The organism is Roseomonas sp. USHLN139 (assembly GCF_037145735.1).
Classification (GTDB): Bacteria; Pseudomonadota; Alphaproteobacteria; order Acetobacterales; family Acetobacteraceae; genus Pseudoroseomonas.
Genome location: NZ_JBBCWY010000010.1, coordinates 54,198 through 108,592 on the forward strand (window position 1 = coordinate 54,198; position 54,395 = coordinate 108,592).

The window sequence follows — 54,395 nt, forward strand, 5'->3', positions numbered from 1 at the left end:
CCGTGCTGTAGCCGCGCGCATCGGCCTGGTGGTGCCTGCGCTTCTCGAAGTCGCCGTAATTGTCCTGGATCAGCCGGTCGACGCTGTCCTTGAGCAGGCGCTGATCCTCGGTCAGATCGAAATCCATGGCAGTCTCCTGATGGGAGGTCCAGGAACCTCAGGTTCCTGGCGGGGAGAGTGTGAGAGGGGCGGCGCCCCTCTCACAGGCCGAGGAAGGCCTTGGCGATGATGTTGCGCTGGATCTCGTTCGAGCCGCCGTAGATCGAGACCTTGCGGTAGTTGAAGAACTGCGGCGCGACGGCCTCCGCCCAGTCCGGCCCCACGGGCGGCGCATTGTGCGAATGCTCCGGCATGGCGGCGGCGAAGGGGCCGGCGACGGTCATCATCAGCTCCGTCGTCATCTGCTGGATCTCCGAGCCCTTGATCTTCAGGATCGAGGAGGTCGGGTCCGGCTTGTCCGACGCCCGGTGCCGCTGCGCGGCGACCATCCGCATCTGGGTGATCTCCAGCGCCTTCAGCTCGATCTCGGCCACCGCGATGCGGCGGCGGAAATCGGCATCGTCCCAGAGCGTGCCCTCGCCGGCGGGGGTCTCCTTGGCGCGGGCCTTGATCAGCTCGAGCTTCTCCTTGGAGAAGCCGATGCGGGCGATGTTGGTGCGCTCGTTGGAGAGCAGGAACTTGGCGTAGTCCCAGCCCTTGTTCTCCTCGCCGACCAGGTTCTCGACCGGCACCTTGACGTCGTCGAAGAAGACCTCGTTGACCTCATGCGCGCCGTCGATGGTGATGATCGGGCGCACGGTGATGCCCGGCGTCTTCATGTCGACCAGCAGGAAGGAGATGCCGAGCTGCTTCTTCGCCGTGGGATCGGTGCGGACGAGCAGAAAGATCCAGTCGGCATACTGGCCGAGCGTCGTCCAGGTCTTCTGGCCGTTGACGACGTAGTGGTCGCCCTCGCGCTTGGCGGAGGTCTTCAGGCTGGCCAGGTCCGAGCCGGCGCCGGGCTCGGAGAAGCCCTGGGCCCACCAGATATCCAGGCTGGCGGTGGCGGGCAGGAACTTCTTCTTCTGCTCCTCGGAGCCGAAATTGGCGATCACCGGGCCGACCATGGCCACGTTGAAGGACAGCGGCATCGGCACCGCGTTGAACTGCACCTCCTCGACATAGAGGTAGCGCTGAACGGGCGTCCAGTCCTTGCCGCCCCATTGGACCGGCCAGTTCGGCGTGGCCAGCCTCTCGGCATGCAGGATGCGGTGGGCCTGGGCGATCTCGTCGCGCGACAGGTGGCGGCCTTCGCTGACCTTCCGGCGGATCTCGGCCGGGATCTTCTCGCGGAAGGTCTTTCGCAGATCATCGCGGAAGGCGATCTCTTCCGGGGTGTAGCGGAGCTCCATGGCGCTTCTCCTTCAGCAGATCTCGAAGAGCGCCGCGGCACCCATGCCGGTGGCGACGCACATGGTGACGACGGCGCGCTTCACCCCGCGGCGCCGGCCTTCCAGCAGGGCATGGCCGACCAGCCGCGCGCCGCTCATGCCGAAGGGGTGGCCGATCGAGATGGCGCCGCCATTCACGTTCAGCTTCTCCTGCGGGATGCCGAGCTTGTCGCGGCAGTAGATCGACTGCGAGGCGAAGGCCTCGTTCAGCTCCCAGAGGTCGATATCGGCGACGCTCAGCCCCTGACGCTGCAGCAGGCGGGGGACGGCGAAGACCGGGCCGATGCCCATCTCCTCCGGCTCGCAGCCGGCGCTGGCGAAGCCGCGGAAGATGCCGAGCGGCTGGAGGCCGCGGCGCTTCGCCTCCTCGGCCGACATGATGACGCAGGCGCTGGCGCCGTCCGACAGCTGGCTGGCATTGCCGGCGGTGATGAACCGGCCCTCGTGCACCGGCTTCAGCTTCGACAGGCCTTCCAGCGTGGTGTCGGCGCGGTTGCCCTCGTCGCGGTCGAACAGCTTGCTGTGCTTCGACACCTCGCCGGTCGCCTTGTCGGTCACCGCATAGGTGACCTCCATCGGCGCGATCTCGTCGGCGAAGAGATTGGCCGCCTGCGCCGCCGCGGTGCGCTGCTGGCTCATGAGGGAGAACTCGTCCTGCGCCTGGCGGGAGATGCCGTAGCGCTCGGCGACCAGGTCGGCGGTCTCGATCATGCTGTCGTAGAGATGCGGCCGGTGCTCGGCCAGCCACGGGTTGCGCGAGGCGGCGCGGTCGACCTTCGGCACCGTCAGGCTGATCGATTCCAGCCCGCCGGCGACCGCGACCTCGACGCCGTCCAGCATGACGCGGCGCGCCGCCGCGGCGATGGCGTCCAGCCCCGAGGCGCAGAAGCGGCTGACCACCAGCCCTGGCGTCTCCACCGGCAGGCCGGCGCGCAGCAGCCCGGCGCGGGCGATGTTGCCGCCGGTCGCCCCCTCCGGGTAGCCGACGCCCATGGTCACCTCCTCGACCGCCTGGCCCTCGACGCCGGCGCGGTCCAGGGCGTGGCGGATGGCATGCGCCGCCATCTCCGCCCCATGGGTGATGTTCAGGCTGCCCCGCGCGGCACGGCCGATCGGCGTGCGGGCGGTGGCGACGATGACGGCGTCCCTCATCAGGTCATTTCCTTGTCGTTGACCGCCTGGGCGGCTTCTTCTTCCTCGCGCAGCCGGGCGGCCAGCAGCTTGCCGGCCGGCGAGCGTGGCAGGGCGGCGCGCAGCTCCAGCGCCGCCGGCATCTCGTGGCGGCCGATGCGCTCGGCCAGGAAGCTGCGCAGCGCGTCGAGCGTCATGACGGGGGCGCCGTCGCGCAGCTTGACGAAAGCCTTGGCCGCCTGGCCGCGATAGGCGTCGGGCACGCCGATGACGAGGCATTCCTCGACATCCGGATGCTCGTAGACCGCCTGCTCGATGGCGGCCGGATAGACGTTGAATCCGGAGGAGATGATCATGTTCTTCCGCCGGTCGACCAGCGTGAAATAGCCGCGCTCATCCATCCAGCCGAGATCGCCGGTCAGGAACCAGCCATCGCGGAACCCGGCGGCGGCGGGCTGCTTCCAGTAGCCGACGAAGACATTCGGGCCGCGCACGGCGAGCTCGCCATGCTCGCCCGGCGGCAGGGCGCGGTCGGGATCGTCCATGGCGACGACGCGCAGCTCGACGCCGGGCAGCGGCAGGCCGATCATCCCGGGACGGCGCGGCCCGTCCGGCGTCAGGCGGGCGCCGGCCGGCGCCGTCTCGGTCATCCCCCAGCCACCGCCGATGCGGCAGCCGAGCAGGTGCTCCAGCCGCTGCTGCACCTCGAAGGGCATCGGCGCGCCGCCGGAGGAACATTGCTGCAGGCTGGTCAGGTCGCGCAGCCCGATGCCGGGCATGTTCAGCAGGGCGATCCACATGGTGGGGACGCCGGGGAAGTTGGTGATGCGGTGGCGCTCGATCTCGCCGACCGCCTGCTCCACCTCGAAGCGCGGATAGAGGTAGAGCGTGTTGCCATCGGCGAGATGCCGCAGGAAGACCGCCGACAGCGCGTAGATATGGAACAGCGGCAGCACGCCTAGGACGCGCTGGCTGCCCGGCGCCGCCGTCTCGGCGTCGCGCCAGGCGCGGTAGATGCCGACGGCGGCGGTCAGGTTGCGGTGCGTCAGCATCGCGCCCTTCGGTCGGCCGGTGGTGCCGCCGGTGTATTGCAGCAGCGCCAAGTTGTCCTCGCCGAGGCCGGGCCAGTCCTGCAGCGGCTCGGCCAGCGGCAGGGGCAGGAAGTCGGGCTGGGCCGGGCTGCGGGCGCCGCCCCATTCGGCGTCGCGCGCCAGATAGGCGCGGGTGATGCCGCCTTCCTTCAGCAGCCGCAGCGCGTTCGGCAGCAGCGTCGGGAAGTCGACGGTGATCAGCCGCCCGGCGCCGCTGTCCTCGATCTTGTGCAGCAGCTCGCGCGGGGCGTCGAGCGGCGAGAGATGCACCACCACGCCCCCCGCCCGCAGCACGCCGAAGAAGCAGGCCGGGTGCCAGGGGGTGTTGGGCAGATAGAGCGCGACCCGCTCCCCTGGCTGCAGCCCGTCGGCGATCAGCCCGGCGGCGATGCGGTCGGCCATCGCCCGCAGCGCCAGGAAGGAGACGCTGCGCTCGCGATAGACCAGGGCTGCCTTGCCGCCATGCCCGGCCGCGGCGCGATCGAGCAGCGCGGTCAGCGTGCCGGTCTCGATCGGCGCGTCCCAGCGGCATTCCGGCGGGTAGGAAGCCTCCCAGGGATGCACGGCGCTCAGGCCGCCTTGGCCGATGCGGAGAAACCCTGGCCCTCGGCGGCGAGGCGGGCCAGCAGCGGCGCCGGCTTCAAGGTCTCGTCGCCGGTCTGCGCGGCATAGAAGGACAGCCGCTCGGCGACATGGGCCACGCCCACGGCATCGGCATGGTGCATCGGCCCGCCCTTCCAGGCCGGCCAGTTGTAGCCATAGAGCCAGACCACATCGATATCGCCCGGCCGCGCCGCGATGCCTTCCTCGAGGATGCGGGCGCCCTCGTTGATCATCGGATAGATCAGCCGCTCGGTGATCTCCTGCTGGGAAATCTGCCGGCGGGTGATGCCCTGCGCGGCCGAGGCGCGCTCGATCAGCGCCTGCACCTCGGGGTCGGGCTGGCCGGCGCGGGCGCCTTCCGGATAGGCGTAGTAGCCGCGCCCGGTCTTCTGGCCGAGCCGCCCGGCCTCGCAGAGCGCATCCGCCACCACGGCGCGGGTGCCATTGGCCTTGCGGATGCGCCAGCCGATGTCGAGGCCGGCGAGATCCGCCATGGCGAAGGGCCCCATGCGGAAGCCGAAATCGGTGAGCGCCTTGTCGACCTCGGCGGGGCTCGCCCCTTCCAGCAGCAGCCGCTCCGCCTGGGCGGTGCGCCGCGACAACATGCGGTTGCCGACGAAGCCGTAGCAGACGCCAACGACCACCGGCACCTTCTTCAGCTTTCGCGCGATCTCCACCGCCGTCGCCAGGGCACTGGAAGAAGTCTTTTCCGCGCGGACGATTTCCAGCAGCTTCATGACATTGGCCGGGCTGAAGAAATGCATGCCCAGCACGTCCTCGGCACGGCCGCTGGCCGCCGCCATGGCGTCGATGTCCAGGTAGGACGTGTTGCTGGCCAGCACCGTCCCGGGCTTCGTGATCTGGCCCAGTTTCGCAAAAATCTCTTTCTTCAGCTCGAGTTCCTCGAAGACCGCCTCGATCACGAGGTCCGCCTCCGAGGCCGCCTCCAGCCCGACGGCGCCCTCGATCAGCGCCAGGCGCTGGGCGCGGGCCTCCTCGGTCAGGCTGCCGCGCTTGACCGAGACGGCATAGATGTCGGCGATGCGCTTCTGGCCGCGCTCCAGCGCCGCGCTATCGGTCTCGATCATGCGGACCGGGATGCCGGCATTGGCGAAGTTCATGGCGATGCCGCCGCCCATGGTGCCGGCGCCGAGCACCGCCGCGCGCGCCACCGGCTTCGCCTTGGCGTCCTTCGGCTGGCCGGGGATGCGGGCGGCCTCGCGCTCGGCGAAGAAGACATGGCGCAGCGCCTTGCTGCGCGGATCGTCGCGCAGCTGCACGAAGAAGTCGCGCTCGGCCTGCAGCGCGGCCGGCATCGGCAGGTCGAAGCTGTTGCGCACCGACTGGATGATGGCGGCGACCTGCGGCTCCTCGGCGGCGCGCTTGGCCAGCGCCTCGGCCGCCTTCTCGAAGGCCTCGCGCGCGCCGGGCGCGTCCAGCCTGCCGCGATCGGCGTCGATCGGCGCGGGCAGCGGGCCGGCGGCGAGCTGCCGCACCTTTGCCTTGGCGGCCTCGAGAAGATCACCCTCGACCAGCGCGGTGGCCAGGCCCAGGGCCACGGCGCGCTGCGCATCGACCGGCTCGCCCGAGGCGATCATCGGCAGCGCCCGGTCGGCGCCGATCAGCCGCGGCGTGCGGACCGTGCCGCCGGCGCCGGGCAGGATGCCGAGCTTCACCTCCGGCAGGCCGAGCTGCGCGCGCGGCCCGACCAGCCGGGCATGGCAGCCCAGCGCCAGCTCCAGCCCGCCGCCGAAGGCGACGCCCTGGATGGCGGCGACCAGCGGCTTGGTGCTGGCCTGCATCGCCAGGATCACCTCGCCCAGCGCCGGCGGCACCGGGGGGCGGCCGAATTCGGTGATGTCGGCGCCGGCGACGAAGGCGCGGCCGGCGCCTTCCAGCACCATGCCGGTCACCGCGTCATCGGCCAGCGCCCGCGCCAGCGCCGCCTGCACGCCCTGGCGCACATCGGCGGAGAGCGCATTGACCGGCGCATGGTCGATGGTGGCGACGGCGATGCCGTCCTCGACGCGGTAGGACACGGTTCCGGCCATGGCTCTCTCCCCTTGCTTGGCAAGCGCTGCGGCGCTTATTCTGCATTGCAGAATTCAATTCTGCATTTGGTGGCTATCGGTCGCCCAAACCGCGCGGCGCGTCAAGCCACCGCCTTCGTTCCGGATGCCTGCCGATGCCCCGCCAACGCCGCCCCCGCGCCGCCGACGACACCCAGCCCGCCAGCGAGGACCGGCATTTCGTCACCGCCCTGGCGCGCGGGCTGGAGGTGCTGGGCTGCTTCCGCCGCGGCGAGGCGCTGCTCGGCAACCAGGAGATCGCGGCGCGCACCGGCCTGCCGAAATCCACCGTCTCGCGCCTGACCCACACGCTGACCGAGCTCGGCTTCCTGCACCACGTGCCGGCGATGGGCCGCTACCGACTCGGCATGGCGGTGCTGTCGCTCGGCAGCGCCATGCTGGGCGGGCTCGACATCCGCCGCATCGCGCGGCCGCTGCTGCAGGCGCTGGCGACCGAGACGCACAGCATCGTGGCGCTGGGCAGCCGCGACCGCATGGGCATGGTCTATCTGGAGCTGGCGCGCGGCGATGCCGCCGTCGCCGTCAACCTGGAGGCCGGCTCGCGCATCTCGCTGGGCAACAGCGCCATGGGCCGCGCCTGGCTGGCCGCCGCGACGCCCAGCGAGCGCGCCGCGCTGATCCCGCAGGCGCGCGACCCGGCGAAGCTGGAGGCGACCATCGCCCGGGCCCTGGCCGAGCAGGCGGAATTCGGCTGCTGCTGCTCCTTCGGCGACTGGCAGCCGGATGTGAACGCCATCGCCATGGGCTTCCAGCCGGGCGGCGGCCTGCCGCCGATGGTGGTGAATTGCGGCGCCCCCGCCTTCCTGGTCTCGCCGGAATACCTGCTGCAGGAGGCGCGGCCGCGGCTGCGCGCGGTGATGCGCAAGCTGGAGCATTGCATGGACCTGGCGATGACGGCCTGATGCGCGCGGCGCTGATCCGCCATTTCCCGGCCGTGGTGGCGCCGGGGATCTGCTACGGCCGGCTCGACCTGGCGCCGGGGGCGGGCGATGTGGCGGCGCTGCACCACGGGATCGCGACGGCCGGGCTCGACAGGGCGCCGATCTTCAGCAGCCCGGCGCGACGCTGCCGGGCGTTGGCCGAAGCACTCGCCGCCGGACGCGAGGTGACCTTCGACGAACGCCTGCTGGAGCTGGATTTCGGCGACTGGGAAGGCGTGGCCTGGGACGACATTCCCCGCGCCAATTTCGATGCCTGGGCCGCCGATGTTGAACGAAACGCGCCCCCCGGCGGCGAATCCGGCGCGGCCCTGCGCGCCCGCGTCGCGGCCTTCCATGCGGCGCTGCCGGAGGATAGCGTGGTGGTCAGCCATGGCGGCCCGTTGAAGCTGCTGGCCGCCCTGCTGCGCGGCGAGACGCCCGACCTGCTGGCGCCGAGCCCGCCGATGGGCGCGCTGGTCCTGGCCCCCCCGGAGGAAGCCTGATGCTCGATGCCGTCATCCTGCCGCGCAGCCACGACATCGGCGGCTTCGAGGTGCGCCGCGCCCTGCCGGCGAAGGAGCGCCGGATGATCGGCCCCTTCATCTTCTTCGACCAGATGGGGCCCGGCGAGTTCCTGACCGGCCAGGGGCTGGACGTGCGGCCGCATCCGCATATCGGGCTGGCGACGGTCACCTACCTGTTCCAGGGCGGCATCATCCACCGCGACAGCGTCGGCTCCCGCCAGGCGATCGCGCCGGGCGACGTCAACTGGATGACCGCCGGCCAGGGCATCGCCCATTCCGAGCGCAGCGATGCCGCCAGCCGGGCGCATCCCCGGCCGCTCTACGGCATCCAGTCCTGGGTCGCGCTGCCGGCGGCGCAGGAGGAGACGGCGCCGCGCTTCGCCCACCATGCCGCCGCCGAACTGCCCCGCCTCGAGGATGGCGGCGCCCGGCTGCGCCTGATCGCCGGCGAGGCCTTCGGCGCACGCGCGCCGGTGGAGACGCTGTGGCCGCTGTTCTATGCCGATGCCGCGCTCGACCCCGGCGCCCGCCTGCCGCTGCCGGACGGGCATGAGGAACGCGGCGTCTATCTGCTGGAAGGTTCCCTGGACATCGCCGGGGATATCCACGCGGCGGGCCGGATGCTGGTCTTCCGGGCCGGCGACCGCATTACCCTGACCGCCGGGCCGGAGGGGGCACGGCTGCTGCTGCTGGGCGGCGCGGTGATGGACGGGCCGCGCTTCCTGTTCTGGAACTTCGTCTCCTCGCGCCGCGACCGCATCGAGCAGGCCAAGGCCGACTGGCAGGCCGGCCGCTTCGGCGCCGTGGCCGAGGATCCCGGCCCGCCGATCCCGCTGCCCGCGCCGGTGCGGCTGCGCGCCGGCACCACGGAGAGCCCGCGTTAAGGACAGGCGGCCAGCATCCCGCGCCATCCACCGGCCGGGTTCCCTGTCGCCATGCATCGCGTCCTTCCCCTTCAGGGGCCCGGCTGAGCGCGCCATGCAGCGCCGCATCCGCGCCCTGGTGGTGGAGGAAGACGCGGCCCCCCGCCAGGCGCTGGCCGCCCTCCTGGCCGCCGACCGCGCCATCCGCCCGACCACCGCCGCCGACCCGCTGGCCGCCGCCCGCCAGCTGGAGCGCGACCCGCCCGACGTCATCCTGCTCGACGCCGCGCCGCAGCGGGTCGAGGGGCTGGCCGTGCTGAAGCGCGCGCTGGCGCGCCGCACCCTGCCGGTGGTGCTGTGCCTGGGCGCCAGCCGGCCCGCCCTGCTGCCCGCCATCCTGCCCGCCCTCCTGCTGGCCCTGGCCGAGGGCGAGGTGGCCGAGGTGCTGGTGAAGCCCTCCGCCACCGCCTCGCCCGACGACCAGGAAGACATCCGCGACCGGGTGCGGGCCGCGGCGGAAAGCGGGCTGCCGCGGCCGCCGCCGCTGCCCCTCCCCGCCCCGGCGGCGCCGCTGCGGCGCCCGGCGGTGGTCTGCCTCGGCGCCGCCACCGGCGGGCCGGCGGCGCTGCTGCGGCTGCTGCCCGCCCTGCCGCCCGCCTGCCCGCCGCTGGTGGTGGCCCTGCCGCTGCCGCCGCCGCTGGCCGGGGCGCTGGCCGCGCTGCTGGCGGCGCGCTGCCGCATCGCCGTGCGCGAGGCCCGGGAGGGCGACCTCCCCTGCCCCGGCGCGGCCCTGCTGGCGCCGCCCGGCCGCCACCTGCTGCTCGGCCCCGGGCTGCGCGTCACGCTGCAGGAGGCGCCGCCGCTGCAGGGCCGGCGGCCCTCGGTGGACCTGCTGTTCCGCTCGGCGGCGCACCATGCCGGCGCGGCGGCGATGGGGGTGCTGCTCAGCGGCCGCGGCGAGGACGGGGCGCAGGGGCTGCTGGCGCTGCGCGAGGCCGGCGCCGCCTGCCTGGTGCAGGACGAGGCCTGCTGCCGGCATGCCGGCATGCCGCGCGCCGCCCTCGCCCTGGGCGCGGCGACGCACAGCCTGCCGCTGGCGGGGCTGGCGGCCGCGATGCTCGGCGGAGGGAATGGGGGGTAGCCGGGGGTGGTCGGGGGGGCGCTCCGGGGGAAGCGCGGGGTGGCTCAGGCGGCGCGCATCCGGGCCATCTGCCGCCAGGCGGCCCGGCCGGCCGCGGCGACCACGCCGGCGGCATCCGGCAGCAGGGCGATGCGGATCAGGCTGTCGGCCTCGCTGAGGAGAAGGGAGATGCCGTCAGCCTCGCGCTGCACCAGCAGGGCGGTGTCGCCGCCCTCCCAGGCCTCGGGGGCCAGCAGCAGCGTCACCTCCCCCATGCTGCCGACATGCGGGAAGATCGTCCAGTTGCCGGCCAGGGCCCGCAGGCCGCTGGTGATGTCGGCGATCTCCGCCGAGGACAGGCGGGGTGCCGCGAAGGGATCGCACATTCTGTGCTCCTTGGCCGAGAGGCTGCCGGCCAGGGGCCGGCAAGCCGTGGGGCGACGGGGCGGGACCGATTCTGGCCGCGCCGATCAGGCGGCGGAGAATGCCGGCGAAACTGTGAAGAAAGCTTAAAGGATATGAACCTATCACGAAGATGTTAACTTATGTTCAAGGCATCGCCGTGAAACCCGCGGCAGCATGACGATGTTCATGCCATGTTCACGGAGCGCTGCGCCCCTCTGGTCGTGAGCCGGCGCTGGCCCCACATCGGGTGTCCGACCCTTGCCTGCCCCCCTTTGCCGAGCCGCGCCGCCGCATGAACCACATCATCCCCGCCGCCACCCCCTTCCTGCCACCGAAGCGCCCGGTCCCCTCCGGCAACCGGCGGCTGCAGGTGGTCTCGCCCTATGAGCCGGCCGGCGACCAGCCCACCGCCATCGGCCAGCTGGTCGAGGGGCTGAGCCAGGGTGAGCGCGACCAGGTGCTGCTCGGCGTCACCGGCTCGGGCAAGACCTTCACCATGGCCAAGGTGATCGAGGCGCAGCAGCGCCCGACCCTGATCCTGGCGCCAAACAAGACGCTGGCGGCGCAGCTCTATGGCGAGATGAAGCAGTTCTTCCCGGAGAACGCGGTCGAGTATTTCGTCAGCTACTACGACTACTACCAGCCGGAAGCCTATGTTCCGCGTTCCGACACCTACATTGAAAAAGACGCGCAGATCAACGAGCAGATCGACCGCATGCGCCATTCGGCGACGCAGGCGCTGCTCGAGCGCAACGACGTCATCATCGTCGCCTCGGTCTCCTGCATCTACGGCATCGGCTCGGTCGAGCTCTATTCCAACATGGTGGTCAAGCTGCAGGTCGGCGGCCGCATGGCGCGCGACCTGCTGGTGAAGGCGCTGGTCGAGCAGCAGTACCGCCGCAACGACGCCGCCTTCCAGCGCGGCACCTTCCGCGTCCGCGGCGAGACGGTCGACATCTGGCCGAGCCACCTGGAGGACCGCGCCTGGCGCATCTCCCTCTTCGGTGACGAGATCGACGGGTTGCGGGAATTCGACCCGCTGACCGGCGAGATCGCCGGCGAGATGGAGAATGTCGCCATCTACGCCAACAGCCACTACGTCACGCCGCGCCCGACGCTGCTGCAGGCGATCCGCGACATCCGCATCGAGCTGAAGCAGACGCTGGAACGGCTGAATGCCGAGGGCAAGCTGCTGGAAGCCCAGCGGCTGGAGCAGCGCACCACCTTCGACCTGGAGATGATGGAGACCACCGGCTCCTGCAAAGGCATCGAGAATTATTCCCGGTATCTGTCAGGGCGCGGGCCCGGGAATCCGCCGCCGACGCTGTTCGAGTACCTCCCCGAGAACGCGCTGCTGATCGTCGACGAAAGCCATGTCACCGTGCCGCAGATCGGCGGCATGTATCGCGGCGACTTCGCGCGCAAATCGGTCCTGGCCGAGTTCGGCTTCCGCCTGCCTTCCTGCATGGACAACCGGCCGCTGAAATTCGAGGAGTGGGACGCCTTCCGCCCCGACAGCATCTTCGTCAGTGCCACGCCCGGCGGCTGGGAGATGGAGCGGACCGGCGGCACCTTCGCCGAACAGGTCATCCGCCCGACCGGCCTGATCGACCCGCCGGTGGAGATCCGCCCGGTCGAGCGCCAGGTGGACGACCTGCTGGCCGAATGCCGCCTCGTCATGGAGAAGGGCGGCCGCGTGCTGGTCACGACGCTGACCAAGCGCATGGCCGAGGACCTGACCGAATACATGACGGAAGCGGGCATCAAGGTCCGCTACCTGCATTCCGACGTCGACACGCTCGAGCGCATCGAGATCATCCGCGACCTGCGCAAGGGCGTCTTCGACGTGCTGATCGGCATCAACCTGCTGCGCGAGGGGCTCGACATCCCGGAATGCGCGCTGGTCGCCATCCTGGACGCCGACAAGGAGGGCTTCCTCCGCTCCACCACCTCGCTGATCCAGACCATCGGCCGCGCCGCGCGCAATGCCGAGGGGCGCGTCGTGCTCTATGCCGACCGCATGACCGACAGCATGAGGCGGGCGCTGGAGGAGACCGACCGGCGCCGCAGCAAGCAGGCCGCCTACAATGCCGAGCACGGCATCACGCCGCAGACCATCATCCGCCAGATCAGCGACGTGCTGCAGTCGGTCTATGAGCAGGACTATGTCACCGTCGCGCCGACCGGCGCCGAGGAGGAAGGGCCCAGCCACTTCGTCGGCAAGGACCTGCGCGCCAGCATCGCCGAGCTGGAGCGCAAGATGCGCACCGCCGCCGCCGACCTGGAATTCGAGACCGCCGCCCGGCTGCGCGACGAGATCAAGCGGCTGGAGAATCTGGAGCTCGGGCTGCAGCCGAACGAGGCCGGCCGCTCGATGCAGGCGGCGACGCCGAAGCGCGACTGGAAGCCGAAGCCGCTCGGCCCCGGCGGCGGCGGCTACGACCCGGAGAAGAAGAAGGGCCGCGGCCGCCGCAAGTAGTTTTTCCGGTTGTCGCCGGCCGCTGGCCGGCGACGCGGGGCGCTCAGCCCAGGCGGGGCGCGGCGGGGCTGTCCGCCGTCTCCCGGCGGGTGAAGCGCAGCGCCCCGATGCGGATCAGCGCGCCGGGCAGCGGGCCGCCGATCAGGGTGAAGACCGCCTCGATCTCGCCGGTGTCGCTCGGATTGACGAAATCCTGCTCGAAACGCAGCACCTGGCCGGGCTGCAGCTCGCCCAGCGGCATCATCTGCTTGCCCAGCTCGCGCGCCGGAATGCCCTTCTGCACCCGCAGGTCGATGCGCTTGGCGCGCTGCACGGCCGGCGCCAGGGAGTTCGGCTCCGGCGCCGGGGCGGGCGGCACCTCCAGCAGGGTCAGCTCGGCCTGCACCGTCCAGTCGCCGCGCGGCAGCCGGACATAGGGGCCGAAGGACAGGGTGTTCTTGTCGCTGACCCGCACCTCCAGCGCGTCCCCGGCCACCCGGTTCTCCTGGTTGCTGCGCAGCTTCTCGACGCCGACCGCGAAGCTGGCCTCCTGGCTGAAGAACAGGCTGTGGAAATAGCGGCCGCTCGGCTGGCCGAGCTTCGGCTCGGTCGGCTCGACCTCGCCACGGCCGTGCAGCGGCACGCCGAGCGGCGGCAGGCGGCCCAGCTTGCGCTCGACGATGGCGCGGATCGCCTCGGTGTATTGCGGCAGGTATTTCTGGAAGAAGCCGCGGCGGGCGGCCTCGTCCTGCAGCGGCGGGCGCGGCGCGGCGTCCAGCACGGTCTGGAAGTCGGCCTCGGTGCGCAGCGGCACGACGTTGAAATGCGCGCCGAAATCCTCGCCCAGCAGCGCCCGGCGGTCGAGGCCGAGCAGCGTCACGTCGAGGCCCAGCGTCCAGGCCGGCAGCGCGCCATGCACGCGCAGCGAAATCAGGCTGTCGGCCGAGGCCAGGTAGCGGATGAAGGGCTCGGCATCGTCGAAGACGACATGCGGGATGCCGAGCTCGTCGAGCATCTGCACGTCCTGCTCGTCATGCGCGATGAAGATGCGGCTGGGATCGGCCTGCCACAGGCGGCGGTAGAAGGCGTGCACATCGGCATCCACCCGGTTCCAGAAGCTGGCGGTGCCGTTCAGCACCGAGACCATCTGCTGCGGCCGGCGGAACAGCGGCCGGGTCTCGAACAGCGCCGAGAAGAAGCCCGGGCAGGGCAGCGGCCGGTGCGCCACGCCGAGCTCGGTCATCACCGCCGAGCCGCCCATGTCGCGGCAGGTCAGCAGGTCGAAGCCGGCATAGCGGCGGTACCAGGCGGCGGAGCCCGCCTTCATGACGCGGCCGGCGAAGGCGGCGTCGCAGGCGGCACGGTCGGCCTCGAAAGCGTCGAAATAGAAGGCGCCGGCGCCGAGGTTCAGCTTCACCGGCACGTCGCTCTCGGCCAGCTCGGCGATGCGGCGGATGTTCTGGCTGACCTCGCGGTTCTGGGCGATCTGCGGCGTGCCGCAGACCACGGCGATGTCGGTGTCGGCCGGCAGCGGCGTGTTGTCGGTGAGGTAGCGGGTCTCCTCGACATGCGGGCCGATGGCGGCGCGCATGATGTTGCGCACGCCGCGATAGATCACCCGGTCGCCGACATTCATCAGCTCGCCGCCCGCCTTGTCCGGCAGCGTCAGGTAGGTGACCTTGATGGCGGACATGGAAGCTCCCGGTCGAGGGGTGGCGGGCAGGATAGCTTACGAAATTATAAGGCGAGGCCCTGGCCGGGCATAGAGCAGCGGGCGCCGGCCGGCGCCAGCCTCGGCGGCGCCCGGCAGCCGGTCACAGCTGCGCGAGGATCAGCCCTGGTCCTCGTCCATGGCGCGGCCGGCGCGGTGGCGGCGCAGCAGCCAGAAGCCGATGCCGGCGGAGCCGAGGAACAGCAGCGCGGCCAGCGCCAGCTGGGAGGAGCGGTCGACGGCGACGCCGGCGCCGGCCAGCGCGAAGATCGCCGTCTGCGGCAGGTAGCCGACCAGCGAGCCGGCCAGGAAGGCCAGGGCCGGGATGCCGGAGAGGCCGGCCAGCAGGTTGAGCGCCAGGTTGTTGCCGATCGGCAGCAGGCGCAGCGCCAGGGTCGCGCCGAAGGGGCTGGCGGCCAGGCTGTCGCGCAGCGGGCGCAGGCGGCGGCCGAAGCGGCCGGCCAGGCGGCGCTCGGCCCAGGCGCGGCCGACCAGGCGGGCCCAGCCATAGGCGGCGGCGCAGGAGAGGAGCTGCGCCAGCAGCGACAGGGCACCGCCGATGACGGGCCCGAAGACATAGCCGCCGAGGAAGGCGACGGCCTGGCGCGGCACGCCGACGGCGGCCGCCAGGCTGCCGACCAGGATGAAGACGGCCTCGCCCTTGAGGCTCTGTTCCAGGCCGAAGCGCTGCACCCAGGCCTCGGCTGCTTCCCCGCCCGGCGCCGCGCCGAGGGTGCGCAGCAGCCACCCCGCCAGCCCCAGCCCGACGGCCAGCGCCAGCACCTTGCCCAGGGAGTGGAGGGGATTCCTGGCGGGAGGTCCAGGAACCTCAGGTTCCTGGCGGGGAGAGTTTGAGAGGGGCGGAGCCCCTCTCAAGGCGTGACTTCCGTCGGTTCCGGCCGCTTCCAGCGTTTCTGCAGCCACATCACGCCGAGGATATCGGTAATCCCCACGGCGAGCCGGTCGAGCGTCCCGTAATTCGAGGTACCCTGCAGCCGCGGCCGGTGGTTGACCGGCTGCGAGACGACGCGCCCCCCCTGGCGGATGACCAGGGCGGGCAGGAAGCGGTGCATGTGGTCGAAGGCGGGCAGGCGCAGGAAGAGCTCGCGCGGGAAGAGCTTCAGCCCGCAGCCGGTGTCCGGCGTGGCATCCCCCAGCAGCTTCGCCCGGATGCGGTTGGCCCAGCGGGAGGAGAGGCGCTTGACCTGGGTGTCCTTGCGCCGGGTGCGCCAGCCGGCGACCAGCAGCGGGACCGCGCCGGTGGTTCCCTCGGGCGCCGCCTCGGCCTGGGCGAAGGTCCAGAGGGCGGGAATGTCGGCCGGGTCGTTCTGGCCGTCGCCGTCCAGCGTCGCGATCCAGGCGCCGCGGGCGGCGCGGACGCCGCTGACGATGGCCGCCGACTGGCCGCAGGAGCGCGGGTGGCGCAGCGTCCGCAGCGTCGGGGTGGTCGCCATCAGCCCGGCCAGCGTCGCCGCCGTCGCGTCGGTCGAGCCGTCGTCGACATAGATGATCTCGTGCGGGATGGCGGCCAGCGCCGCGCTGATCTCGGCGACCAGCGGGGCGATGTTGGGCGCCTCGTTGCGCACCGGGATGACGACCGAAAGGCTGGGAGGGGCTGCGGACATGCCGTGGTTCTCGGCTGCGGCGGGACGCGGATGGTCCGGCAGGGTCGGGGTGAAGGCGCGCCGGGGTAGCAGGCAGGGCCGCCCGGAACAAGAGCGGGCGGGTCAGGGTTGCAAGGCGCGGCCGGCAGGGCAAGGGCCGGCCCCGCCGGCGGGGCCGGGACCGGCGCGGCGCGGCTGGGGCAAAGCGTCCCCTTGCCGCCGGGGTCCGGCATGCCACCTCTGGCGCTCCAGACATGCTACAGTGACCCCGCCATGCCCTTCGATTCCACGCCCCCCGCCCCTTCCGACCGGAACCTTTCCAACCGCCGCGCCCTCGGCCTCTGGCTGCTGGTGGTGGCCGGGCTGATCTGGGCGATGGTGGCGCTGGGGGGGGCGACGCGGCTGACCGGCTCCGGCCTGTCGATCATGGAATGGGCGCCGCTGTCGGGGGCGCTGCCGCCGCTGTCGCAGGCCGAGTGGCAACGGCTCTACGACCTCTACCGCACCATCCCGCAGTACGAGCTGGTCAATGCCGGCTTCGGCATCGAGGGCTTCAAGCAGATCTTCTGGCTGGAATGGGCGCACCGGCTGTGGGGGCGGATGCTGGGGCTGGCCTTCGCCCTGCCGCTGCTCTGGTTCTGGTGGCGCGGGCGGATCCCGAAGGGGCTGGGGCCGCGGCTGGTGCTGCTGCTGCTGCTGGGCGGCGCGCAGGGCGGGGTCGGCTGGTTCATGGTCGCCTCCGGCTTCGACGCCGACCGCACCGCGGTCTCGCCCTACCGGCTGGTGGCGCATCTGGGGCTGGCGCTGCTGCTCTACAGCGTCGTGCTGTGGACGGCGCTGTCGCTGCTGCGGCCGGAACGCAGCGGCCCGCGTGAGCCGGCCGGGCTGCGGCGGCTGGCGCATCTGACCGCCGGGATGGTGGTGCTGACCATGCTGGCCGGCGGCTTCGTCGCCGGGCTGAAGGCGGGGCTGACCTACAACACCTTCCCGCTGATGGATGGCGAATGGGTGCCGCCGGGCTATGCCCAGCTGTCGCCCTTCCTGCGCAATTTCACCGCCAACATCGCCGCGGTGCAGTTCAACCACCGGCTGCTGGCGACGCTGACCGGCCTCGCCGCGCTGGCCGCCGCCGCCTGGGGCCGGCGCGCCCTGGCGCCCGGCTTCGCGCGCAGCGCGCTGCTGGCGCTGGGCGGGACGGTGGCGCTGCAATACGTCCTGGGCGTCGCCACCCTGCTGCTGGTGGTGCCGGTCTGGCTGGGCACGCTGCACCAGGCGGTCGCGGTCGGCGTGCTGAGCGCCGTGCTGGCGGCGCTGCATGGCTTGCGGCCGGCGCGGCCGTGAACGCCTTCCCGTCCGCCACGCCGGAGGCCGAGGCCCGCGGCGCGCTCTGGCTGGCGACGCTGCAGGCCCTGCCCAGCCCGGTGCTGGTGATCGACGGCGGCGGCCGGCTGCAGCTGATCAACGCGGCGATGCTGGCCGTGCTCGGCCTGCCGGCGAGCGTGCCGATGCAGGGCCGCCCGGTCGCCGAGGTGATCCGGCTGCTGGCCTTCCGCGGCTTCTACGGCCCCGGCGACCCGGAGGCGCTGGCCGCGCTGGTGCTGGCCATGGACCGCAGCCGGCTGACCCGGCGCAGCCTGCGCACGGCGGATGGACGCTGGCTCGACATCACCTCGACCCCGCTGCCCGATGGCGGCTGGGTCAGCCATGCGGTGGAGACCACGGCGCAGCATGCCGAGGCGGCCGCGGCGGCGGAGCGGCTGCGCCAGGCGCGCGAGGCGCTGCGGCTGCTGCCGGTCGGCGTCGGGCTGTACGACGCGGAGCACCGGCTGCTGCTGTTCAACGAGGCCTATGAGCAGATCCTGTCGCTGCCGCCGGGAACGCTGCAGCCGGGGCTGTCGTTCCGCGCCATCGTCGCCGCCCTCCTGCATCACCAGAAGGTGGACGAGCCCGGGCAGGAGCTGTTCGAGGCGCGCATCACCCTCGACCGCTCGGTGCGGCAGGAATCGCTGCGGCAGCGGGCGGATGGCCGCTCGATCCGCTCGATCAGCCTGCCGGTGGCCGGCGGCGGCTTCCTGGTGGCGCTGGAAGACGTGACGACGCTGCGCGCGGCCGAGAACGAGGCGAAGCGCCGGGCGGCGCTGCTGGACGGGGTATTGGCGGCGCTGCCGCACGGGGTCTGCGTCTATGGCGCCGACCAGCGCCTCTCCCTGGTGAATGCCGCCTATCGCCGGCTGATGCCGGAAGCCGGGGCGCAGCCGGGCGAGCATCTGCGCGACCTCATCCGCCGCAGGATGCAAGGCGCCTTCGTGCCGGATCCGGCCGATACGGAAGAGATCGTCTATCGCCGGCAGTTCGACTTCGGCTCCGGCCCGCACAAGCGGGTGCGGCGCGACGGGGTGGTGCTGTCGGGCCGCACCGCGGCGCTGCCCGATGGCGGGCATATCTCGGTGGTGAGCGACGTCACCGCGCTGCAGCAGGCCGAGATGGCCGCGCAGCAGCGGGCCGACCTGCTGCAGGCGATGCTGGATTCGCTGCGGCTCGGCGTCATCCTGTTCGACCGGCGGCACCGCGTGGTCGCCTCCAACGCGCTGGCCGAGCGGATGACCGGGCTGACGCGCGACGAGCTGGCGCCCGGCACCTCGCTCGACCGGCTGCGCGACCTGCAATATGCGCGCGGCGAATTCGGCCGCGGGCCGGAGGCGGACCGCATCTACCGCGCCCGCGCGGTCGGCGCCGTGCCGCGGCTGGACCGTTTCAGCCGCACCCGCTTCGACGGCACGGTGATCGAGGTCAGCACCGACCCGACGCCGGATGGCGGCTATGTCCGCATCTATGCCGATGTCACCGAGGAGAAGCGCGGCCGCATCGCGCTGGAGCGCGCCCGCGCCGCCGCCGAGGAGGCGGACATGGCCAAGGGCCGCTTCCTGGCGACCATGAGCCACGAGCTGCGCACCCCGCTGAACGCGGTGATCGGCTTCTCCGAGGCGCTGGCGGCGGAGGACGGGCCGCCGCATGTCGTCGAATTCGCCACCGCCATCCTGGAGGCGGGCCGCCACCTGCTGTCGCTGATCGACGAGCTGCTGACGGTGGCGCAGACCGGCGCCGGCGCCGTGCCGGTGGAGACCCGGCCGCTGTTCCTGCCCAGCGTGCTGGAAGGCGCCATCCGCCTGATGCGGCAGCAGGCCGAGGCGGGCGGGGTGGCGCTGACCCTGGCGCCACTGCCCGCGGGGCTGCCGCGCGCCCAGGCGGAGGAGCGGCGGCTGCGCCAGGTGCTGATCAACCTGGTGGCCAATGCGGTGAAGTTCACCCCCGCCGGCGGCAGCGTCACGGTCCTGGCCGAGGCCTTGCCGGAAGGGGGGGTGGAGATCCAGGTGAAGGACACCGGCATCGGCATCGATGCCGGCCAGGTGGAGCGCGCCTTCGAGCCCTTCGTGCAGCTGGAGGCCAGCCACACGCGGCGCTATGGCGGCTCCGGCTTAGGGCTGTATCTGGCGCGCGCCCTGGCGCAATCGATGGACGCCACGCTGGTGCTGGACAGCATCCGCGGCGAAGGCACGGTGGCCCGGCTGCGGCTGGCCCCCGCGCGCAGACAGGAGCAGACGGCATGAGCGCGATCGAGACCACGGACCGGCTGTTCTTCCAGGCGCTGGACCGCGCCGCCGCCGAGCGGCAGGTGCAGTCCGCCCTGTCCGGCGCCGAGGATGGCGAGCTGTTCCTCGAATATGTGGAGAGCGAGGCGGTCAGCCTGGATGACGGCCGCATCCGCAGCGCCAGCTTCGACGCGACGCGCGGCTTCGGGTTGCGCGCGGTGGCCGGCGAGGCCTCGGGCTATGCGCATGGCGGCGAGATCTCGGAGGCCGCGCTGGCGCGCGCCGCCGCCACCGTCCGCGCCGTCGCCAGCGGGCATTCCGGCGAGCTGGCCGCGGCGCCGCGGGCGACCAATGCCCGGCTCTATGACGACGCCAATCCGCTGGCGGCGATGGCATTCCCGGCCAAGACCGCGCTGCTGGCCGAGATCGACGCCTATGCCCGCGCCCGCGATCCGCGCGTCACCCAGGTGATGGCGAGCCTGACCGGCAACTGGCAGGCGGTGCGCATCCTGCGCGGCGACGGCAGCGGCACCGCCGACCTGCGGCCGCTGGTGCGGCTGAATGTCAGCGTCGTGGTCGAGGCCCATGGCCGGCGCGAGAGCGGCAGCCACGGCATGGGCGGCCGCTTCGGCTATGACCGGATCGTCGCGCCCGAGCAGTGGAAGGCCGCGGTCGACGAGGCGCTGCGCCAGGCGGTGCTGAACCTCGACGCGATCCCGGCGCCGGCCGGCGAGATGGAGGTGGTGCTCGGCCCGGGCTGGCCCGGCATCCTGCTGCATGAGGCGATCGGCCACGGGCTGGAGGGCGACTTCAACCGCAAGCAGACCTCGGCCTTCGCCGGGCTGCTCGGCACCCGCATCGCCGCCCCAGGCGTGACGGTGGTGGATGACGGCACCATCCCCGACCGCCGCGGCTCGATCACCGTGGATGACGAGGGCACGCCCTCCGGCCGCACCGTGTTGATCGAGGATGGCATCCTGGTCGGCTTCCTGCAGGACCGGCAGAATGCCCGGCTGATGGGCGTGGCGCCGACCGGCAATGGCCGCCGCCAGAGCCATGCGCACACGCCGATGCCGCGCATGACCAACACGGTGATGCTGGGCGGCGACCGCGATCCGGGCGAGATCCTGGCCAGCGTGAAGCGCGGCATCTGGGGGGTGAACTTCGCCGGCGGCCAGGTGGACATCACCAGCGGCAAGTTCGTCTTCAGCATGTCCGAGGCCTATCTGGTCGAGGACGGCAAAGTCGTCGCCCCGGTGAAGGGCGCCATGCTGATCGGCAACGGGCCGGAGGCGCTGACCAAGGTCAGCATGATCGGCAACGACCTGGCGCTGGATCCGGGGATCGGCACCTGCGGCAAGCAGGGCCAGGGCGTGCCCGTCGGTGTCGGGCAGCCGACCTTGAAGATGACGGGACTAACGATCGGCGGAACAGCGGTTTGAGATCTTCAGTTTGGCGCCCCGCCTCAGGCCATAGGCGGGACGCCAACTGAAAAAAGTTTTTTGGTTCTTTTTTCCTAAAAAAGAACCCTCAGCTATCCTTCTTCCCCTGAAAATCCCTGCCCTGCTGCGATACGCTGCCGACGCGCCGCGGGTCGATGGTCCCTTCCACCGCCTGGCTTTCCACCGGATTCATCCCGTGGCGCGCGGTGCGGCGGCTGGTCGGGTGGCGGTGCAGCCGGGCGGCGCGCTTCATGGCCAGGGCGCGGCGGGTGATCTCGCCCTGGGTCTCCGGCGTTTCCGGCTGGCGCGACAATTCCTTGTTCACCCGCTTCAGCGCCGAGGCGAAGACCTGCTTCTTGCGGGTCAGCCCCTCGGGCGCGACCTCGGGGTTGGTGCCGCGCGGCTCGGCCTTGCCGCGCTGGGCGCGGCGGCGTTCCCGCGCGACGTCGCGGGCCTTGCCGCGGTAGTCGCGCAGCTGCCGTGCCAGCTCGACCAGGGCAGGCCGCTCCAGGCTGCACAGGGCCGGGTAGTGGCTGCGGGCCACCAGCTCGAATTCCTGACCGGTCAGCAGGCGGCGCTCGATGGCGATGGGCAGGCTCATGCGTCTCTCCTCTTTGCGTGATCGGCAAAGATGACAACGCGTTAATCTTTGGAAGGGTTGCCTCCGCGCCGGGCGGCCCGGCGCGACAGCATGTTCAGCCCCTCGACGACCACCGAGAAGGCCATGGCCGCGTAGATATAGCCCTTGGGCACATGCGCCCCCATGCCCTCGGCGATCAGCGTCATGCCGATCATCATCAGGAAGGCCAGGGCCAGCATCACCACGGTGGGGTTGCGCTTGATGAATTCCGCCAGCGGATTGGCGGCCAGCAGCATGACGGTCACGGCGACCAGCACGGCGATGACCATGATCGGCACATGCGGCGTCATGCCGACCGCGGTGATGATGCTGTCGACCGAGAAGACCAGGTCCAGCAGCAGGATCTGCACGATGGCGGCGCCGTAGCCCAGCGTCGCGCCCTTGCCGTCGAACATGTCGCCCTCGGCCGGCGGGTCGACATTGTGGTGGATCTCCTTGGTCGCCTTCCAGACCAGGAACAGGCCGCCGGCGATCAGGATCAGGTCGCGCCAGGAGAAGGCATGGCCGAAGACCTCGAAGACCGGGGCGGTGGCGCGCACGATCAGCGCCACGGTGCCGAGCAGCGCGAGGCGCATCACCAGCGCCAGGCCGATGCCGATGCGCCGCGCCTTCTCCTGCTGGTGCGCCGGCAGCTTGTTGGTGATGATCGAGATGAAGATGAGGTTGTCGATGCCGAGCACGACCTCCATCGCCACCAGCGAGACCAGCGCGATCCAGACCGCCGGATCGGCGGCCAGCGTCATCAGGGCGTCCATCACGAGAAGCTCCCCTCGGGGCGGTCGGCGGGCACGAAGACCCGGACCGCCTTCGGCAGCAGCCGGAAGCGGGCGGGGGTATGGGTGTTGATCTCGCCATCGGTGTTGACCGGCATACGGCGCCGGGTGCGCACCTCGCAGGCGGTAGTCGGAAAGGCGCGGACGTCCTTCCACTGGCCCTGGGTGCCGCGGCGCAGCGCCGGCAGCAGCGCCAGCAGCCGCCACCAATGGTCGAGCTCCAGGCTGTAGAGGTCAAGCTTCCCGTCATCGGGGCGGGCGTCGCTCTGCACCGTCATGCCGCCGCCATAGTGGCGGCCATTGCCGACCGACACCTGGATGGTGCGGACGCGCTCGACCTTGCCGTCATGCGCCAGCCAGGCGGTGAAGGGGCGCACCCGGCGCAGCAGGCGGAAGGCGGCCAGCGCATAGCCGAGCTTGCCCCAGCGCTTCTTCTCGTCCTGCCCCAGCCCGGCGGCGAGCTGCGCGCTGAAGCCGATGCTGGCGACGTTGAAATAGGGCAGGCCATTGACCTCGCCGAGGTCGATCGGCCGGGTCAGGCCACCGGCGATGATGCGGGCGGCCTCCACCGGGTCGGGCGGGATCTCCAGGCTGCGGGCCAGATCATTGGCGGTGCCGAGCGGCAGGATGCCGAAGGGCAGGCCGGTCTCGATCAGCGCCGGCGCGGCGGCGTTCAGCGTGCCGTCGCCGCCGCCCAGGATGACGGCGGTGAAGCCCTCCCCCGCCCGGGCGCGGATCACCTCGGCGGCGGTCTGGCCGGGCTGGAAGCCATGCTCGGCCAGCTGCCAGCCGGCCTGGCGCAGCACCGCCAGCGCCGCGTCGATGGCCGCGCCACCGTTGCGGGCCTGTCGGTTGACGATCAGCAGGGCATGCTGGGCCATGCGGCGGGGATTCCGACAAAGGGGGGCGGCGTGACCGTGGCAGAACGCGGCCCGACTGCGAAGGATGCAGGCGCGCCTCGGCCCGGAAGAAACAATGCCGCCAGAAACAATGCCGCCGCCCCGGCTTTATCCCCGGGCTTCACCGTGGCGGCAGGCGAGGGGGACGGGCATGCAGGGCTGGATCAGGCGGCGGGCGCAGGGCTTCGGCTGGGGGCAATTCGTCATGCTGGCGGCGCTGCTGGCCTGCGCCGGCTCGCTGCTCGGCTTCGCCGCGCTGGTCGACGAGACCTTCGAAGGCGATACCCATGCCTTCGACGAGGGCATCCTGCTGGCGCTGCGCAACCCGGCCGATACCGCGGACCCGATCGGGCCCTTCTGGCTCGAGATCATGATGCGCGACTTCACCTCGCTCGGCAGCCACGCGGTGCTGCTGCTGATCGGGGTGCTGTCCTTCGGCTACCTGCTGCTGGCGCGGAAGCGGCTGTCGGCCGGACTGCTGCTGGTGTCCTTCGCCGGCGCGATGGCGCTGAACTCGCTGCTGAAGCAGGGCTTCGACCGGCCGCGCCCGGAGCTGGTGGCGCATCTGGCCGAGGTGCACACGGCCAGCTTTCCCTCCGGCCATGCGATGCTCTCGGCCGCCTGCTACCTGACGCTGGGCACGCTGCTGGCCGGCGTGGCGCAGGGGCGGCGGCTGAAGGCCTATCTGCTGGGAACGGCGATCCTGCTGACCCTGCTGGTCGGCGGCAGCCGGGTCTATCTCGGCGTGCACTGGCCGACCGATGTGCTGGCGGGCTGGTGCCTGGGGGCGGCCTGGGCGATGGGCTGCTGGCTGGCGCTGCGCGGCTGGCTGGCCTGGCGCGGCACCACCGGCAGCGGGCCGGTCAGGCCGGCAGCGACTCAGCCGCCGGGCGACGCATGAACCACAGCATCTCATGCATGTAGATCATGGCATCCCGCAGGGCATGACGGTCGGCGCCGGGCCGCGCCTTCAGCTCCAGCTCCAGCATGGCCAGGAGCTGGGCCGCCAGGCGCAGGTCCTGGTCGTCGGCGGCCTGATGCGCCGCCAGCAGCAGGCGGCGCCCGAGGCTGAGCGGCGGACGATGCAGGACGGGGGTGCAGCGCATGGTCTCGCCTCCTCTGACGGCGGCGGCGTCTTGCCACAGACTCCGTTGCGGCGGGGCAGCGAACTTGGCGTCCCGGCCATGCTGAGGGCGCATGATATTCCGTAAGGCATGCAGAAAATGTCCGGTCGCCAGCCGTGGCAGGGCGGGCCTAGGCTGGGCTCATGCTCTGCTTCGACCCTGCCCCGGCCAGCCTGCCCCCCGGCGAGCGGCTCTACGCCATCGGTGACCTGCATGGCTGCGCTGGCCGCCTGGCCGCGCTGCACGCCCGCATCGCCGAGGATCTCGAGGCCCGCCCGGTCGCCCGCGCCACGCTGCTGCATCTGGGCGACTATATCGACAAGGGGGATGACAGCGCCGGCGTGCTCGCCTTCCTGGCCCGGGCCGCCGCGCCGCCGGGGCTGCAGGCGGTCTGCCTCACCGGCAACCACGAGGCGGCGCTGCTGGCGGCGCTCGAGGGCGCGCCGGGGGATGTCGCCGACTGGCTCTGGTGCGGCGGCCGGGCGACGCTGGCCAGCTACGGGCTGGACCCGGCGGCCGGCCCGGCCGGATGGGCCGGCGGGATCCCGGCCGCGCATCTGGACTTCCTGCGCGGGCTGCGCCGCAGCCACCGCGCCGGCAGCTATTTCTTCGTCCATGCCGGGGTGCGGCCCGGGGTGGCGCTGGACGACCAGGCGCCCGAGGACCTGATCCGGATCCGGCAGCCCTTCCTCTCCAGCGAGGCGCGGCACGGCGCCGTGGTGGTGCACGGCCATACCGCGCGCGCCGAGCCGGAGGTGCGGCACAACCGCATCAACCTGGACACCGCCGCCTGGTCCGGCGGGCCGCTGACCTGCGGCGTCTTCGAGGCGGACCGGCTGGGCTTCCTGTTCGGCTAGCAGGCTCCGGCTAGAAGGGTTCGGCCAGCAGCGCCAGGAAGCCGGCCTCGTCGAGCAGGCGCGGGCCGGCGCCGGCCTCCTGCAGCGCGGCGATGCTGCGCAGCTTGGCGCGGCCCGGCCCGGCGCCGAGCGCCACGAAATCCGTCAACCCGTTCACCGTCATCTGGCGGCGGGCGCCGGCGGCCAGCAGCGCCGCCTCGGCCTCGTCGCGGGTCATCGAGCGGAACTCGCCGGTGATCACCACCCGGCTGCCGGCGAGGCCGGCGCGGGGCGGCCGCGGCTTCGGCACCCTCGCGCGGAGCGGCGCCGCGGGCAGGCCGCGCGCATTCGACGGCGGCAGCAGGCCGCAGGGCAGGTCCGGCGGCAGCCCGTCCAGCGCCCGCAGCACGGCGGCGGCCAGCAGCGCATCCTCGAAGGCACCATGCACCGCGCCCTGGCGGCGCAGGCCGAGCGTGGCGATGACCGCATCCAGCCCGCCCTTGCCGCCTTCCGGCCGCCGCTGCCATTCGCGGAGCGTGCAGCGCCCGCCCCGCCTCATGTCCAGCGCCGGCGCGCCGTGCAGCGAGAACTCGCGGTCGAGCATGCGGCGGTCGAAGTCGAGATTGTGCGCCACCAGACGCGCATCGGCGAAGAACATGCGGACCTCGTCCAGATGCTCGACGAAGCCCGGCTGGCGGGAGAGGAAGGCCGTCGTCAGGCCATGCACCCGCTCGGCCGCCCAATGGCTGGCGCGCCTCGGGTTGAAGACCAGGTGCAGCGCCTGGCGGAAGGCGAGATCGGGCCCCAGCCGCACCGCGCCGAGCGAGACCACCCGGTCCTCGGCGCCGAGGCCGGTGGTCTCGGTGTCGAAGACGACGATGTCGCAGTCCATGGTGACGCTCATGCAGCCGGAGATAGCAGAAGCACCGGCCCCGGTCAGGGCTTGGCGCGACGGCGGCGCTTGTCCTGGAACTGCACCGGCGCCGCCCAGTCGATGGCGACATCGGGCATCGGTGGCGCGTTGTAGCTCTGCAGCGTGTAGCGGCCGGGTTGGGCCCCGGGCGTGACCCGCTTGATGTAGATCGGCCCGTCGCGCAGCTTCACGATGCATTCGTTGTAGAGGCAGCCGTCACGGTCGAAGCCCGCCTCGCGCGAATAATAGAGAATGTCGCCATCCCAGAAGGCGGGGAACATGCTGTCGCCGCGCACCACGACGGCGACGGTGCCGGGCTCGGCGCCCGGCGGCGGGTCGGCCTGTTCCAGGCCGGCGCCCAGCGCCGCGTCGTCGAAGGGCAGCACCTGCTCGCCGGCGCCGATATAGCCGACCACGGGCACGCTGGCCGGCGGCGGCGCCGGCAGCACCGCGGCCGGCACCGTGATGCCGCTATAGGCCGAGAGCTTGCCCAGGGTGCGCGCCGACAGGGTGTGGCGCACCGGCGAGTTCAGGAAGCGCGTCAGGGTGGAGGGCGTCAGCTTCGCCGCCCGCGCCAGCTCCGACGGGGTCAGGCCGGTCGCCTTCAGCATCTGCTCCAGCAGCCGCTTGGCCGCCTGCTGCTGCTCGTCCAGGGGAGCCTCTGGCCTCACGCTTATGTTCCGTTTTCGTTCTTGTAGATTTGCAATTATGCAAATAGCGTCAGCCCATGCAAGTCCCCCCTGTGCCGGAGCCCCGCCCGATGGATTCTCTGCCGGTTGAGCCGCCACCGGGCGCCAGCGTCTGGGGCACCGGCGCCTTCGGCCTCGGTGCTTGGCTGCTGCTGCAGCTCTGGCAGGCCTGGCGCGGCGGGCGGCAGGAGCGCCGCGCCAGCCAGGCCGCCCGCGATGCTCGGCTGGAGGCCGAGATCACCCGCCTCACCGCCCTGCGCGAGGCCGAGCTGCGGCTGATCGCCGCCGAGCGCCGGCGCTGGGCGGCGGATCTGGCCGCCGCCCGCGCGGCGCGCCAGGCCGCCGAGGACGAGCGCGACCTGGCCCTGGCGCAGGCACGCCGCCAGCGCGAAGCCTGCCTCGGCCTGCTGCGCGAGCTGGGACCGGCGCTCCATGCCAGCCTGGCCCCGCCCGCCGAGACGCCGCACCCGCTGGCGCGTCCCCTGGCGAGCCCCCGGGCGAGCCCCCTGGCGCGCCGCCAGGGGTGAAAGCCGGGGACGCGATCGGGGATTGCTGCGCCCGGACAAAGGCGGCAATAGAGGCGGGCCGGACCGGGTCTTCGCATCCTCTGGCCGGGCCGGGTTAGCACAGCGGTAGTGCAGCGGTTTTGTAAACCGAAGGTCGGGGGTTCGATCCCCTCACCCGGCAATCCCCCCACAGGATTTGTCCAGAGATCGCGCCGGGGCGCCGGCTTCGGCCCGGCAGGTCTCCTCCGGACATCGCGCCGATCCAGGGCGCCGTGCCGGAGCCGGCCGGATGTCCGGCCCGGCCCGCTGGGCAACAAGCCGGGCCGCCTCAGCCCGTCACGGCATCAGCCCGGCGGCCACCTTCAATGCCGTGCCCCGCTGAAGAAATCGTCGCGAAGCTTGGCTGCTTCGGCCCAGAGAAGGGCCGCGGGACTGAAGAGAATCGGCTGGCGATCCAGCGTTCGCTGCAACAGGAGGAAGGCCTCCTCGGCCTTGCCACCCCCGGCCTTCACCAGCTTCTCGATCTCGGCGACCAGGGTCTGCACGGCGTCCTCAGCGGCGGTGACATCCGTCACGATGTGCTCCCTGCGTTTCATCCACCTGCAAGATGAACGCCTGACTGCATCTCCCGCTACCCCAAATTGTCGATTCATCGCATCCACAACCTGTGAGGTTCACGGGCGGCGGGAACGCGCGTCCCGCGTCCAGAGCGGCGGCGCCCGCCCGAAACCGGCGCGATGCGACGGCCGAAGGTGGCCAGGCCCCTGTTTTCCCGGCCCCACCCCCCCCTGCGACGGGCCAGGATGCGCTCTGCCTGAGCACGGCATCTTGAAGAGGGGAGCCGGCCGCTGCGCAGGGACCCGTCAGGGCGGGCGGCCCCGCAGGATGGCGGCACCCGCCCAGGTTGTGCCGGAGGGGCAGCGGAAAGGCCGCTCGCTTCGTCCGGAAGCGGGCGAAGGGCGGTGGCGCCATCATCCATCCTTGGTAAGCTGGGTTCTCTGATTCCGGTGATCGCCACAGGTGATGGAAAAATGGATCCGCTGACCCTTGACCAGCTTCGTGTCCTGGTCGCCGTGGCCGACAGTGGCGGGTTCTCCGCCGCCGCCCGGCGGCTCGGCCGGGCGCAGTCGGCGATCAGCCAGAGCATCCAGGCGCTGGAGGCGCATCTGCGCCTGAAGCTGTTCGACCGCAGCACCAAGCTGCCGAAGCTGACCGAGCCGGGCCAGGCGATCCTGGCCGAGGCGCGGCGCCTGCTGAAATCGGCCGAGATGCTGCGGGCGCGGGCCGACAGCATCGCCGGCGGGCTGGAGCCCGAGCTGTCGCTCTCGGTCAATCCGCTGCTGCCGGCGAAGCCGGCCATGGCAGCGCTGCACGGGTTGAAGAAGGAGTTCCCCACCCTGCCGGTGACGCTGCTGACCGAGGGCATCGGCGCGCCGGAGCGGCATCTGCGCGACGGCACGGTGCAGCTCGCCATCTATCCGGTGGAGGAGATCGCGCATCTCGATCTCGAGGCCGAGATGCTGATGATGGTGGAGATGGTCCCCGTCGTGCTGGCCAGCCACCCGCTGGCGGCCGAGCCCGGGCCGATCAGCCGCGCGGTGATCGCCGAGCATGTGCAGCTGATCCTGACCGATGGCTCGCCGCGCGGCGGCTGGTCCCGGGGCGTGCTCAGCCCGCGCACCTGGCGCTTCGCCGACCTCAACACCCGCATGAAGTTCCTGCTCGAGGGGTTCGGCTGGTGCCACATGCCGAAGCACGAGGCGATGCCGCTGATCGCCGAGGGCCGGCTGAAGCGGCTGCAGATGCAGGAGCATGACGGCTTCAGCCTGGCGCTGCACGTGGTGCACGAGCGCGGCCGCCTGCCGGGCCAGGCCGGCCGCTGGCTGATCGCCCGGCTGCGCCAGGAGCTGGCCGCGGCCGAGCTCTGCCCGCCGGTCAGCGCCGGGACCGCGGCCTAGCTCAGGCCTCCGGCAGGATCATCGCGGTCGCCCCCGGCAGGGCGACCGTCTGGATGACGTCGAAACCCTCGAAGGAAGGCGGGCCGAGATAGAGCGGCTTGCTCTGCCCGGCGCCGCGATGCGCCAGGCGGAAGGCCTCCGACCGGGTCCATTCCTCGAAATCGGCACGGCTCCGCCAGATGGTGTGCGAGGCGTAGAGGGTGTGGTCGTCGCGCGCGGGCCCGCGCAGCAGGTGGAACTCGACGAAGCCGGGCACCTTGTGCAGATGCGATTCCCGGCTGGTCCAGACCGTCTCGAAATCGGCTTCCAGCCCCTTGATCACCTGGAAGCGGTTCATCGCCACGAACATCTTTTTTCCAGCTCCTGCAGAGAGAGAATTCAGAGAACGCCGGCGAAGGGCAGCACCGTGACGCGGTCGCCGGGGGCGATCTCGGTCAGCGCTTCCGGCAGCTCGGCGAAGGCGTCGCTGTCCACCAGGGTGGAGAGCAGCCCGGCCCCCTCGCGGGTGAGTTTCTCGGCCCGCGGCAGCCCGTCTCCGGCAACCAGCCGGACCCGCAGGTATTCCCGCCGCCCGGCCTTCTTGCGATGCGCGAAGCCGGCCTCGGCGGTGAAGCGCGGCAGCGGCGCGGGCGTGGCGCCGGCCAGCCGCAGCACCAGCGGCCGCGCCAGGTGCAGGAAGGTGACGAAGGCCGCCACCGGATTGCCCGGCAGGCCGAGCACCGGCGTGCCGCCGACCACCCCCATCGCCGCCGGCCGCCCCGGCTTCACCGCCAGCTTCCAGAACACCAGGCTGCCCTCGGCCGCGATGGCGGCGCGGACATGGTCCTCCTCGCCCAGGCTGACCCCGCCGGAGGTCAGCAGCAGGTCGTGCCCGGCGGCGGCGGCGCGCAGCGCCGCGGCGGTCGCCCCGGCCCGGTCCGGCAGCAGGCCGAGATCGACCGCCTCCACCGGCAGGCCGCCGAGCAGCGCCAGCAGGGCGAAGCGGTTGGCGTCATAGGTCTGCGCCGGGCCCAGCGGGGCGCCCGGCAGCGCCAGCTCGTCGCCGGTGGAGAAGACGCCGACCCGCACCCGCCGCCGCACGGCGAGCCCCGGCAGGCCGAGCGCCGCGGCCAGCGCGATCGCCGGCGGGTCCAGCAGCCGCCCCGCCGGCAGCGCCCGCGCGCCCTGCGCCAAATCCTCGCCGGCCGGGCGGCAATTGGCGCCGCGCGGCAGGCCGGGCGGCAGCCACAGCGCGCCATCCTCTAGCCGGACATCCTCCTGCATGATCACCGTGTCGGCGCCCGCCGGCATGGCGGCGCCGGTCATGATGCGGCAGGCGGCCCCCGGCGCCAGCGCCACGGCCGGCCGCCCCGCCGGCTGGCGGCCCGCCAGCGGCAGCCGCGTCTCGCCCGCCGCCGCCAGATCGGCATGGCGGAAGGCATAGCCGTCGACGGCGCTGTTGAAGAAGGGCGGCAGCGGCTGCGGGGCCGCCAAGTCGGCCGCCAGCACCCGGCCGCGCAGCTGCGCCAGCGGCAGCATCTCCGCGCCGGTGACCGGCGGCACGCGGGCGGCGATCAGCGCCGCCGCCGCCTCGACCGAGAGCAGCGCCTCGCCGGCGGCGAAGCAGTCGTCGCTCAGCTGCGCCATGGCACGGCGAAGCGCAGCACCAGCGCCGCCACCGCGGCGACCTCCTCCAGCCCGGCCTGCGGCAGCCCGGCCGGGTTCGGCGTGTCGGCGGCGACCGCCCGGATCATCGGGTCGTCCGGATGCAGCCAGGGCTTGCCGTTCGCCTCCCGCCGCACCTCGAGCTTCGGGTGGCCGTCGCGCTTGAAGCCCTCGACCAGCACCAGGTCGACCGGCGCCAGCTGCGCCACCAGCTCTTCCAGCGAGGGCTCCGGCGCGCCGCGCAACTCGGTCATCAGCGCCCAGCGCTGGCTGGAGGCGACCAGCACCTGCCCGGCCCCCGCCTGGCGGTGCAGCCAGCTGTCCTTGCCCGGCTGGTCGACATCGAAGCGGTGATGCGCGTGCTTGATCGTCGAGACCCGCAGCCCCTGCCCGGTCAGGCAGGGGATCAGCTTGGCCAGGAGGGTGGTTTTGCCGGCGCCGCTCCAGCCGGCCAGTCCGATCAGGCGCATGCCCCAGGGCTTATCGCCTGGCGGCGGCCGAGGGAAGCCCGCCGCGCCGGCGGCTAGCCGGCCGCGGCCGGCGCGGCGGCGTCCTCGACCGCCAGCGCGGCCAGGCCGAGCGCGCCGATCGCGGCGTAGAATTCCTCCCCCTCCACCGCCGCCAGCGCGGCGAAGCAGCGCCCGGCCCAGGGGGCCAGGAAGGCGGCGAAGAAGGCCGCCTCCTCGCCGGGGCTGGCCGGGAAGACGCCGGCGATCAGCCCGGCCAGGGTCTCGCAGAGCAGGCCCAGATGGTCGGCCGGCTCCGCCACGCCCTCCGCCCGGCCGACGCCGAGCGCCGCCAGGCCTGCCTCCAGCGGCGCCCCGAAGACGCCGCCATGGTCCCGCGCCAGCAGCGACAGCCCGGCGAAGGCGGCGATGAAAGAGGCCTCGGTCGCCGCCAGGTCGGTCTGCCGCGCCGCCCGCGCCAGCCGGCCATAGGCCTGGCCCAGCAGCCGGTCCGGCAGGCCGTGCAGCCCGCGCAGGCTGGCCAGCAGCGGCCCGTCCGGCGGCGCCACCAGCAGCCGCCCCAGCATCGCGAACAGCCGCGCCCGCTCGAGCGCCAGCAGGTCGAGGTCCGGGGCCGGCGGGGCGGGAGGGGTCATGCTGAGGGCACATCCAGAGGGAACGGGCGGCCGGGTGGCCGGCTTGTCCCTTGTGCCGTTCGTCGCCGAGGCTTGGCAAGCCTGCCGGCAAGACCAAGACTCTCCCCCGACCCATCCTGGAGAACCGCCATGAGCAATCCGCAGATCCTGCTGAAGGCCCGCCCCAAGGACCGCCCCGGCCCGGAGCATTTCGAGCGGGTCGAGACCGCGATGCCGGTGCCCGGCCGCGGCGAGGTGCTGCTGCGCCACCGCTTCCTGTCGCTCGACCCCTATATGCGCGGCCGGATGGACGACACCGCCTCCTATGCCGCGCCGGTGCCGCTCGGCGGCGTCATGGAGGGCGAATGCGTGGCCGAGGTGCTGGAGAGCCACCATGACGGCTTCGCCCCCGGCGACTGGGTGCGCGGCGCGCGCGGCTGGCAGGGCTTCTCGGCGGCACATGGCAGCAGCCTGGTGAAGCTGCCGAAGGATGGCGGCGGCGTGCCGCATTCCGCCTATCTCGGCGTGCTCGGCATGCCCGGCACCACCGCCTGGGTCGGCGTCACCGAGATCGGCCGGCCGAAGCCGGGCGATGTCTTCGTGGTCAGCGCCGCCTCCGGCGCGGTCGGCGGCGTCGCCGGGCAGATCGCCAAGAAGTATGGCTGCCGCGTCATCGGCATCGCCGGCGGGGCGGAGAAATGCCGCTACGTGAAGGAGGAGCTCGGCTTCGACGACTGCCTCGACCACCGCGGCGACCTGGCCAGGGCGCTCGACGCCGCCTGCCCGGAGGGGATCGACGTCTATTTCGAGAATGTCGGCGGCGCGGTGCAGGAGGCGGTGCTGCCGCGCATGCGCGCCTTCGGCCGCATCGCCTTCTGCGGCACCGTCGCCACCTACAACACCCGGCCGCTGCCGCCGGGGCCGAACCTCTCGGTGCTGGTGCGGCGCAAGCTGATGCTGCAGGGCTTCATCGTCTCCGACCACCCGAATGCCTGGCCGGTCTGGCGCGAGCGTGGCGCCGCCTGGCTCCGCGACGGCGCGCTGAAGTTCCGCGAGCATGTGGTGGACGGGCTCGACCAGGCGCCGGAGGCCTTCATCGGCCTGCTCGAGGGGCGCAATTTCGGCAAGCTCATCATCCGGCTCTGACCGCCGGATCACGCGGGCGGGGCGGCCGGGCCCTGGCTTGCCCGAGCTCTGGCTTCCCCAGGCCCTGGCTTCCCCGGCCGCGATCGCGTCCTATCTGCCAGATGCCGCGGCGGCGCGGACGGGGTGGCGCCCTGCCCCCCGCCCCCGCCGCGCGCGCGCCCCGAAGGAACTGCCCATGGACGGCTATCTGTTGCTGCGTGCCCTGCATGTCACCGCCATCGCCACCTGGAGCGGCGGCATGGTCGCCAATGCCCTGGTGCTGCGGCACGGCCGCGCCGCGCCCGGGCTGCTGCAGGGCATGCGGCTGTGGGACAGCCATGTCTCCACGGTCGCCATGGTGCTGACCTGGGTGCTGGGCCTGGTGCTGGCGATCCAGGGCGGCTGGTTCAGCCAGGGCTGGCTGCATGCCAAGCTGCTGCTGGTGCTGCTGCTCTCGGCCCTGCAGGGGATGCAGTCGGCCGGGCTGCGCCGGCTGGACAACAAGGCCGGCGAGCCGAAGCCGCTGGCGATGCAGCCCTGGCTGCCGCTGGCCGGGCTGCTGCTGATCGCCCTGCTGGCGACGACCAAGCCTTTCTGACCGCCTGCGACGGCGGGTAAGGCTTTGCAACGGCCCCGCCCCGGCCCTGCCCGGGGCGGCCGGCCCGCCCCATATTCGCCTTGAAGCTGCCGGATAGCGGGGCGGACGCCCCGCAGCGCCCGGTGCCGCCGCGCGGCACCGGCCGAACCGGATTGAACTGACAGACGCATGCTGACGACGCTGCCCCATACCCTGCTGGCCATCGCCCTCCTGCTGATCGTCGTCAGCGCCATCCAGCCGCTCGCCCGATGGCTGATGCTGTCCAGCACCGTCATGCTGGCGGTGGTCGGCGTGCTGCTCGGCGGCGGCGCCACCCTGCTGCTGAACCTGCATGAGGGGCCGGCGCTGACCGAGGCCGCCGGGATGCTGATCCACATCCCGGTCAATGCCGAGGTCTTCCTGTTCATCTTCCTGCCGATCCTGGTGTTCCACGGCGCGCTGTCGATCGATGTGCGGCGGCTGGCGCGCGACTGGGCGCCGGTCCTGGTGATGGCGGTGGTCGCCGTGGTGGTGACCACGGCGGCGATCGGCTTCGCCCTCGCCCCGATCTCCGGCGTGCCGCTGACCGCCTGCCTGATGCTGGGCGCCATCGTGGCCACCACCGACCCCTCGGCGGTGGTCGGCATCTTCCACGAGATCGGCGCCAACAGCCGGCTGACCCGCCTGGTCGAGGGCGAGAGCCTGCTGAACGACGCCGCCGCCATCTCGATCTTCACCATCTTCCTGGCGCAGCTGACCGGCCAGCATCCCGCCGCGCCGCTGCAGGCGGCGCTGACCTTCCTCTCCTCCTTCGGCGGCGGGCTGCTGGTGGGCTTCGTGCTGGCCCGGCTGATGCTGGCGGCGCTGCCCTGGCTCGGCGGCAACCGCACCGCCGAGGTCACCCTGACGCTCGCCCTGCCCTATGTCGCCTACATCCTCTGCGACGAGGTGTTCGGGTTTTCCGGCGTGGTGGCGGCGGCGGCGGCGGGGCTGACCGTCTCGGCGGTCGGGCCCTCGACCTTCCGGCCGCAGAGCTGGCAGTTCCTGCAGGACATCTGGGCGCAGCTGTCCTTCTGGGCCAGCTCGATGGTCTTCATCCTCGCCTCGATGCTGGTGCCGCGGCTGATGCTGGGGATGGAGCAGCGCGACCTGCTGCTGATCGGCGTCACCATCCTGGCCGCCACCGCCGCGCGCGCCGCCGTGCTGTTCGGCGTCATGCCGATCCTGCTGGTGCTGCGGCTGTCGCAGCGGGTGCCGATCCCCTTCAAGGTCACCATGCTCTGGGGGGGCCTGCGCGGCGCCATCACCCTGGCGCTGGCCCTGTCGGTGACCGAGAACGGCGCCGTTCCCTCCCAGGTGCAGCAGTTCGTCGCCATCGTCGCCACCGGCTACGTGCTGTCGACGCTGCTGGTGAACGGCACCACCCTGCGCTTCCTGGTGCATTTCCTGAAGCTCGACCGGCTGTCGCCGGCCGACCAGGCGCTGCGCAACCAGGTGGTCGCCATCGGCCTCGGCGAGGTGCGCGACAAGCTGCGCGACACCGCCGGCGATTACGGCTTCTCGGCGCCCCCCACCGCCCATGTCGCCGCCCTCTACGACCGCCGGGTGAAGGTGGAGACCGCCGCCAATACCTTCGACACCGCCATCAGCGACCGCGAGCGGGTCACACTCGGCCTGATCACCTTCGCCAGCCAGGAACGCTCGGTGCTGCTCGAGCTGTTCCAGGAGCAGGGCCTGTCGCGCCGCGTCATGGAAAGCCTGCTGTGGAGCGCCGAGAGCATGATCGACGGCGCCCGGGCCGAGGGGCGGCTGGGCTATATCCAGGCCGCCCGCCGCCGGCTGCAGCCGGGGCCGCGCTTCCATGTCGCGCAATGGCTGCACCGCCAGTTCCGCATCGACAAGCCGCTGATGCACTGCATGGCCGAGCGCTTCGAGATGCTGCTGCTCAGCCGCCTGGTCGCCACCTCGATGGCGCGCTTCATGCGCCGCCGCATGGAGCCGGTGCTCGGCGAGCGGGTGACCGAGGTGGTGCGCGACATCGTCGGCCGCCGCGAGGAGCTGCTGCAGGACGCCATGGACACGCTGCGCCTGCAGTATCCGGGCTATGCCGAGGCGCTGGAGACGCGGCTGCTGCGCCAGCTGGGCATCCGGCTGGAGGCCGAGGAATACGCCACGCTGCAGCGCGAATCCCTGGTCGGCGAGGAGCTGCATGACGAGCTGATGCGCGGGCTGGAGGCGATGCGCCAGCAGATCGCCCGGCCGCTGCAGTTCAACATCCAGTCCGGCCTCGACAAGCGGATCGCCGAGTTCCCGGTGTTCGCCGGGCTGCAGGAGGCCTTGCTGCACGACCTGGCGATGAGCGTCACCAGCCGCTTCGTGGTGCCGGGCGAATGGATCTACCGTCCGCGCCAGCGCGCCCGCTCGGTCTATTTCATCAGCCGCGGCGAGGCGGTGCTGCAGCAGGACGGCCGCGAGGTGCTGCTGACCCATGGCGACGTGCTGGGCGAGGCCGAGGTGATCCATCCGGCGCGCCGCGCCGGCCGGGCGCGCGCCACCAGCTTCTGCCACCTGCTGGAGCTGGGTGCGGCCGATTTCCACCGCCTCCTCGCCGAGGCGCCCGAGCTGGCCCACCGCATCGAGCGCATCACCGAGCAGCGGGCGCCGGCCGAGGCGGTGCCTGTGCCTGTCCCTGCCTCCGCCCCCGCTCCCACCCCCGCCGCTGTCCTGCCTGAGCCGGCCCCGGCGCTGCCCGGCCCTGGGCTGCCCGGCCCTGGCAGGCTGGCACCGCGCGAGGGCTGAGCGCTCAGGCGGCGGCCGGCGCGGTCTCCACCAGCACCAGCTCCGCCCCCTCCTCGCCGGCGGCCAGGGCCAGGGTCTCGGCGCCCTCGATCGCCGCGGCATCGCGCTCGCCGAGGCGCTGGCCGTTCAGCGTGACGCTGCCGCGGGCGACGACCAGGTAGCCCATCCGCCCTGCCGCCAGCGCGGCCGTCGCCACCTCCCCGGCGCCCAGCCGGGCCGCCAGCACCGCGGCATCGGCGTTCAGCGGCAGCGCGTCGCCGCCGGCCTCGACCTCCCGCCCGCTGGCCAGGAGCTGGAAGCCGGCGCCGGTCTCGCGCGGGAAGGCGCGGCTGCCCCAGCGCGGCGGCAGGCCCAGCCGGTCCGGCGTGATCCAGATCTGGAACAGCGTCGTGGTCACCGGCTCCAGATTGTATTCGGCATGGGTGATGCCGCTGCCGGCCGACATGACCTGCACGTCGCCGGCCTCGGTGCGCCCCTGGTTGCCCAGGTTGTCGCGATGGCTGATCGCGCCCTCGCGGACATAGGTCAGGATCTCCATGTCGCGGTGCGGATGCGGGTCGAAGCCGGTGCCCGGCGCGATGGCATCGTCGTTCCAGACCCGGATGCGGCCCCAGCCCATGCGGCCGGCCTCGCGGTAGGGACCGAAGGCGAAGTGGTGGCGGGCCGAGAGCCAGCCATGCTCGGCGCGGCCCAGGCTGGCGAAGGGACGGATCTCGATCATCGGCGGGGTCTCCTGGAAGCGGGTCGTTGCTGGTCCCCTGGATAGGCCCGCCGCCGCCCCGGCGGCGATGCCGCCGCCCGGATCACCGCCATCACGGCGGGTGATGGCGCCGCCGGCCAGGCCCCCGCTTGCCGTCCGATCAATCGCCGGTCGTAATTTTGTAAAAACCCCCGTTGACGGGGGGCCGCGCCGCCCATAAAAGCCCCTCCACGCCGCAAGGCACTTCGCCCCTCGCCCAGGTGGTGGAATTGGTAGACGCGCTGGCTTCAGGTGCCAGTGACCGCAAGGTCGTGAAGGTTCGAGTCCTTTCCTGGGCATATCTACCCCCTCCCCCTGCACTACGGGGACTGCCACCCAAGGGTGGCACATGGTTCGACAGGAAGCCGGGGGATGGCGAGGATGGCACAGACGCTCTTCGTGCCGAAGATGATCAAGCTCCACAAACATGACCTGCCCGCCGGCCTCGATTTCGGCCGCGTCGTCGCGATCGACACCGAGACCATGGGCCTCGACCCGCGCCGCGACCGGCTCTGCCTGGTGCAGCTCTCGGCCGGCGACGGCACGGCGCATTGCGTGCAGATCATCCCCGAGGCGCTGGGCGGGCGCGGTGCCGACTGCCCGAACCTGAAGGCGCTGCTGGCCGAACCGCAGGTCACCAAGCTGTTCCACTTCGCCCGCTTCGACGTCGCCATCCTGCGCGCGGCGCTCGGCGTCGAATGCGCCCCCGTGCGCTGCACCAAGATCGCCGCCAAGCTGGTCCGCACCTTCACCGAGCGGCACGGGCTGAAGGATCTCTGCCGCGAGCTGCTCGGCGTCGACATCTCCAAGCAGCAGCAGAGCTCCGACTGGGGCGCGGCCGAGCTGACGCCGGAGCAGCTGGCCTATGCCGCCTCCGACGTGCTGCACCTGCATGCGCTCTGGGACCGGCTGGAGGCGCTGCTGAAGCGCGAGGGCCGGCTGGAGCTGGCCGAGGCCTGCTTCCGCTTCCTGCCGGCGCGCGGCCAGCTCGACCTGATGGGCTATGCCGAGCCCGATATTTTTTCCCACTGATCGGGCCGCTTGACGGCCCGCGAAAAAGCCTGGCGCCGCCTGGGGCTTGGCATGGTTTTTGGTAGGCTGGCACAGTCTCGCGTTGACCCTGGCAGGGTGCCGCCCCATACAAAGGGGGTGAGCCGCTTTCCCACCCTGCCCGGCACACCTGCCACCTCGCGCCGCCTCCGACAGCGGCCGCGGGCGGCAGGGAACAGCGGACCCCGACTTGTCACCCGGATCCTTTCGGCACAGCAGGCCAGCAAAGCCCCCGCATGACCCCGTCCTCTCCCCCGCGCGGCCGCGCCGCCGCGCCCCGCGCCGAGCGCGCCGCCGGCAAGGGCCGGCAGCTGCTGCCCTCCCGGGCGCGGCTGGCGATGGATGCCGGGTCGATGGCGCGCTACCGCTTCACCGTCGGCCTGGCCAAGTGGCTGCTGCCGGTGGGCGCGCTCGCCGTGCTGGCCGCCATCGCCCTCTGGCCGGAATTCGACCGCGCCGAGGATCGCGGGCGGCTGGCCTTCCGCCGGGTGGCGCAGACCAGCGCCGAGGCGCTGCGCCTGGCCGCGCCACGCTACCAGGGCATCGACGAGCAGGACCGCCCCTACAACGTCACCGCCGCCACCGCCCTGCAGCAGGACCAGGCGGCGCCGATCGAGCTCGAGCGGCCGCGTGCCGACATGATCATGAACAACGGCACCTGGGTGCTGCTGGAGGCCCGGACGGGCCAGTACAGCCGCGAGGGCAACCACCTGTCGCTGCAGGGCGAGGTGACGCTCTGGCACGATGACGGCAGCACGCTGAAGACCGCGGCGGCCGAGATCGACATCGCCGCCGGCGGCGCCACCGGCGACCGCCCGGTCGCCGCCCAGGGCCCCTTCGGCACCCTGGTCAGCGAGGGCTTCCGGCTGGAGAACCGCGGCCAGGTGGTGGTCTTCACCGGCCATGCCAAGGCAGTGCTGGAGGGCGGCCGATGACCTTTTTCCGTTGGGGCAGACAGGGTGGCCTGCCCGCCGTCGCGCTGCTGGCGGCGCTGGCCGTCGCGCCGCAGGCGGCGCGGGCGCAGCAGCTCGACCTGACCCAGGGCGGCCCGGTCGAGGTCACCGCCAGCGACGGCATCGAATGGCGCCAGCAGGAGCAGGTGGTGATCGCCCGCGGCAGCGCCCGCGCGGTGCGTGGCGGCGTGACGCTGACCGCCGACCGGCTGATCGCCCGCTACCGCCCGCGCGCCGGCGCGCCGGCCGCCTCCGCCAATGGCAGCCAGGGCGACACGCCGATGTCCGGCGGCGAGATCTGGCGGCTGGAGGCGGAAGGCAATGTCCGCATCGACAGCGCCACCGACCATGCCGAGGGCGACCGCGCCGTCTATGACATGGACCAGGCGGTGATGGTGCTGACCGGCCGGGCGCTGAAGCTGACCACGCCGCAGAACGTGCTGACCTCGCGCGACAGCATGGAATACTGGCCGGGCAAGCGCATGGCCGTGGCGCGCGGCGCCGCCGTGGTGGTGACCGCCGACCAGCGCCGCATCGCCGCCGACACGCTGGTCGGCTATTTCCGCGATCAGGGCGCCGCCGGCGCCAGCCCCGCGCCCGCGCCGGGTCCTGCCGCCCAGCCGGCCCGCAACCCGGTCACCGGCCAGCCGGCGACGCCGGGCCAGGGCAGCCAGCTCGACCGCGTCGAGGCCTTCGGCAATGTCGAGATCCGCACCACCGGCGAGGTGGTGCGCGGCGACCGTGGCGTCTATTCCGAGACCACCGGCATGTCCCGCCTGCTGGGCGGCGTCCGCATCACCCGCGGCGACAACCAGCTGAACGGCCAGGAAGCCATCGTCAACATGCGCAGCGGCGTGGCGCGGCTGGTCTCCACCCCGGGCCAGCGCGTCCAGGGCCTGATCATCCCGCAGCAGGGCCAGCAGGCGCTGCAGCCCCAGGGGCAGTCCCAGGGGCAGCCGCAAGCGCAGCCCAACCAGCAGCAGCAGAATCAAGGCGGAGCGCGGCCCCGGTGAGCACCCCTCTGAAGGTCATCCCCGGCGAGGGCGGGCTGGTCGCGACCGGCCTGGGCAAGCGCTACAAGAAGCGTCCGGTGGTCCGCAACGTCTCGCTCAGCGTCAAGCGCGGCGAGGCGGTCGGGCTGCTCGGGCCGAACGGCGCCGGCAAGACCACCACCTTCTACATGATCACCGGCCTGGTCCGCCCCGACCAGGGCCAGGTCTTCATGGACGGGCACGACGTCACCACCCTGCCGATGTACCGCCGCGCCCGCATGGGGCTCGGCTACCTGCCGCAGGAGGCCTCGATCTTCCGCGGCCTCAGCCTCGAGGACAATATCCGCGCGGCGCTGGAGGTGGTCGAGCCGGTGCGCGCCCGGCGCGAGCAGATGCTGGATTCGCTGCTGGCCGAGTTCGGCCTGACGCATCTGCGCCGCTCGCCCTCCCTGGCGCTGTCGGGCGGCGAGCGCCGCCGCTGCGAGATCGCCCGCGCGCTGGCCACCCACCCGGCCTATGTGCTGCTGGACGAGCCGCTGGCCGGCATCGACCCGATCGCGGTCGGCGAGATCCGCGACCTGGTCAAGCACCTGAAGAATCGCGGCATCGGCGTGCTGATCACCGACCACAACGTCCGCGAGACGCTGGAGATCATCGACCGCGCCTATATCCTGCATGACGGCCAGGTGCTGATGGAAGGCACCCCGCAGGACATCGTCGCGCATGAGGGCGTCCGCCGCGTCTATCTGGGCGAGCGGTTCAGCCTCTAGCATGCACGCCCGGCCGGCCCTTTCGGTGTTCCGTCAGGCAGGCTGAGCGCGCATGGCCCTCGGTCCCCGCCTGGATCTGCGCCACAGCCAGTCGCTGGTGATGACGCCGCAGCTGCGGCAGGCGATCAAGCTGCTGCAGTCCTCGAATCTCGAGGTCAGCGCCTTCGTCGAGGAGGAGCTGGAGCGCAACCCGCTGCTGGAGCGCGACGAGCGCCCCGAGCTGCCGCCCGAGCGCGCGGAGCCGCAGGCCGCCCTCGTGGCGCCGGCCGACAGCTTCGAGAGCACCGCCTCGACCACCCTGCCGGCCGAGGCGGAGGCGCCGCTCGACATCCGCGACTGGTCGAATGTCTATGACAGCGACGGCCCTGCCCTGGGCGAGGCCGGCGGCCGCGGCGGCCGGCTGGATTTCGAGGCCGATGAGCGCGGCATCGAGGATCTGGCGATCGCCGGCCCGCGCAGCCTGCGCGAGGAGCTGGCCGAGCAGGTCCGGCTGAGCTTCGCCGATCCCGGCGACCGGCTGATCGCGGCGCAGCTGATCGCCCTCCTCGACCCCTCCGGCCGGCTGGCCGCCGAGGATGCCGCCATCGCCCAGGCGCTGGGCTGCGAGGTGGCGCGCATCGCCGCGATCCGTGCCCGGCTGCAGCGCTTCGAGCCGGTCGGGCTGTTCTGCCGCTCGCTCGCCGAATGCCTGGCCGTGCAGCTGGCCGAGCGCAACCGGCTGGACCCGGCGATGCAGGCGCTGCTCGACAATCTGGAGCTGCTGGCGCGGCGCGACATGCGCGGCCTGCTGCGGGTCTGCGGCGTCGATGCCGAGGACCTGGCCGAGATGGTGGCCGAGCTGAAGCGGCTCGACCCCAAGCCCGGCGCCGATTACGACGCCGCCCCCGCCCCCGCTCTGCTGCCCGACGTGCTGATGCGGCGCGCCCCCGGGGCGGGCGGCGAGGCGGGCGACTGGATCCTGGAGCTGAACCCCGACACCCTGCCGCGCGTCCTGGTCAACCGCGGCTTCCACGCCCGCGCCCAGGTCAGCGCGACGCGCGAGGAGAAGGCCTTCCTGTCGGAGAAGTTCCAGGCGGCCAACTGGCTGGTGAAAAGCCTGGAGCAGCGCGCCAGCACCATCCTGAAGGTCGCCGCCGAGATCGTCCGCCGCCAGGACGGCTTCTTCCGGCATGGTGTTGCGCATCTGCGGCCGCTGATCCTGCGCGACGTGGCGGAGGCGGTGGAGATGCACGAATCCACCGTCAGCCGGGTCACCGCCAACAAGTACATCGCGACGCCGCGCGGGCTGTTCGAGCTGAAATACTTCTTCACCACGGCGATCGGCGGCACCACCGGCGGCGAGACCTTCAGCGCGGAAGCCATCCGCCACCGCATCCGCAGCATGGTGTCGGCGGAGACGGCGGCGGACATCCTGAGCGATGACGCCATTGTCGCAGCTTTGCGTCGGGAAGGAGTGGACATCGCCCGGCGGACAGTGGCCAAATACCGCGAGGCGTTGCGCATCCCATCTTCCGTGCAACGCAAGCGGGAGAAGGCCGTTCCCGCCTAGTGCGTGTTCGTCCGCAGAGGAGATCAAGGGACGTGAGACGCGCGACGTGCCGATGACTAGACCCTGATCAGCGCTGCACCGGCGCTGATCAGGGCCTAGTCCCAACGGGAGACGGCCGCCCCGGCCCGACCCGAAGCGGGCGTGACCCGCCGCTTCGCCGTCCCCGGGACGGCCCCTCCCCCACACAAGAAGGAGGGGTTACCCCGCCATGCACATCGTTGTCGCAGGGAAACAGGTCGAGACCGGCGAAGCCCTGAAGGTCCATGTGGCCGAGGGTCTGAAGACGGTGACCAAGAAGTATTTCGACCACGCCCTGGAAGCGTCTGTCACCTTCTCCAAGAACCGCGCCTTCTTCGCCTGTGCGATCGATATCCATGCCGGGCGCGGCCTCAGCCTGCGCGGCGAGGGCGAGGGGCCCGATGCGCACCGCGCCTTCGACGAGGCCGCCTCGCATATCGCCAAGCGGCTGCGCCGCTACCGCCGCCGGATGAACGAGCATTCCCGCAACCTGGCCGATGAGCGGCTGCCGCCCTCGGCCGAGACCGCCCGCCAGGTCGTCCTGGCGCCGCTGCCCGACGAGCCGGACGAAGCCGTCGATGCCGCCGCCCTGCTGGAAGAACCCGGGGAGGATCGTGGCGCGCCCGAAGCGGCGCCGCCGGCCAATGGCCATGCGCAGAGCATCCAGACCGACCACGGCGCCATCATCGCCGAATCCCCGACCCAGATCACCCGCCTGAGCGTCAGCGAAGCGGTGATGCGACTCGATCTGGGGCAGGAGCCGGTGATGATGTTCCGCAACCAGAGCAGCGGGGCGCTGAACGTCGTCTATCGCCGCGCCGACGGCCATATCGGCTGGATCGACACCACGGCCGCCTAGGACCCGGCGTCGCGACGGAACAGCAGGCTGGGGGAAGCAATTCCCCCAGATTTTTCCTTCCGTGGCAGAACGCCCTGAAGAAACAGCGCGACCTCAAAGGTCGCGCTGCGCCATGGCCGTTTCACATCCCGTCTCCCGGTGGACACGGCAGTCACCGCAAGAAGAAGAAGGGGTCCAGGGGAATTCCTTCCCCTGGCCTGTCCCTGTCTTCTCGTCAGACGATGCTCACCGGCACATCAGCACCGGGATATCCGCGTTCTCCAGCACGTGCCGGGTCACCCCGCCCAGGATCAGCTGGCGCAGGCGGGAATGGCTGTAGGCGCCCATGCAGAGCAGGTCGGCATTGAAGTCGCGCACGGCACCCAGCAGTCCGGCGCCGACCTCGCGGGTCTGCGGCTTGAACGGCACCGCCTCGGCCTGCACCTCGTGCCAGCGCAGATAAGCCTGCAGGCCTTCCGCCGCCGGGCCGCGGCGCTGGTAGTCGTCGCTATAGAGGATGCGCACCGCCTCGGCATGGTGCAGCCAGGGCAGCGCGGCGGCGACCGCGGCGGCGCTCTCGGCGGTGCCGTTCCAGGCGCAGCAGACGCGGGTGCCGATGGTCGCCGGCGACTGGCGCGGCGCGATCAGCACCGGACGGCCGGAATCGAACAGCACGGCGTGCAGCGCGTCGGAGGAGGAGACGTCCTCATCGGCTTCCGGATGCGGCACCACCGCCATGTCGTAGAGCCGCGACTGCTGGGCGACCACATCCTCCTCGCGCCCGGCGATGGATTCGAAGGAGAGCGTCGGCCCCTCGGTCTTCAGCGCGCTTTCGGCGGAGAGCGCGATGGTGACGTCGCGACCCTGCACGAACTTCTCGAACAGCGCCCGGACGCGGCCGGCGCGCTCGCCGCTCTCGCGCTCGGTGGCGGCCATCATCTCCTCGATCATGGCGCCGGAGAGGCCCTCGCCGGCCAGCGGCGCCACGTCGCGCGCATCGACCCGGACATGCAGGCAATGGACATGGGCGTTCCAGGTCCGCGCCACCATCAGCGCGGTGTTCAGCGCCGCCTCGCCCGCGGCGGTTCCGGTCAGCGGCAGCAGCAGCCGGCGATAGGCCATGGTCGGTCTCCTTATCCTTACCGGCGCGGAGCCGGGAACCGCAGATGGCGCAGCATCATTGCAATAACGGCAGGCCGCAAGGGGCCTGCCCGCAGGACGACAGGGCCGGCCCCGGGAAATCTATTCCGGCCAGGCGCCGATCTTTTCTATCATCTGGTGCAGGATTCTAGATGTCGTCACCAGCGGACAGAAAGGAACGGGCCGGGCCGCCGGGTTTCATTCCCGCCGGCTTATGCGTTCACGCCAGGGCAAGGTCCAGCGTAAGACAAAGCGCGCCCCGAACCTCGTTAAATCGATGTTGGCATCGGCCCGGCGGTGTCGAGGCGCTGCCAGGCGATCGGGCCCGGATCGCGGGCCGCCGCCGCCTCGAGGACGGCGAGCCCGGCATCGGAGGCGTCGCCGCGCCGCGCGGCCACGCGCGAGCGCAGCACCGCGAGCGGCGCCTCCAGCCACAGGCCCTGCAGCGGGATGCCGGCCGCGCGGCCGAGCTGCTCGAGGCCCTGGCGCATCGCCGGGTCCAGGAAGGCGGCGTCGGCGATGACGCTGTGGCCGGCGGCCAGCGCCGCGCGGGTGGCCTCGAACAGCTCGTCGTGCACCGCCGCGCTGACGGCGGGGGCATAGGCCTCGGGCGGCAGCCGCTGCTCGGGGGCCAGGCCGTGGCGGCGCTTGCGGATCTCGTCGCTGCGCAGGATCAGCGCGCCGGGCGCGGCGCCGATCGCCGGCGCCCAGCGGCGGCTCCAGAAGCTCTTGCCGCTGCCGGGCAGGCCGCCCACCGCCAGCAGGCGCGGCGGCACCGGCCGCAGCGCCGCCTCGGCCTGGGCGAGGCAGGGCAGGCCGTCCTCGCCGGTCCGCGCCAGGCAATGGGCGCGGATCAGCGCGCGCAGCGACAGCCAGAGCGGCAGGCCGGCGACCAGCGCCGCATCGCCGCTGCGCCCGACATAGCGGTTCAGCACCCGGTTGGCGGCGGCCCGCCCGACCTGGCGGTCCAGATCGGCCAGCAGGAAGGCCAGGTCGTAGCCGGTGTCGATGGTGGCCAGCGCCTCGTCGAATTCCAGCGCGTCGAAGGGCACCGGCCGGCCCTGCCAGAGCAGCAGGTTGCCGAGATGCAGGTCGCCATGGCAGCGGCGGATCCTGCCCTCGGTCCCCCGCCGGGCCAGCCAGGGCGACAGCCGGGCCAGCGCGGCGGTGGCGGCCTCGGCCCAGGCGATGATGCGCGGCCCGGGCAGGCCCGCGGCCAGGCCAGCGGCGCGGTTGCCGGCGATGACGCGGGCCAGGGCGGCGGGGGCGTCCCAGCCTTCGACCGGCGGCAGCTTGTCATGCAGCGCGGCGACGGCATCGCCCAGCGCGTCCTGCAGCGCCGCGTCCAGCGCGCCGCGCCGGGCGACGGCGTCCAGGAAGTCGCCGGCGGGGACGCGGGCCATCTCCAGCGCCCATTCGACCGCCGGCCCCTCGCCGCCCAGGCGCAGCGCGCCGTCCGGGCCGCGGGTCAGCGGCTGCACCGCCCGGTAGAGGCCCGGGGCATGCGGCGCATTCAGCGCCATCTCTCTCTGGATGAAGCGCGCCCGGGCCGCGAGGCTGGTGAAGTCGAGGAAGCCGAGATCGACCGCCTTCTTCAGCTTCAGCACCCGGTCGGGACCGAGGAAGAGGGCGGAGATATGCGTCTCGACCGGGGCCTCGCCCCCGGTGAGGCGGCGGAGCAGCGCCGCGGCGTCGGCCTGCTCCGCCGGGATGCTCACGGGTAGAGCGTCTCGATCCGCCAGCCGTCGCCCGCCGCCTCGAAGACCCGGCGGTCATGCAGGCGGAAGGGCATGTCCTGCCAGAACTCGAGGCGCCGCGGCAGCAGGCGGAAGCCGCCCCAATGCGGCGGGCGCGGGATCTCGGCATCCGGGAAGCGCGCCTCGGCGGCGGCGAGCGCCCCTTCCAGCTCGGCCCGGCCGGAGAGCGGGCGCGACTGCTGCGAGGCCCAGGCGCCCAGCCGCGACAGCCGCGGGCGGGTCGCGTAGTAGGCGTCGGATTCCGCCTCGCTGACTTCCTCGATGGCGCCCTCGACCCGCACCTGGCGGCGCCGCGTCTTCCAGTGGAAGGCCAGGGCAGCGCGCGGATTGGCCAGCAGCTCGCCGCCCTTGCGGCTCTGCTTGTTGGTGAAGAACACGAAGCCGCGCTCGTCGAGGCCCTTCAGCAGCACGATGCGGACGGAGGGGACGCCGTCGGGCGTGCAGCTCGCCAGGCTCATGGCATTGGGGTCGTTGGCCTCGCTGGCCTCGGCCTCGGCCATCCAGGCGCGGAACAGAGCATATGGTTCGGTGGCGGCGATCGGCGCGGTCATGCGGCTCCCCCTTGCCCAGGCGTCGGGGGTGTGCCACCAGGACCCTACCCTTGCAACAGGGGAAAACCCTGTTCCCCTGGCTTCGCCTTGCCTGACATCTTGTCACCAGTCACATACGAAACGGTCGCGCCTGCCCATGGAAGCTGTTGCCCCTCAAGCGTCTCCCCCCACCGGCACGCTGATGGCCGGCAAGCGCGGCCTGATCATGGGCGTGGCGAATGACCGGTCGATCGCCTGGGGCATTGCCCGCGCCATCGCCGCCCAGGGGGCCGAGATCGCCTTCACCTACCAGGGCGAGGCGCTGGAGAAGCGGGTGCGGCCGCTGGTCGAGAGCATCGGCGCCGAGATCCTGCTGCCCTGCGACGTGACCGACGAGGCCAGCATCGACGCCGTCTTTGCCGAGCTGGAGAAGCGCTGGGGCAGGATCGACTTCCTGGTGCATGCCATCGGCTTCGCCGACAAGCAGTTTCTGCGCGGCCGCTACATGGACACGCCGCGCGACGCCTTCCTGCAGGCGCTCGACATCTCCTGCTTCTCCTTCGTCTCGGTGTCGCGCCGGGCGGCGGCGCTGATGCCGGAGGGCGGCTCGCTGCTGACGCTGTCCTATCTCGGCGCCGAACGTGTCACGCCGCATTATAACGTGATGGGCGTGGCCAAGGCGGCGCTGGAGGCCTCGGTCCGCTACATGGCGGTCGATGTCGGCGGCCAGGGCGTGCGGGTCAACGCGATCAGCGCCGGGCCGATCAAGACGCTGGCGGCCAGCGGCATCGGCGACTTCCGCTACATCCTGAAGTGGAACCAGTACAACGCGCCGCTGAAGCGCAACGTCACCATCGACGATGTCGGTGGCGCCGGGCTCTACCTGCTCTCTGACCTGGGCGCCGGCGTCACCGGCGAGGTGCACCATGTCGATTGCGGCTATCACATCGTCGGCATGAAGGCCGAGGACGCGCCGGACATTTCCGTCGCTTCCTGAGCCGCCGCGCAGGCGCTGCAACAGGCCCGGAAGGCGATGCCTCCCGGGCCTTTTTCATGGCCGCGCCACCGGCCTCAGCCGGCGCAGTCGCTGGCGACGATGCGGCAGGTGGCGCCGCGATGCCGCTGCCGGCAATCGCCCAGCGCGTCATGCTCGGCCTCCAGCCGGTTCGGCCCGCTGCCCGGCGTCGCCAGCAGCACCTGGTAGGTGGTGGGGTCGTCGGTCATCACCATGCCGCGGCTGATGACGCCCTGGGCGACGGCGCCGCAGCGCTCGCGGAACTCCATGGCCAGGCGGCAGGGGACGCCCTCCGGCCCCTTGCAGGCATTCTCGGCGCGGCGATGCGCCTGCATCCGGTCGTCCTGTCCCAGCACCATCCCGTAGCGCGGCGAGGGCGGCACCGCGACATAGATGGCGCCGGTGCCGGCGAAACCGCCTGCCGCCGCGGCCGGGCCGGGCGCCGCCGCTGGCGCCTCGGGCGGCGGCGCGGCCTCGGCGCGCGGGCCGGGGACCGGCGGCGGAGGGGCGGGCGGCCGCTGCGGCGCGGGGTCGGGGGCCGCCGGCGCGGCCGCTCCGGGCTGCGGCCCCGATGGCACCCCCGGGGCCCCCACGGGCGGCGTGGCGCGGCCCGGGCCGGAGGGCGGCGGCAGGGTGCCCGGCGGGAGGGGAGGCGCGGCGGGCGCGACCGGCGCCGGCGGTGGCAGCGGCGCGGCCGGGGCCTGGACGACCGGCGGCGTGGGCAGCCGCCCTTCCAGCGCCTGGCAGCGGATCAGGCAGGATTGCACGCTCTGCGGGTTGTCCGCCCGGCGCGACATCGAGGCGCCGCACTGGCCGAGGCAGGCCTCGCTGTCCGGTCGCGGCTGGGCCGCCGCCGGATCCGTCATCCAGAGCAGCCCGGCCAGCATCAGGAAGAAACTCGTTCTCGGCGGTTTTCGCATCACGGTCCGGTCTTTCGCGCCCTGCAAGATGACCGCAAACGGCCGACTCCGTCCATCACACTGCCCGGCGCGGAAAGTGCTATAGCGCTGACATGGCTCGCTCTTCCGCGCGCGGCGCCAGGGGCCCCGCGCTGGCGGCGCCGCTGCCGGCCGCCCCTGCCCCCACGGCTTCGCCGCGCCGCCGGCGCAGCCTGCTGGGCTGGCTGCTGCGCACCACACTGCTGCTGGCGATCTGGGGCGGGCTGGCGCTCGGCGCCGCGCTGATCTTCTTCACCTGGGACCTGCCGCGGCCCGAGGCGGCGCTGGCGACGACGCGGCGGCCTTCGGTGACGCTGGAGGCCAGCGACGGGCGGCTGCTGGCGACCTCGGGCGACCTCTATGGCGAGGCGGTGCGGCTGACCGAGCTGCCGGCCTATCTGCCCGGCGCCCTGCTGGCCGTCGAGGACCGCCGCTTCCGCAGCCATTTCGGCATCGACCTCATCGGCCTGGCCCGCGCGGCCGTCGCGAACTACCGCGCCGGACGGGTGGTCCAGGGCGGCTCGACACTCACCCAGCAATTGGCCAAGAATCTGTTCCTGACGCCGGAGCGGAACCTGCGCCGCAAGGTGCAGGAGGCGCTGCTGGCGCTCTGGCTGGAGCAGCGCTTCACCAAGGACCAACTGCTCGAGATCTATCTGAACCGGGTCTATCTCGGCGGCGGGGCCTATGGCGTGGATGCGGCGGCGCGGCTGTATTTCGGGGTGCCCGCGGCGCGGGTGACGCTGTGGCAGGCGGCGATCCTGGCCGGCCTGCCCAAGGCGCCGTCGCGCTACAACCCGCGCGTCGCCCCGGACGCCGCCATCCATCGCGGCGCCGATGTGCTGGCCGCCATGGCCGATGCCGGGCTGATCACCGAGGCCCGCGCCACCGCCGAGGCCGAGCGCATGACCCTGCCGCGCCGCCCCAGCGGCGATGCCGGCTGGTTCGCCGACTGGGCGCAGGACGACCTGGCCGAGGCCTATCCGGGCAGCGGCGACCTGCGGCTGCGCACCACGCTGGACCTGAAGCTGCAGGCGGCGGTCGAGGCGCGGATGGAGGCGCTGCTGGCCGGTGCCGGCCCCGGCGCCCATGTCGGCCAGGGCGCCGTGGTGGTGATGGACGCGGCGGATGGCGCGGTGCGCGCCATGGTCGGCGGCCGCGCCTACCGTGCCAGCCCGTTCAACCGGGCAACCACGGCGCGGCGGCAGCCGGGTTCGGCCTTCAAGCCCTTCGTCTATCTGGCCGCGCTCGAGCGCGGCATGACGCCGGACGACACCGTCTCCGACGCGCCGCTGACGCTCGGGCGCTGGTCGCCGGGCAATGGCCACTGGGCCTCGCGCGGCGAGATCACGCTGGAGACGGCCCTCGCCCAGAGCGTCAACACCGCCGCCGTCCGGCTGCTGCAGCGCGCGGGCGGCGCCAAGGCGGCGGCCGCCGTCGCACAGCGCCTGGGCGTGCAGGGGCGCTTCGCCGACAATGCCTCGCTGGCGCTGGGCACGGCGGAGGTGACGCTGATCGACATGACCGCCGCCTATGCCGCCTTCGGCAATGGCGGCTTCCGCGTCACCCCCTATGGCGTGGCGCGGGCCGAATCGGCCGAGCGGCTGCTGGCGGCGCCGCGCACCGCGCCGCAGCGCGTCATCGCCCCCGAGGCGGCGTCCGCCATGCGCCGCATGCTGGCCGCGGTGGTACGCGGCGGCACCGGGCGCGCGGCGGCGGTGCCCGGGCGCAGCGTCGCCGGCAAGACCGGCACGACGCAGGATTCCCGCGACGCCTGGTTCATCGGCCTGGCCGAGCCCCTGGTGATCGGCATCTGGCTGGGCAATGACGATGGCAGCCCGATGGAGAATGTGAGCGGCGGCACCCTGCCGGCGCGGCTGTTCCACGACATCCTGGAGGAAATCCGCCCATGACCGACGCGCCTGCCCCCGCCCCTGCCCCCCCGGCCGGAGACCGCATGGCCGGGCTGGCCCGCCCGATGCAGCACGCGCTGAACAACCTGTTCATGGTGCTGCACGCCAATCTGGATTCGGTGCTGTCGGCCATGCCGGAAGGCGACAAGGCGACGATCCGGCTGCAGCGCGCCAGCACCGGCGCCCGCGACATGGAGCTGCTGCTGCGCGCCTATTTCCGCCTGGGCCGGCCGCAGGACCGGAACCCGGTGGATTCAGGAAAATTCGTCGAGGCGGTGCGGCCGGTCCTCGCCCAGGCGGTGGGCAAGCTGCTGCCGCTGGAGGTGCGCTCGACCACCGTCATCACCCCGCCGCGGCCGGAGGTCGACCTGGCGCTGCTCGACTTGGCCCTCGGCGCCAAGGCGCTGCCGCCGACCACCAAGCCGATGCTGGCGCTGGAAGGCGCCGTGCTGATCGCCAACTGGGCCGCGCCGGAGGCGGCGGTGGCCAGCCTCGGCGCGCTGGGGCTGACGGTGGAGAGCGGCGAGGCGGAGACCCGCGTCACCCTGGGCTGAGGCCGGCCATCGTCAGCAGCGCCGCCGAGAGCGGCGTCGGCGCGCCGAGCTCCAGCAGCAGCCGCACCGGGTCGCTGCCCGGCGGCGGCGCCAGCGTGGTCAGGGCGCAGCCGGCCAGCGCGGCACGCGCGGCATAATCGTGCATCTGCCGGCGATGCGCCGCGTCGCAGGCTTCGGAACTGACCACCAGCAGCCGCAGCGAGGCCGGCGGCGGTGGCAGCTGCAGCGGCGATGGCTGCGGCGGCAGGCCCTGCGGCGCCAGCTCGGCGGCCAGCAGCACGGCGCCGGCCAGCGGCGCGGGCGGCAGGCCGAAGGCGGCGGGCCAGCCGCCGGCGGCCAGCAGCGCGGCGATCAGCCCGCCCCGCCCGGCGCCGAGCACGAAGAGGCGGGAGGGATCGCCGCCCAGGCTGGCCGCCTGGCCGTGCAGCCAGGCCAGGCCCAGCCGCGCATCATGCAGCGCATGGCCGAGCCCGCTGCCGCCCGCCGGCCGGTGCTGCAGCGCGGCCAGCGCAAAACCGCGGGCGGTGAGATAGGGGGCGAGGCAGGCGAAGTCCTCGGCGCGCAGCCAGCCCCAGGCATCGCCGGGCACCGCCAGCAGCAGCGGCGCGCCATCGGCGGCGGGGCTGGCCGGTGGCAGGAAGGTCAGCCGCTGCGCCGGGCCCGGGCCATAGGCCAGGCCTGCCCGGTGCGGCAGCACCGCCAGCGCCTCGACCGCCCTCGCCCTGATCCGTGCGTCCATGGCTTTCTTGTCCCGGAAGCAGAACGGCCGGGACAGCCTGGCGTTGCGAGAGCAGATCCCGATCTGGTCGAAGCACCAGATCGGGTGAAGATGCTCGCAAAAACAAAAGCTAGAGTGGTTGACGCGAGCCCTGGCGAACGGAAACCGCTCTAGAGGCCGATCAGCCCGCGGACATGCCCGGCATGGCGCGCCAGCTCCGCGCCGGTGCCGGTCCAGACGGTGCGGCCCTTTTGCAGCACGTGGTGGCGGTCGGCCAGGCGCCCGAGCGCGGCCAGGTTCTTGTCGATCACCAGGATCGACTGGCCCTGCCGCTTCAGCATGGCGAGCGTCGCCCAGATCTCGGCGCGGATGACCGGGGCCAGCCCCTCGGTCGCCTCGTCCAGGATCAGCAGATGCGGGTTGGTCATCAGGGCGCGGCCGATGGCCAGCATCTGCTGCTCGCCGCCCGAGAGGGTGCGGGCGGATTGCGCGGCGCGCTCCTTCAGCCGCGGGAACAGCGCGTAGATTTTTTCCAGCGTCCAGGGCCGGTCCAGCCCGCTGCGGTTGGCGGCGGTGGCGACGAGGTTCTCCCGCACGGAGAGCGTCGGAAACACCTGGCGGCCCTCAGGCACCAGGCCGATCCCGCGGCGGGCGATGGCCTCGGGCGGCAGGCCGGCGATCGGCTGGCCGCGGAAGGACAGGTCGCCGGCATCGGGCGGCGTCAGGCCCATGATGGCCTTCACCGTGGTGGTCTTGCCCATGCCGTTGCGGCCGAGCAGGGTGGCCACCTCACCTTCGCGCAAGGACAGCGCGACGTCGAAAAGCACCTGGCTCTGGCCGTATCCGGCCTGCAATCCCGCCACCTGCAGCATGTCTGTCCCCGTTGCCGGGGGGCATTGTCAGCGGCGGCGAGGCCCGAGGCAATCGAGGGTCAGCGGGTGCCGCGCATGTAGCGCTTCTCGGGGCGGTAGCTCTGGGTCAGCCAGGCCAGGATCGACTTCAGGGTCTGCTTGGACATGGATCTCGCCTTTTCGGTTCGCCTTGATCCCTCCAAGGATCACGGCTTCGTGATGAAGGCGTTTTGGACCCAAATTCGCTAACAGCTGGTGAAGGAGGCTCGCGGATGCGTGAGCCTCCAGTGTTTTTTTGGGGCGGGAATTGTCAGCCCTTCAGGATGGTGCCGTAGGTCAGCGCCTGCCGCAGCTTGGCCAGCTGCAGCCGGAGCGCGGGCGGCAGGGCGGTCCAGAGCGCCAGCTTCAGCAGCAGCCATTTCGGCAGGGCCCAGCCGGAGACGGGCGCCAGCGCCTTGATCAGCGGGAAGATGCGGTGGCGCCGCACCGCCTCGGGGTGCAGCCGGTAGAGGCGGCGGTAGTTCTCCACCGAGCGGTCCAGCCGGCCGAGCCAGCCGGCATCGCTGTGGTACTCCATGTGGGTGACGCTGTTGTCGATATGACGCATCGGCGCCACCCGGCCGATGCGCAGCGCCCATTCGGTGTCTTCCCAGCCCCAGCCGCGGAAGCTCTCGTCGAAGGGGGTGGCGAGGAACAATTCCCGGCCGACCTGGAAATTGGCCGAGAGGAAATTGCCTTCCGGGTCCCTGTTCCGCTCGGCGGCCGGAATCCATTCCCGCTTCTGGCTGTGGGTGTGGAACAGCAGGGAATCGCGGGGCGGCGGGTCCAGGCGCTGCCCGGTGCGGCCGCCGCAGACCACCGCCTGCGGGTCGGCCGCCGCCGCCAGCGCGCGGGCGACGAAGCCGGGGGCGTCGGGCAGCCCGTCGGCATCGAGGAACAGCACCACCTCGCCGCGGGCAAGGCGGGCCAGGGTGTTGCGCGCCTCGGCCCGGCCGAGATTGCGCGGGCTGGGCGCCAGGCCCGCGGCCAGGTCGCGCGCGGTCGCCAGGTTCAGCACGGCTTCCTGGCCGGTCAGATTCGGATTGCCGTCGATCAGCACCAGCAGCTCGACCGCGGCGGGGTCGGGCAGCGCCGCCATGTCGTCCAGCAGCTCGGTCGCCAGAGGCCGGATGTCGCGGTCATAGGTCGGCACCAGGATGGAGAGGCGCGGTGCCGGCCCGCTGCGGAAGGCCGGGGTGGTGTAGAGCGGCGGCAGGTCGGCTTCGGTGCTCATAACTGGAAAAAATCCTCAGCGGCGGCGCAGGACCAGCGCCCAGACCAGGGCCGCGGTGGCGATGGTGACCAGCAGGCGGGCGATGGCGGCGCCCTCGATGCCGGCGATCGGCAGGGCCAGCCAGACCAGGCCGAAGGTGGCGGCCAGCGAGACGCCGACCATGGCCAGCCGCTCGGTCTGGCGGCCAATGGCGCTGAGCACGTCGGCGCCGACGATGTAGATGGCGAAGGCCGCCGGCAGCAGGCAGATCA

At 72.4% G+C, this 54,395-nt stretch carries 53 protein-coding genes and 2 tRNA genes (2 of these 55 cut by a window edge); 26 read left to right on the forward strand and 29 right to left on the reverse strand.

What is annotated here, in order from left to right; translation table 11 throughout:
• The 5 genes from WFI16_RS22285 to WFI16_RS22305 all read right to left on the reverse strand — a co-directional run.
• A protein-coding gene (locus WFI16_RS22285) for an acyl-CoA dehydrogenase family protein (protein WP_419900053.1) crosses the window boundary here: on the reverse strand, positions 1–127 show its 5' end (the start). Its footprint begins 1,025 nt before the window's first position; only the first 127 of its 1,152 coding nucleotides appear in the window; it begins with the start codon at positions 125–127; the stop codon falls past the left edge of the window.
• A 73-nt stretch (positions 128–200) separates the two neighbouring features.
• Positions 201–1,391 carry an acyl-CoA dehydrogenase family protein gene (locus tag WFI16_RS22290; protein ID WP_419900054.1) on the reverse strand — a complete coding sequence of 397 codons (1,191 nt, stop codon included), beginning with the start codon at positions 1,389–1,391 and terminating at the stop codon, positions 201–203.
• Positions 1,392–1,403: 12 nt separating this feature from the next.
• Positions 1,404–2,582 carry an acetyl-CoA C-acyltransferase gene (locus tag WFI16_RS22295; protein ID WP_419900055.1) on the reverse strand — a complete coding sequence of 393 codons (1,179 nt, stop codon included), beginning with the start codon at positions 2,580–2,582 and terminating at the stop codon, positions 1,404–1,406.
• A complete protein-coding gene (locus WFI16_RS22300) occupies positions 2,582–4,216 on the reverse strand; it encodes an AMP-binding protein (protein ID WP_419900056.1) in 1,635 nt (544 codons plus the stop codon). Before WFI16_RS22300 ends, WFI16_RS22295 begins: the two co-directional genes overlap by 1 nt.
• 5 nt (positions 4,217–4,221) lie before the next feature.
• On the reverse strand, positions 4,222–6,306 hold the full coding sequence (locus tag WFI16_RS22305) for a 3-hydroxyacyl-CoA dehydrogenase NAD-binding domain-containing protein (RefSeq protein ID WP_419900057.1): 2,085 nt from the start codon (positions 6,304–6,306) through the stop codon (positions 4,222–4,224).
• Positions 6,307–6,440: 134 nt separating this feature from the next.
• Here WFI16_RS22305 and WFI16_RS22310 point away from each other — a divergent pair, with 134 nt between their 5' ends.
• From WFI16_RS22310 to WFI16_RS22325, 4 genes are all read left to right on the forward strand, one after another.
• On the forward strand, positions 6,441–7,247 hold the full coding sequence (locus tag WFI16_RS22310) for an IclR family transcriptional regulator (RefSeq protein ID WP_419900058.1): 807 nt from the start codon (positions 6,441–6,443) through the stop codon (positions 7,245–7,247).
• Positions 7,247–7,768 (forward strand): histidine phosphatase family protein, encoded by a 522-nt coding sequence (locus WFI16_RS22315; RefSeq protein WP_419900059.1) that lies wholly within the window; start codon positions 7,247–7,249, stop codon positions 7,766–7,768. The genes WFI16_RS22310 and WFI16_RS22315 overlap by 1 nt, the downstream gene beginning before the upstream one ends.
• The gene (locus tag WFI16_RS22320) at positions 7,768–8,673 is read left to right on the forward strand and encodes a pirin family protein (protein ID WP_419900060.1); all 906 of its coding nucleotides are present in this window, start codon (positions 7,768–7,770) and stop codon (positions 8,671–8,673) included. The genes WFI16_RS22315 and WFI16_RS22320 overlap by 1 nt, the downstream gene beginning before the upstream one ends.
• A 94-nt stretch (positions 8,674–8,767) precedes the next feature.
• Entirely contained in the window at positions 8,768–9,793 is a 1,026-nt protein-coding gene (locus tag WFI16_RS22325; RefSeq protein WP_419900061.1) for a chemotaxis protein CheB, read from the forward strand.
• A gap of 44 nt (positions 9,794–9,837) precedes the next feature.
• Here WFI16_RS22325 and WFI16_RS22330 read toward each other — a convergent pair whose 3' ends face one another.
• Entirely contained in the window at positions 9,838–10,158 is a 321-nt protein-coding gene (locus WFI16_RS22330) for a hypothetical protein (protein WP_419900062.1), read from the reverse strand.
• 311 nt (positions 10,159–10,469) lie between these two features.
• On the opposite strand from WFI16_RS22330, the gene uvrB reads away from it, so the two are divergent.
• A complete protein-coding gene (gene uvrB, locus WFI16_RS22335; RefSeq protein WP_419900063.1) occupies positions 10,470–12,656 on the forward strand; it encodes an excinuclease ABC subunit UvrB in 2,187 nt (728 codons plus the stop codon).
• Between the two features lie 43 nt (positions 12,657–12,699).
• On the opposite strand, the gene WFI16_RS22340 is transcribed toward uvrB, so the two are convergent.
• From WFI16_RS22340 to WFI16_RS22350, 3 genes are all read right to left on the reverse strand, one after another.
• Positions 12,700–14,328 carry a hypothetical protein gene (locus WFI16_RS22340; protein WP_419900064.1) on the reverse strand — a complete coding sequence of 543 codons (1,629 nt, stop codon included), beginning with the start codon at positions 14,326–14,328 and terminating at the stop codon, positions 12,700–12,702.
• Between the two features lie 138 nt (positions 14,329–14,466).
• Positions 14,467–15,129 carry a TVP38/TMEM64 family protein gene (locus WFI16_RS22345; protein ID WP_419900065.1) on the reverse strand — a complete coding sequence of 221 codons (663 nt, stop codon included), beginning with the start codon at positions 15,127–15,129 and terminating at the stop codon, positions 14,467–14,469.
• Between the two features lie 89 nt (positions 15,130–15,218).
• Positions 15,219–15,971, reverse strand: coding sequence for a glycosyltransferase family 2 protein (locus WFI16_RS22350; RefSeq protein WP_419900066.1), 753 nt, complete (start codon positions 15,969–15,971; stop codon positions 15,219–15,221).
• A 252-nt stretch (positions 15,972–16,223) separates the two neighbouring features.
• On the opposite strand from WFI16_RS22350, the gene WFI16_RS22355 reads away from it, so the two are divergent.
• From WFI16_RS22355 to tldD, 3 genes are read left to right on the forward strand one after another with little or no spacing between them, the layout of a single operon-like run.
• Positions 16,224–17,291: a COX15/CtaA family protein gene (locus tag WFI16_RS22355; protein ID WP_419900067.1), complete on the forward strand. Its 1,068-nt coding sequence runs from the start codon at positions 16,224–16,226 to the stop codon at positions 17,289–17,291.
• Positions 17,288–19,558 carry a sensor histidine kinase gene (locus tag WFI16_RS22360; protein WP_419900068.1) on the forward strand — a complete coding sequence of 757 codons (2,271 nt, stop codon included), beginning with the start codon at positions 17,288–17,290 and terminating at the stop codon, positions 19,556–19,558. Before WFI16_RS22355 ends, WFI16_RS22360 begins: the two co-directional genes overlap by 4 nt.
• Positions 19,555–20,982 carry a metalloprotease TldD gene (gene tldD, locus WFI16_RS22365; RefSeq protein WP_419900069.1) on the forward strand — a complete coding sequence of 476 codons (1,428 nt, stop codon included), beginning with the start codon at positions 19,555–19,557 and terminating at the stop codon, positions 20,980–20,982. Before WFI16_RS22360 ends, tldD begins: the two co-directional genes overlap by 4 nt.
• Positions 20,983–21,070: 88 nt before the next feature.
• Here the strand turns inward: tldD and WFI16_RS22370 are convergent, their stop codons facing one another.
• From WFI16_RS22370 to WFI16_RS22380, 3 genes are read right to left on the reverse strand one after another with little or no spacing between them, the layout of a single operon-like run.
• Positions 21,071–21,583, reverse strand: coding sequence for a hypothetical protein (locus WFI16_RS22370; RefSeq protein ID WP_419900070.1), 513 nt, complete (start codon positions 21,581–21,583; stop codon positions 21,071–21,073).
• Between the two features lie 41 nt (positions 21,584–21,624).
• Entirely contained in the window at positions 21,625–22,377 is a 753-nt protein-coding gene (locus tag WFI16_RS22375) for a TerC family protein (protein WP_419900071.1), read from the reverse strand.
• Positions 22,377–23,276: a lipid kinase gene (locus tag WFI16_RS22380; RefSeq protein ID WP_419900072.1), complete on the reverse strand. Its 900-nt coding sequence runs from the start codon at positions 23,274–23,276 to the stop codon at positions 22,377–22,379. The genes WFI16_RS22375 and WFI16_RS22380 overlap by 1 nt, the downstream gene beginning before the upstream one ends.
• A 169-nt stretch (positions 23,277–23,445) precedes the next feature.
• On the opposite strand from WFI16_RS22380, the gene WFI16_RS22385 reads away from it, so the two are divergent.
• Entirely contained in the window at positions 23,446–24,195 is a 750-nt protein-coding gene (locus WFI16_RS22385; protein WP_419900073.1) for a phosphatase PAP2 family protein, read from the forward strand.
• Here WFI16_RS22385 and WFI16_RS22390 read toward each other — a convergent pair.
• A complete protein-coding gene (locus WFI16_RS22390; protein ID WP_419900074.1) occupies positions 24,158–24,400 on the reverse strand; it encodes a hypothetical protein in 243 nt (80 codons plus the stop codon). The genes WFI16_RS22385 and WFI16_RS22390 overlap by 38 nt on opposite strands.
• 161 nt (positions 24,401–24,561) lie before the next feature.
• Between WFI16_RS22390 and WFI16_RS22395 the strand changes: the two genes are divergently transcribed.
• Positions 24,562–25,275, forward strand: coding sequence for a metallophosphoesterase (locus WFI16_RS22395; RefSeq protein WP_419900075.1), 714 nt, complete (start codon positions 24,562–24,564; stop codon positions 25,273–25,275).
• Positions 25,276–25,285: 10 nt separating this feature from the next.
• Here the strand turns inward: WFI16_RS22395 and WFI16_RS22400 are convergent, their stop codons facing one another.
• Positions 25,286–26,158 (reverse strand): exonuclease domain-containing protein, encoded by an 873-nt coding sequence (locus WFI16_RS22400; RefSeq protein ID WP_419900076.1) that lies wholly within the window; start codon positions 26,156–26,158, stop codon positions 25,286–25,288.
• Between the two features lie 32 nt (positions 26,159–26,190).
• On the reverse strand, positions 26,191–26,838 hold the full coding sequence (locus tag WFI16_RS22405) for a S24 family peptidase (protein WP_419900077.1): 648 nt from the start codon (positions 26,836–26,838) through the stop codon (positions 26,191–26,193).
• A gap of 89 nt (positions 26,839–26,927) precedes the next feature.
• Between WFI16_RS22405 and WFI16_RS22410 the strand changes: the two genes are divergently transcribed.
• Complete coding sequence (locus WFI16_RS22410) at positions 26,928–27,383, forward strand: hypothetical protein (RefSeq protein ID WP_419900078.1); 456 nt, start codon at positions 26,928–26,930, stop codon at positions 27,381–27,383.
• 88 nt (positions 27,384–27,471) lie between these two features.
• Positions 27,472–27,543, forward strand: a tRNA-Thr gene (locus tag WFI16_RS22415).
• Between the two features lie 181 nt (positions 27,544–27,724).
• On the opposite strand, the gene WFI16_RS22420 is transcribed toward WFI16_RS22415, so the two are convergent.
• Positions 27,725–27,937 carry a hypothetical protein gene (locus WFI16_RS22420; protein WP_419900079.1) on the reverse strand — a complete coding sequence of 71 codons (213 nt, stop codon included), beginning with the start codon at positions 27,935–27,937 and terminating at the stop codon, positions 27,725–27,727.
• Positions 27,938–28,393: 456 nt separating this feature from the next.
• Here WFI16_RS22420 and WFI16_RS22425 point away from each other — a divergent pair, with 456 nt between their 5' ends.
• Positions 28,394–29,320, forward strand: coding sequence for a LysR family transcriptional regulator (locus WFI16_RS22425; protein WP_419900080.1), 927 nt, complete (start codon positions 28,394–28,396; stop codon positions 29,318–29,320).
• A gap of 1 nt (position 29,321) precedes the next feature.
• Here the strand turns inward: WFI16_RS22425 and WFI16_RS22430 are convergent, their stop codons facing one another.
• The 4 genes from WFI16_RS22430 to WFI16_RS22445 are packed head-to-tail and all read right to left on the reverse strand — an operon-like array spanning position 29,322 to position 32,066.
• On the reverse strand, positions 29,322–29,669 hold the full coding sequence (locus WFI16_RS22430) for an antibiotic biosynthesis monooxygenase family protein (RefSeq protein WP_419900081.1): 348 nt from the start codon (positions 29,667–29,669) through the stop codon (positions 29,322–29,324).
• A gap of 29 nt (positions 29,670–29,698) precedes the next feature.
• Entirely contained in the window at positions 29,699–30,946 is a 1,248-nt protein-coding gene (locus tag WFI16_RS22435) for a molybdopterin molybdotransferase MoeA (protein WP_419900082.1), read from the reverse strand.
• Positions 30,934–31,434, reverse strand: coding sequence for a molybdopterin-guanine dinucleotide biosynthesis protein B (gene mobB / locus WFI16_RS22440; RefSeq protein ID WP_419900083.1), 501 nt, complete (start codon positions 31,432–31,434; stop codon positions 30,934–30,936). Before mobB ends, WFI16_RS22435 begins: the two co-directional genes overlap by 13 nt.
• Positions 31,435–31,487: 53 nt before the next feature.
• The gene (locus WFI16_RS22445) at positions 31,488–32,066 is read right to left on the reverse strand and encodes a TorD/DmsD family molecular chaperone (protein WP_419900084.1); all 579 of its coding nucleotides are present in this window, start codon (positions 32,064–32,066) and stop codon (positions 31,488–31,490) included.
• Between the two features lie 129 nt (positions 32,067–32,195).
• On the opposite strand from WFI16_RS22445, the gene WFI16_RS22450 reads away from it, so the two are divergent.
• The 3 genes from WFI16_RS22450 (at position 32,196) to WFI16_RS22460 (ending at position 36,546) form a co-directional block, all read left to right on the forward strand.
• Complete coding sequence (locus WFI16_RS22450) at positions 32,196–33,191, forward strand: NADP-dependent oxidoreductase (RefSeq protein WP_419900085.1); 996 nt, start codon at positions 32,196–32,198, stop codon at positions 33,189–33,191.
• A gap of 175 nt (positions 33,192–33,366) precedes the next feature.
• The gene (locus tag WFI16_RS22455) at positions 33,367–33,768 is read left to right on the forward strand and encodes a CopD family protein (RefSeq protein ID WP_419900086.1); all 402 of its coding nucleotides are present in this window, start codon (positions 33,367–33,369) and stop codon (positions 33,766–33,768) included.
• A 168-nt stretch (positions 33,769–33,936) separates the two neighbouring features.
• Positions 33,937–36,546 carry a cation:proton antiporter domain-containing protein gene (locus tag WFI16_RS22460; RefSeq protein ID WP_419900087.1) on the forward strand — a complete coding sequence of 870 codons (2,610 nt, stop codon included), beginning with the start codon at positions 33,937–33,939 and terminating at the stop codon, positions 36,544–36,546.
• A gap of 4 nt (positions 36,547–36,550) precedes the next feature.
• Here the strand turns inward: WFI16_RS22460 and WFI16_RS22465 are convergent, their stop codons facing one another.
• Entirely contained in the window at positions 36,551–37,267 is a 717-nt protein-coding gene (locus WFI16_RS22465; protein WP_419900088.1) for a pirin family protein, read from the reverse strand.
• A 233-nt stretch (positions 37,268–37,500) separates the two neighbouring features.
• Between WFI16_RS22465 and WFI16_RS22470 the strand changes: the two genes are divergently transcribed.
• From WFI16_RS22470 to hpf, 7 genes are all read left to right on the forward strand, one after another.
• Positions 37,501–37,584, forward strand: a tRNA-Leu gene (locus WFI16_RS22470).
• Between the two features lie 82 nt (positions 37,585–37,666).
• Positions 37,667–38,317 (forward strand): ribonuclease D, encoded by a 651-nt coding sequence (locus WFI16_RS22475; protein ID WP_419900089.1) that lies wholly within the window; start codon positions 37,667–37,669, stop codon positions 38,315–38,317.
• A gap of 254 nt (positions 38,318–38,571) precedes the next feature.
• Positions 38,572–39,270, forward strand: a complete 699-nt coding sequence (gene lptC / locus WFI16_RS22480; RefSeq protein WP_419900090.1) for an LPS export ABC transporter periplasmic protein LptC — start codon at positions 38,572–38,574, stop codon at positions 39,268–39,270.
• Positions 39,267–40,301 (forward strand): LptA/OstA family protein, encoded by a 1,035-nt coding sequence (locus WFI16_RS22485; RefSeq protein WP_419900091.1) that lies wholly within the window; start codon positions 39,267–39,269, stop codon positions 40,299–40,301. The genes lptC and WFI16_RS22485 overlap by 4 nt, the downstream gene beginning before the upstream one ends.
• Positions 40,298–41,050 (forward strand): LPS export ABC transporter ATP-binding protein, encoded by a 753-nt coding sequence (gene lptB, locus WFI16_RS22490; RefSeq protein ID WP_160000191.1) that lies wholly within the window; start codon positions 40,298–40,300, stop codon positions 41,048–41,050. Before WFI16_RS22485 ends, lptB begins: the two co-directional genes overlap by 4 nt.
• A gap of 52 nt (positions 41,051–41,102) precedes the next feature.
• Positions 41,103–42,599 (forward strand): RNA polymerase factor sigma-54, encoded by a 1,497-nt coding sequence (gene rpoN, locus WFI16_RS22495; protein ID WP_419900092.1) that lies wholly within the window; start codon positions 41,103–41,105, stop codon positions 42,597–42,599.
• A gap of 208 nt (positions 42,600–42,807) precedes the next feature.
• Positions 42,808–43,476, forward strand: coding sequence for a ribosome hibernation-promoting factor, HPF/YfiA family (gene hpf / locus WFI16_RS22500; protein ID WP_419900093.1), 669 nt, complete (start codon positions 42,808–42,810; stop codon positions 43,474–43,476).
• Positions 43,477–43,701: 225 nt separating this feature from the next.
• Here the strand turns inward: hpf and WFI16_RS22505 are convergent, their stop codons facing one another.
• The 3 genes from WFI16_RS22505 to pdxH all read right to left on the reverse strand — a co-directional run bounded on the left by WFI16_RS22505 (position 43,702) and on the right by pdxH (position 46,903).
• Positions 43,702–44,577: a universal stress protein gene (locus WFI16_RS22505; protein WP_419900094.1), complete on the reverse strand. Its 876-nt coding sequence runs from the start codon at positions 44,575–44,577 to the stop codon at positions 43,702–43,704.
• Positions 44,578–44,864: 287 nt separating this feature from the next.
• Positions 44,865–46,313 carry a bifunctional aminoglycoside phosphotransferase/ATP-binding protein gene (locus WFI16_RS22510; protein ID WP_419900095.1) on the reverse strand — a complete coding sequence of 483 codons (1,449 nt, stop codon included), beginning with the start codon at positions 46,311–46,313 and terminating at the stop codon, positions 44,865–44,867.
• On the reverse strand, positions 46,310–46,903 hold the full coding sequence (gene pdxH, locus WFI16_RS22515) for a pyridoxamine 5'-phosphate oxidase (protein ID WP_419900096.1): 594 nt from the start codon (positions 46,901–46,903) through the stop codon (positions 46,310–46,312). Before pdxH ends, WFI16_RS22510 begins: the two co-directional genes overlap by 4 nt.
• Before the next feature lie 136 nt (positions 46,904–47,039).
• Here pdxH and fabI point away from each other — a divergent pair, with 136 nt between their 5' ends.
• Positions 47,040–47,879 (forward strand): enoyl-ACP reductase FabI, encoded by an 840-nt coding sequence (gene fabI, locus WFI16_RS22520; protein WP_419900097.1) that lies wholly within the window; start codon positions 47,040–47,042, stop codon positions 47,877–47,879.
• Between the two features lie 74 nt (positions 47,880–47,953).
• Here the strand turns inward: fabI and WFI16_RS22525 are convergent, their stop codons facing one another.
• A complete protein-coding gene (locus WFI16_RS22525; protein ID WP_419900098.1) occupies positions 47,954–48,817 on the reverse strand; it encodes a DUF4189 domain-containing protein in 864 nt (287 codons plus the stop codon).
• Positions 48,818–48,909: 92 nt separating this feature from the next.
• Here WFI16_RS22525 and WFI16_RS22530 point away from each other — a divergent pair, with 92 nt between their 5' ends.
• Both WFI16_RS22530 and WFI16_RS22535 read left to right on the forward strand, forming a co-directional pair.
• Complete coding sequence (locus WFI16_RS22530) at positions 48,910–50,748, forward strand: transglycosylase domain-containing protein (RefSeq protein WP_419900099.1); 1,839 nt, start codon at positions 48,910–48,912, stop codon at positions 50,746–50,748.
• Entirely contained in the window at positions 50,745–51,302 is a 558-nt protein-coding gene (locus WFI16_RS22535; protein ID WP_419900100.1) for a hypothetical protein, read from the forward strand. The genes WFI16_RS22530 and WFI16_RS22535 overlap by 4 nt, the downstream gene beginning before the upstream one ends.
• Here WFI16_RS22535 and WFI16_RS22540 read toward each other — a convergent pair.
• The 4 genes from WFI16_RS22540 to WFI16_RS22555 all read right to left on the reverse strand — a co-directional run.
• A complete protein-coding gene (locus WFI16_RS22540; protein WP_419900101.1) occupies positions 51,289–52,041 on the reverse strand; it encodes an alpha/beta hydrolase in 753 nt (250 codons plus the stop codon). The genes WFI16_RS22535 and WFI16_RS22540 overlap by 14 nt on opposite strands.
• A gap of 149 nt (positions 52,042–52,190) precedes the next feature.
• On the reverse strand, positions 52,191–52,892 hold the full coding sequence (locus WFI16_RS22545) for an ABC transporter ATP-binding protein (RefSeq protein ID WP_419900102.1): 702 nt from the start codon (positions 52,890–52,892) through the stop codon (positions 52,191–52,193).
• Between the two features lie 289 nt (positions 52,893–53,181).
• The gene (locus WFI16_RS22550) at positions 53,182–54,144 is read right to left on the reverse strand and encodes a glycosyltransferase family 2 protein (protein ID WP_419900103.1); all 963 of its coding nucleotides are present in this window, start codon (positions 54,142–54,144) and stop codon (positions 53,182–53,184) included.
• A gap of 15 nt (positions 54,145–54,159) precedes the next feature.
• On the reverse strand, positions 54,160–54,395 hold the 3' portion of the coding sequence (locus WFI16_RS22555) for an oligosaccharide flippase family protein (protein ID WP_419900104.1). 1,024 nt of this gene lie beyond the right edge of the window; the window shows 236 of its 1,260 coding nt (coding positions 1,025–1,260); its start codon lies beyond the right edge, outside the window; the stop codon is at positions 54,160–54,162.

Excerpts from the sequence above, each read along its gene's own strand:
- rpoN (WP_419900092.1), top strand. The coding sequence starts at position 41,103 with ATGGCCCTCGGTCCCCGCCTGGATCTGCGCCACAGCCAGTCGCTGGTG.
- WFI16_RS22325 (WP_419900061.1), top strand. The coding sequence starts at position 8,768 with ATGCAGCGCCGCATCCGCGCCCTGGTGGTGGAGGAAGACGCGGCCCCC.
- WFI16_RS22540 (WP_419900101.1), bottom strand. The coding sequence starts at position 52,041 with ATGGACGCACGGATCAGGGCGAGGGCGGTCGAGGCGCTGGCGGTGCTG.
- pdxH (WP_419900096.1), bottom strand. The coding sequence starts at position 46,903 with ATGACCGCGCCGATCGCCGCCACCGAACCATATGCTCTGTTCCGCGCC.
- WFI16_RS22375 (WP_419900071.1), bottom strand. The coding sequence starts at position 22,377 with ATGGACGCCCTGATGACGCTGGCCGCCGATCCGGCGGTCTGGATCGCG.
- mobB (WP_419900083.1), bottom strand. The coding sequence starts at position 31,434 with ATGCGCCTGATCGGACTGGCCGGCTGGAGCGGCGCCGGCAAAACCACC.
- tldD (WP_419900069.1), top strand. The coding sequence starts at position 19,555 with ATGAGCGCGATCGAGACCACGGACCGGCTGTTCTTCCAGGCGCTGGAC.
- WFI16_RS22485 (WP_419900091.1), top strand. The coding sequence starts at position 39,267 with ATGACCTTTTTCCGTTGGGGCAGACAGGGTGGCCTGCCCGCCGTCGCG.
- WFI16_RS22475 (WP_419900089.1), top strand. The coding sequence starts at position 37,667 with ATGGCACAGACGCTCTTCGTGCCGAAGATGATCAAGCTCCACAAACAT.
- WFI16_RS22505 (WP_419900094.1), bottom strand. The coding sequence starts at position 44,577 with ATGGCCTATCGCCGGCTGCTGCTGCCGCTGACCGGAACCGCCGCGGGC.
- WFI16_RS22455 (WP_419900086.1), top strand. The coding sequence starts at position 33,367 with ATGGACGGCTATCTGTTGCTGCGTGCCCTGCATGTCACCGCCATCGCC.
- WFI16_RS22535 (WP_419900100.1), top strand. The coding sequence starts at position 50,745 with ATGACCGACGCGCCTGCCCCCGCCCCTGCCCCCCCGGCCGGAGACCGC.
- WFI16_RS22445 (WP_419900084.1), bottom strand. The coding sequence starts at position 32,066 with ATGACCCCTCCCGCCCCGCCGGCCCCGGACCTCGACCTGCTGGCGCTC.
- WFI16_RS22310 (WP_419900058.1), top strand. The coding sequence starts at position 6,441 with ATGCCCCGCCAACGCCGCCCCCGCGCCGCCGACGACACCCAGCCCGCC.
- WFI16_RS22410 (WP_419900078.1), top strand. The coding sequence starts at position 26,928 with ATGGATTCTCTGCCGGTTGAGCCGCCACCGGGCGCCAGCGTCTGGGGC.
- WFI16_RS22400 (WP_419900076.1), bottom strand. The coding sequence starts at position 26,158 with ATGAGCGTCACCATGGACTGCGACATCGTCGTCTTCGACACCGAGACC.
- uvrB (WP_419900063.1), top strand. The coding sequence starts at position 10,470 with ATGAACCACATCATCCCCGCCGCCACCCCCTTCCTGCCACCGAAGCGC.
- WFI16_RS22530 (WP_419900099.1), top strand. The coding sequence starts at position 48,910 with ATGGCTCGCTCTTCCGCGCGCGGCGCCAGGGGCCCCGCGCTGGCGGCG.
- WFI16_RS22340 (WP_419900064.1), bottom strand. The coding sequence starts at position 14,328 with ATGTCCGCCATCAAGGTCACCTACCTGACGCTGCCGGACAAGGCGGGC.
- WFI16_RS22290 (WP_419900054.1), bottom strand. The coding sequence starts at position 1,391 with ATGGAGCTCCGCTACACCCCGGAAGAGATCGCCTTCCGCGATGATCTG.
- fabI (WP_419900097.1), top strand. The coding sequence starts at position 47,040 with ATGGAAGCTGTTGCCCCTCAAGCGTCTCCCCCCACCGGCACGCTGATG.
- lptC (WP_419900090.1), top strand. The coding sequence starts at position 38,572 with ATGACCCCGTCCTCTCCCCCGCGCGGCCGCGCCGCCGCGCCCCGCGCC.
- WFI16_RS22385 (WP_419900073.1), top strand. The coding sequence starts at position 23,446 with ATGCAGGGCTGGATCAGGCGGCGGGCGCAGGGCTTCGGCTGGGGGCAA.
- WFI16_RS22390 (WP_419900074.1), bottom strand. The coding sequence starts at position 24,400 with ATGCGCTGCACCCCCGTCCTGCATCGTCCGCCGCTCAGCCTCGGGCGC.
- WFI16_RS22350 (WP_419900066.1), bottom strand. The coding sequence starts at position 15,971 with ATGTCCGCAGCCCCTCCCAGCCTTTCGGTCGTCATCCCGGTGCGCAAC.
- hpf (WP_419900093.1), top strand. The coding sequence starts at position 42,808 with ATGCACATCGTTGTCGCAGGGAAACAGGTCGAGACCGGCGAAGCCCTG.
- WFI16_RS22465 (WP_419900088.1), bottom strand. The coding sequence starts at position 37,267 with ATGATCGAGATCCGTCCCTTCGCCAGCCTGGGCCGCGCCGAGCATGGC.
- WFI16_RS22460 (WP_419900087.1), top strand. The coding sequence starts at position 33,937 with ATGCTGACGACGCTGCCCCATACCCTGCTGGCCATCGCCCTCCTGCTG.
- WFI16_RS22370 (WP_419900070.1), bottom strand. The coding sequence starts at position 21,583 with ATGAGCCTGCCCATCGCCATCGAGCGCCGCCTGCTGACCGGTCAGGAA.
- WFI16_RS22295 (WP_419900055.1), bottom strand. The coding sequence starts at position 2,582 with ATGAGGGACGCCGTCATCGTCGCCACCGCCCGCACGCCGATCGGCCGT.
- WFI16_RS22425 (WP_419900080.1), top strand. The coding sequence starts at position 28,394 with ATGGATCCGCTGACCCTTGACCAGCTTCGTGTCCTGGTCGCCGTGGCC.
- WFI16_RS22380 (WP_419900072.1), bottom strand. The coding sequence starts at position 23,276 with ATGGCCCAGCATGCCCTGCTGATCGTCAACCGACAGGCCCGCAACGGT.
- WFI16_RS22305 (WP_419900057.1), bottom strand. The coding sequence starts at position 6,306 with ATGGCCGGAACCGTGTCCTACCGCGTCGAGGACGGCATCGCCGTCGCC.
- WFI16_RS22430 (WP_419900081.1), bottom strand. The coding sequence starts at position 29,669 with ATGTTCGTGGCGATGAACCGCTTCCAGGTGATCAAGGGGCTGGAAGCC.
- WFI16_RS22550 (WP_419900103.1), bottom strand. The coding sequence starts at position 54,144 with ATGAGCACCGAAGCCGACCTGCCGCCGCTCTACACCACCCCGGCCTTC.
- WFI16_RS22545 (WP_419900102.1), bottom strand. The coding sequence starts at position 52,892 with ATGCTGCAGGTGGCGGGATTGCAGGCCGGATACGGCCAGAGCCAGGTG.
- WFI16_RS22315 (WP_419900059.1), top strand. The coding sequence starts at position 7,247 with ATGCGCGCGGCGCTGATCCGCCATTTCCCGGCCGTGGTGGCGCCGGGG.
- WFI16_RS22395 (WP_419900075.1), top strand. The coding sequence starts at position 24,562 with ATGCTCTGCTTCGACCCTGCCCCGGCCAGCCTGCCCCCCGGCGAGCGG.
- WFI16_RS22525 (WP_419900098.1), bottom strand. The coding sequence starts at position 48,817 with ATGCGAAAACCGCCGAGAACGAGTTTCTTCCTGATGCTGGCCGGGCTG.
- WFI16_RS22330 (WP_419900062.1), bottom strand. The coding sequence starts at position 10,158 with ATGTGCGATCCCTTCGCGGCACCCCGCCTGTCCTCGGCGGAGATCGCC.
- WFI16_RS22355 (WP_419900067.1), top strand. The coding sequence starts at position 16,224 with ATGCCCTTCGATTCCACGCCCCCCGCCCCTTCCGACCGGAACCTTTCC.
- WFI16_RS22450 (WP_419900085.1), top strand. The coding sequence starts at position 32,196 with ATGAGCAATCCGCAGATCCTGCTGAAGGCCCGCCCCAAGGACCGCCCC.
- WFI16_RS22435 (WP_419900082.1), bottom strand. The coding sequence starts at position 30,946 with ATGGCGCAGCTGAGCGACGACTGCTTCGCCGCCGGCGAGGCGCTGCTC.
- WFI16_RS22320 (WP_419900060.1), top strand. The coding sequence starts at position 7,768 with ATGCTCGATGCCGTCATCCTGCCGCGCAGCCACGACATCGGCGGCTTC.